This is a genomic window from Streptomyces morookaense, from assembly GCF_013030945.1.
In the GTDB taxonomy this organism is placed as follows: domain Bacteria; phylum Actinomycetota; class Actinomycetes; order Streptomycetales; family Streptomycetaceae; genus Streptomyces; species Streptomyces morookaensis.
In genome coordinates, this window is record NZ_JABBXF010000027.1 from 1 (window position 1) to 57,671 (window position 57,671).

Annotated in this window: 44 protein-coding genes; 26 read left to right on the forward strand and 18 right to left on the reverse strand. The window is 72.4% G+C overall.

Annotated features, from left to right (window positions below):
• Positions 1-249, reverse strand: a 249-nt coding sequence (locus tag HG542_RS13095) for a WXG100 family type VII secretion target (RefSeq protein ID WP_171080878.1), incomplete at its 3' end; no start/stop codon positions are given.
• A gap of 336 nt (positions 250-585) precedes the next feature.
• Here HG542_RS13095 and HG542_RS13100 point away from each other — a divergent pair.
• Entirely contained in the window at positions 586-1,557 is a 972-nt protein-coding gene (locus tag HG542_RS13100) for an NAD(P)-dependent oxidoreductase (protein ID WP_171080879.1), read from the forward strand.
• Here HG542_RS13100 and HG542_RS13105 read toward each other — a convergent pair.
• From HG542_RS13105 to HG542_RS13120, 4 genes are all read right to left on the reverse strand, one after another.
• Complete coding sequence (locus HG542_RS13105) at positions 1,547-2,803, reverse strand: nucleotidyl transferase AbiEii/AbiGii toxin family protein (protein ID WP_171080881.1); 1,257 nt, start codon at positions 2,801-2,803, stop codon at positions 1,547-1,549. The two genes, HG542_RS13100 and HG542_RS13105, sit on opposite strands and share 11 nt — an antisense overlap.
• Before the next feature lie 498 nt (positions 2,804-3,301).
• On the reverse strand, positions 3,302-4,438 hold the full coding sequence (locus HG542_RS13110) for a PP2C family protein-serine/threonine phosphatase (RefSeq protein WP_171080883.1): 1,137 nt from the start codon (positions 4,436-4,438) through the stop codon (positions 3,302-3,304).
• 247 nt (positions 4,439-4,685) lie between these two features.
• Complete coding sequence (locus HG542_RS13115) at positions 4,686-5,495, reverse strand: Fpg/Nei family DNA glycosylase (RefSeq protein ID WP_171080885.1); 810 nt, start codon at positions 5,493-5,495, stop codon at positions 4,686-4,688.
• Positions 5,496-5,575: 80 nt separating this feature from the next.
• Entirely contained in the window at positions 5,576-6,064 is a 489-nt protein-coding gene (locus tag HG542_RS13120; protein WP_171080886.1) for a ribose-5-phosphate isomerase, read from the reverse strand.
• Between the two features lie 184 nt (positions 6,065-6,248).
• On the opposite strand from HG542_RS13120, the gene HG542_RS13125 reads away from it, so the two are divergent.
• Positions 6,249-7,700, forward strand: a complete 1,452-nt coding sequence (locus HG542_RS13125) for an amino acid permease (protein ID WP_171080888.1) — start codon at positions 6,249-6,251, stop codon at positions 7,698-7,700.
• A gap of 75 nt (positions 7,701-7,775) precedes the next feature.
• Here the strand turns inward: HG542_RS13125 and HG542_RS13130 are convergent, their stop codons facing one another.
• Positions 7,776-9,242: a serine/threonine-protein kinase gene (locus tag HG542_RS13130; protein ID WP_229922831.1), complete on the reverse strand. Its 1,467-nt coding sequence runs from the start codon at positions 9,240-9,242 to the stop codon at positions 7,776-7,778.
• A 144-nt stretch (positions 9,243-9,386) separates the two neighbouring features.
• On the opposite strand from HG542_RS13130, the gene HG542_RS13135 reads away from it, so the two are divergent.
• The gene (locus HG542_RS13135) at positions 9,387-10,256 is read left to right on the forward strand and encodes a hypothetical protein (protein WP_171080893.1); all 870 of its coding nucleotides are present in this window, start codon (positions 9,387-9,389) and stop codon (positions 10,254-10,256) included.
• 54 nt (positions 10,257-10,310) lie between these two features.
• Here the strand turns inward: HG542_RS13135 and HG542_RS13140 are convergent, their stop codons facing one another.
• The gene (locus HG542_RS13140; protein ID WP_171080895.1) at positions 10,311-10,910 is read right to left on the reverse strand and encodes a biotin transporter BioY; all 600 of its coding nucleotides are present in this window, start codon (positions 10,908-10,910) and stop codon (positions 10,311-10,313) included.
• Positions 10,911-11,176: 266 nt separating this feature from the next.
• On the opposite strand from HG542_RS13140, the gene HG542_RS13145 reads away from it, so the two are divergent.
• From HG542_RS13145 to HG542_RS13155, 3 genes are all read left to right on the forward strand, one after another.
• A complete protein-coding gene (locus HG542_RS13145) occupies positions 11,177-12,571 on the forward strand; it encodes an amino acid permease (protein WP_171080897.1) in 1,395 nt (464 codons plus the stop codon).
• A gap of 198 nt (positions 12,572-12,769) precedes the next feature.
• On the forward strand, positions 12,770-14,191 hold the full coding sequence (locus tag HG542_RS13150) for an amino acid permease (RefSeq protein WP_171080899.1): 1,422 nt from the start codon (positions 12,770-12,772) through the stop codon (positions 14,189-14,191).
• Positions 14,192-14,356: 165 nt separating this feature from the next.
• Positions 14,357-14,998: a superoxide dismutase gene (locus tag HG542_RS13155; protein WP_171080901.1), complete on the forward strand. Its 642-nt coding sequence runs from the start codon at positions 14,357-14,359 to the stop codon at positions 14,996-14,998.
• A gap of 146 nt (positions 14,999-15,144) precedes the next feature.
• Here the strand turns inward: HG542_RS13155 and HG542_RS13160 are convergent, their stop codons facing one another.
• On the reverse strand, positions 15,145-15,771 hold the full coding sequence (locus HG542_RS13160; protein ID WP_171080904.1) for a hypothetical protein: 627 nt from the start codon (positions 15,769-15,771) through the stop codon (positions 15,145-15,147).
• Between the two features lie 58 nt (positions 15,772-15,829).
• On the reverse strand, positions 15,830-16,474 hold the full coding sequence (locus HG542_RS13165; protein ID WP_171081099.1) for a mycothiol-dependent nitroreductase Rv2466c family protein: 645 nt from the start codon (positions 16,472-16,474) through the stop codon (positions 15,830-15,832).
• A 131-nt stretch (positions 16,475-16,605) separates the two neighbouring features.
• On the opposite strand from HG542_RS13165, the gene pepN (HG542_RS13170) reads away from it, so the two are divergent.
• On the forward strand, positions 16,606-19,203 hold the full coding sequence (gene pepN / locus HG542_RS13170) for an aminopeptidase N (RefSeq protein ID WP_171080906.1): 2,598 nt from the start codon (positions 16,606-16,608) through the stop codon (positions 19,201-19,203).
• A gap of 226 nt (positions 19,204-19,429) precedes the next feature.
• Positions 19,430-20,452 carry a hypothetical protein gene (locus tag HG542_RS13175; RefSeq protein ID WP_171080908.1) on the forward strand — a complete coding sequence of 341 codons (1,023 nt, stop codon included), beginning with the start codon at positions 19,430-19,432 and terminating at the stop codon, positions 20,450-20,452.
• A gap of 1 nt (position 20,453) precedes the next feature.
• Here the strand turns inward: HG542_RS13175 and HG542_RS13180 are convergent, their stop codons facing one another.
• Positions 20,454-22,241 carry a TIGR03767 family metallophosphoesterase gene (locus HG542_RS13180; RefSeq protein WP_171080910.1) on the reverse strand — a complete coding sequence of 596 codons (1,788 nt, stop codon included), beginning with the start codon at positions 22,239-22,241 and terminating at the stop codon, positions 20,454-20,456.
• Between the two features lie 429 nt (positions 22,242-22,670).
• Between HG542_RS13180 and HG542_RS13185 the strand changes: the two genes are divergently transcribed.
• Positions 22,671-23,699 carry an aspartate-semialdehyde dehydrogenase gene (locus HG542_RS13185; RefSeq protein ID WP_171080912.1) on the forward strand — a complete coding sequence of 343 codons (1,029 nt, stop codon included), beginning with the start codon at positions 22,671-22,673 and terminating at the stop codon, positions 23,697-23,699.
• A gap of 144 nt (positions 23,700-23,843) precedes the next feature.
• Positions 23,844-26,417 carry an aminopeptidase N gene (pepN, locus tag HG542_RS13190; protein ID WP_171080914.1) on the forward strand — a complete coding sequence of 858 codons (2,574 nt, stop codon included), beginning with the start codon at positions 23,844-23,846 and terminating at the stop codon, positions 26,415-26,417.
• A gap of 124 nt (positions 26,418-26,541) precedes the next feature.
• Here the strand turns inward: pepN (HG542_RS13190) and HG542_RS13195 are convergent, their stop codons facing one another.
• From HG542_RS13195 to malQ, 3 genes are all read right to left on the reverse strand, one after another.
• Entirely contained in the window at positions 26,542-27,495 is a 954-nt protein-coding gene (locus HG542_RS13195; protein WP_227723590.1) for an acyl-ACP desaturase, read from the reverse strand.
• A 156-nt stretch (positions 27,496-27,651) separates the two neighbouring features.
• Positions 27,652-27,924, reverse strand: coding sequence for a hypothetical protein (locus HG542_RS13200; protein WP_171080918.1), 273 nt, complete (start codon positions 27,922-27,924; stop codon positions 27,652-27,654).
• Between the two features lie 47 nt (positions 27,925-27,971).
• Positions 27,972-30,074, reverse strand: coding sequence for a 4-alpha-glucanotransferase (gene malQ / locus HG542_RS13205; RefSeq protein ID WP_171080920.1), 2,103 nt, complete (start codon positions 30,072-30,074; stop codon positions 27,972-27,974).
• Between the two features lie 275 nt (positions 30,075-30,349).
• Between malQ and HG542_RS13210 the strand changes: the two genes are divergently transcribed.
• The gene (locus HG542_RS13210; protein WP_373313198.1) at positions 30,350-33,232 is read left to right on the forward strand and encodes a beta-N-acetylglucosaminidase domain-containing protein; all 2,883 of its coding nucleotides are present in this window, start codon (positions 30,350-30,352) and stop codon (positions 33,230-33,232) included.
• Positions 33,233-33,297: 65 nt separating this feature from the next.
• On the opposite strand, the gene HG542_RS13215 is transcribed toward HG542_RS13210, so the two are convergent.
• A complete protein-coding gene (locus tag HG542_RS13215) occupies positions 33,298-33,834 on the reverse strand; it encodes an HNH endonuclease (protein WP_171080924.1) in 537 nt (178 codons plus the stop codon).
• A 269-nt stretch (positions 33,835-34,103) separates the two neighbouring features.
• Between HG542_RS13215 and HG542_RS13220 the strand changes: the two genes are divergently transcribed.
• The 15 genes from HG542_RS13220 to HG542_RS13290 all read left to right on the forward strand — a co-directional run bounded on the left by HG542_RS13220 (position 34,104) and on the right by HG542_RS13290 (position 52,586).
• Positions 34,104-35,165 carry a mechanosensitive ion channel family protein gene (locus HG542_RS13220; protein ID WP_171080925.1) on the forward strand — a complete coding sequence of 354 codons (1,062 nt, stop codon included), beginning with the start codon at positions 34,104-34,106 and terminating at the stop codon, positions 35,163-35,165.
• Positions 35,166-35,343: 178 nt separating this feature from the next.
• Positions 35,344-36,543: an ROK family transcriptional regulator gene (locus tag HG542_RS13225; RefSeq protein ID WP_229922833.1), complete on the forward strand. Its 1,200-nt coding sequence runs from the start codon at positions 35,344-35,346 to the stop codon at positions 36,541-36,543.
• A 52-nt stretch (positions 36,544-36,595) separates the two neighbouring features.
• Positions 36,596-37,921, forward strand: coding sequence for an ABC transporter substrate-binding protein (locus HG542_RS13230; RefSeq protein WP_171080926.1), 1,326 nt, complete (start codon positions 36,596-36,598; stop codon positions 37,919-37,921).
• A gap of 11 nt (positions 37,922-37,932) precedes the next feature.
• The gene (locus HG542_RS13235) at positions 37,933-38,886 is read left to right on the forward strand and encodes a carbohydrate ABC transporter permease (RefSeq protein ID WP_171080927.1); all 954 of its coding nucleotides are present in this window, start codon (positions 37,933-37,935) and stop codon (positions 38,884-38,886) included.
• 6 nt (positions 38,887-38,892) lie between these two features.
• Positions 38,893-39,723, forward strand: a complete 831-nt coding sequence (locus HG542_RS13240) for a carbohydrate ABC transporter permease (protein WP_171080928.1) — start codon at positions 38,893-38,895, stop codon at positions 39,721-39,723.
• A gap of 6 nt (positions 39,724-39,729) precedes the next feature.
• Positions 39,730-40,986 (forward strand): 6-phospho-beta-glucosidase, encoded by a 1,257-nt coding sequence (locus HG542_RS13245; RefSeq protein ID WP_171080930.1) that lies wholly within the window; start codon positions 39,730-39,732, stop codon positions 40,984-40,986.
• On the forward strand, positions 40,977-41,963 hold the full coding sequence (locus tag HG542_RS13250) for an N-acetylglucosamine kinase (RefSeq protein WP_171080931.1): 987 nt from the start codon (positions 40,977-40,979) through the stop codon (positions 41,961-41,963). Before HG542_RS13245 ends, HG542_RS13250 begins: the two co-directional genes overlap by 10 nt.
• A gap of 229 nt (positions 41,964-42,192) precedes the next feature.
• A complete protein-coding gene (locus HG542_RS13255) occupies positions 42,193-43,563 on the forward strand; it encodes a GlnX family signal transduction membrane protein (protein WP_171080933.1) in 1,371 nt (456 codons plus the stop codon).
• Between the two features lie 24 nt (positions 43,564-43,587).
• Positions 43,588-44,559, forward strand: coding sequence for a glutamate ABC transporter substrate-binding protein (locus HG542_RS13260; RefSeq protein WP_171080936.1), 972 nt, complete (start codon positions 43,588-43,590; stop codon positions 44,557-44,559).
• Positions 44,560-44,608: 49 nt separating this feature from the next.
• On the forward strand, positions 44,609-45,886 hold the full coding sequence (locus HG542_RS13265) for a coiled-coil domain-containing protein (protein ID WP_171080938.1): 1,278 nt from the start codon (positions 44,609-44,611) through the stop codon (positions 45,884-45,886).
• Complete coding sequence (locus tag HG542_RS13270; RefSeq protein ID WP_171080940.1) at positions 45,883-48,510, forward strand: serine/threonine-protein kinase; 2,628 nt, start codon at positions 45,883-45,885, stop codon at positions 48,508-48,510. The genes HG542_RS13265 and HG542_RS13270 overlap by 4 nt, the downstream gene beginning before the upstream one ends.
• Positions 48,511-48,513: 3 nt before the next feature.
• Positions 48,514-49,677 carry a PP2C family protein-serine/threonine phosphatase gene (locus HG542_RS13275; protein WP_171080942.1) on the forward strand — a complete coding sequence of 388 codons (1,164 nt, stop codon included), beginning with the start codon at positions 48,514-48,516 and terminating at the stop codon, positions 49,675-49,677.
• A 110-nt stretch (positions 49,678-49,787) separates the two neighbouring features.
• Positions 49,788-51,149 carry a vWA domain-containing protein gene (locus tag HG542_RS13280; RefSeq protein ID WP_171080944.1) on the forward strand — a complete coding sequence of 454 codons (1,362 nt, stop codon included), beginning with the start codon at positions 49,788-49,790 and terminating at the stop codon, positions 51,147-51,149.
• A 62-nt stretch (positions 51,150-51,211) separates the two neighbouring features.
• Positions 51,212-52,126 carry an FHA domain-containing protein gene (locus HG542_RS13285; protein ID WP_171080946.1) on the forward strand — a complete coding sequence of 305 codons (915 nt, stop codon included), beginning with the start codon at positions 51,212-51,214 and terminating at the stop codon, positions 52,124-52,126.
• Between the two features lie 55 nt (positions 52,127-52,181).
• Complete coding sequence (locus HG542_RS13290; protein ID WP_171080948.1) at positions 52,182-52,586, forward strand: globin; 405 nt, start codon at positions 52,182-52,184, stop codon at positions 52,584-52,586.
• Between the two features lie 42 nt (positions 52,587-52,628).
• Here HG542_RS13290 and HG542_RS13295 read toward each other — a convergent pair whose 3' ends face one another.
• From HG542_RS13295 to HG542_RS13310, 4 genes are all read right to left on the reverse strand, one after another.
• Complete coding sequence (locus tag HG542_RS13295; protein WP_171080949.1) at positions 52,629-53,381, reverse strand: DUF8010 domain-containing protein; 753 nt, start codon at positions 53,379-53,381, stop codon at positions 52,629-52,631.
• The gene (gene ettA, locus HG542_RS13300) at positions 53,381-55,045 is read right to left on the reverse strand and encodes an energy-dependent translational throttle protein EttA (RefSeq protein ID WP_171080950.1); all 1,665 of its coding nucleotides are present in this window, start codon (positions 55,043-55,045) and stop codon (positions 53,381-53,383) included. Before ettA ends, HG542_RS13295 begins: the two co-directional genes overlap by 1 nt.
• A gap of 186 nt (positions 55,046-55,231) precedes the next feature.
• A complete protein-coding gene (locus HG542_RS13305) occupies positions 55,232-56,623 on the reverse strand; it encodes a Cys-Gln thioester bond-forming surface protein (RefSeq protein ID WP_171080951.1) in 1,392 nt (463 codons plus the stop codon).
• Positions 56,624-57,026: 403 nt separating this feature from the next.
• Positions 57,027-57,503 carry a single-stranded DNA-binding protein gene (locus HG542_RS13310; RefSeq protein ID WP_171080952.1) on the reverse strand — a complete coding sequence of 159 codons (477 nt, stop codon included), beginning with the start codon at positions 57,501-57,503 and terminating at the stop codon, positions 57,027-57,029.
• Positions 57,504-57,671: the final 168 nt, after the last annotated feature.

Consider the following 57,671-nt stretch of genomic DNA (forward strand, 5'->3'; position numbering starts at 1 on the left):
ACCGAACGAACTGTCCATACCGGACTGACCGCCCAGGATCGCGCTCAGGGCGCTGTTCAGGTCGGCGGTCACCTGATCCGAATGCGACTTGAACGAGTCGAACGCCTGCTTGCCCGCACCGTTGAACTTCCCCTCCAACGGCTGCGCCGCAGCAATCAACTGCCGGATCAGACCACCCAGGTCCTCACTCGAACCCCGCGTCTTGCCCACCAGGCCCGACAGCGTCGTATTACCCATGTCGAACTTCACGAGCTCACCCCCGTCTTCCCCGTCATCTCACTTGCTCGTCGTCTGCTCGTCGTCTCACGCAGGCCTCTCGGCTCCGCGTGCACCTCTCGGCGACTCGCACACATTTAGCAACATCATCCGCGCGAACGCCAAGCGGAGACCGGTCCGGCGGGCGGTCTGTTACGAGAACGTGCAAGTCGTGACGCGGACGGGACGCCGGTTGTCCCTGTGCCGAATTCGGTCCACATATGTGCCGAGAAGTCTCCCGTAAGGGGGGAATTGGCTGGAGAATGGCAATTACGGGGAGTCTGCCGGTTCCCCGTACGAAGCCGTGAAACCGGTGAAACGGGGGGAATCATGTGTGCAGAGGCATCACCGGAGTCACCGGAGTCACCGGCAGGGGTGAGCGTTCTCGGTCTCGGGCCCATGGGCACGGCATCGGCCGCTGCGTTTCTCCGTGCCGGGCACCGGACGGCCGTCTGGCACCGAACCCCCGGTGCGGCCGGGGTGCTTGTGGCGAAGGGGGCCGTGGAAGCGGGCTCGGTCGGGGCGGCCGTGGCCGCCGGTCCGCTGGTCGTCGTCTGTGCGGCACCGTACGAGGCCGCCCGCGCGGTCCTGGACACCGCGGGCGACGGGCTCGCTGGACGGACGCTCGTCGTCCTCGCCCCGGGGTCGCCCGTCCATGCCCGCGAGACGGCCGACTGGGCCGAGCGGCACGGTGTCGGCGGATACCTCGACGGCGTGGTCATGTCGAGCCCGCCGGGCGTCGGCGGTCCCGGCTGTCTGCTGCTCTGCAGCGGCGACCAGGCCGCTTTCGACGAGCACCGCAAGACGCTCGCCGCCTTGGGCGAACCGTTTTATCTGGGGCCCGACGCCGCGCTGGCGTCCGTGTACGAGACCGCGCTGCTCGGCCTGATGTCGGCCACGCTGACCGGCTGGCTGCACAGCGTGGCACTCGTCGGCGCCGCCGGGCCCGGCGGCAATGTGCCGGCGACGGAGTTCACCGAGGTGGCCCGGCGGTGGCTGCACAGCGTCGGCGAACTCATGGGCACGTACGCCCCGCAGATCGGCTCCGAGCACTGCCCTGCGGACGGTCTTCCCCTGGAGCGGCACCTTGCGATGGCCGACATCCTCGTCCACGCGAGCGAGCTCCGGGGCGTGCCGTCCGGCCTGCCGGAGCTGCTCAGGGAGCCGCTCGCGCGGGCGGTCGCGGCCGGGCACGGCGGCGAGGGCTACGCGCGACTGGCCGGGTTCGTGGCCTCCGCAGGCGAGTCGGCGTCCGCAGGCGAGTCGGCGCCCGCCGCGGAGGACGGCTCCGTCACCGGCTGACAGTTGCTGCCGCTGCTGCTGTCGCCGCCTCCAGCCTGGCCGCCATGTCGTGCGGGCTGCCGGCCCAACCGCCGTTCCTGTACAGGGGTTCGTCACGGCCGAAGCGCTTGTCGCGGAAGGCCGCCAGCAGGTCGGCGGCCCCGTGCAGGGTGCACTCCGTGCGGCCGAGCAGTTCGCGGACGACCACGACCGCGCCCAGGCTGTGCACGCAGCGGGCGGCGAACCACGCCTCGACGGCCTCCATGCCACCCGCCGCGTGCTCCTCGCGCACGAGCTCCGTCGTGCCGTGGAAGGCGGCGGCCAGCCGGGCGTACGGCGCGTCCTCGGCCGGGGCGAAGACGGGGGCGAGGGCGATGACGAGGCGCGTCAGGTAGCCGCTGTCGCTCTCCGGGAGTCCGGGGTGGTCCTTGTGGAAGTCGGACCAGTCGGCCTCGGCGGCCGAGTAGAGGATGTAGCCGAGGTCGGCGGGTTCGCCGGACTCCCTCAGGACCCGGTCCAGCAGTTCGTACGTCAGGTGCGTGTGCTCGTCCTCCGCGAGGAGCACCGCGTCGTAGAGGTCCTTGGCCTCGGGGTGGACGTCCGAGAGCAGCCAGAGGATCTTCCAGGCGAGGGAGAGCTCGGGGCTCGCCGCCATGAGGACCGCCGGGACACCGCCCGGCACCGCTCCGGGTATCTCCGTCCGTACGGGCGGTTCGGGCAACGGCTCGTTGAAGACGAAGTCGAGCTGGACCGTGCCCTGCGGGATGCCGTCCGCCACGGCCGTCCAGGGCAGGACGAGGCGGCGGCCCGGCACCCGGTCGTACGTCCAGATCCCGTCGCTCACGGCGCCGGAGGCGTCGATGCGGACCGGGCTGTCCGGGTCCTGCGAGAGCGCCTCGGCGGCGCGGGCGATGCCGGCGAACAGGGCGTCGGTGCGGGCGTCTTCGAGCTGCCACGTGTGCGGTACGACCACGAAGTCCAGGTCACCGGGTTCGCGGGCCGCGGCGCCGTACCACGCCTTCAGCAGCACACTGCCGCGCAGCACCAGGTGCTCGGCCCACTCGGAGCCGGCGACGGCCGCGAGGACGTGGTCCAGCGCGTGCCGGCGGGCGGCGTACCAGGCCGCGCCCTGCGGCTCGCCGGGCCGCAGGGCGTGCGGCAAGTCCTGTGCGGCGCGGGCCGCTTCGTCCGGTGGGGTCTGCGGGACGACCGTGCCGGCGTCCCCGGGGCCGTGGCCGAAATGCTCCCACGGTGTTGCTGCCGACATGCGTCCGTACCTTCTTCCTCTGCGATCCAGCCCGCGTCGAGCGACTCGTTGCTGTCGTGGTCGACGAACTCGCGCTCGACGGCGACGATTTCATGGTCGTCGGCGCGGGGCGCCACCGCCAGTGCGCCCGGCCGGTCTGCTGCCGAGGAGCGCGGAGGTGCTCGGTGTCACCGGGAAATGATCACATGTCGGGGTTTCGGGCCCGGAGGGCGGCAATCCTGTGGATGTCGGCGAGGATGTCCGGTGCCTGGTCGCTCACGGCGATGCCGCCATGGTGCGCGCGATGTCGGGCAGTTCCACGGGGCGCGGGCCTTCCTCGTGGCGACGGGTGGCTTCTTGGGTGGTGACGATTCCCACGCAGCGGGGCCCGCACCGGGGAACGCGCCTGGGGCCTGTCCGATGGGTCGGTGCGGGCCCCGCGGCGTCTGGTGCCGGGGGCACCTCCCAGCGGTGGCTGAGGGAGCGCCGCAGGGCCCGCGCCGACCCATCGGACAGGCCCTAGTCCCGGCAGATCAGCAACAGCGCCCTGTCGTCGTTGACATCCTTCGCCACCGCCTCGATCAGATGCCACGCCGCGCCGTGGAAGCCCGAGGTGACATAGCGGTCGGCCTCGCCGGTCAGGCGGTCCATGCCTTCCGTCAGTTCGCGTTCCGACGTTTCGACCAGGCCGTCCGTGAAGAGCATCAGGACGTCGCCGCGGCGCAGCGTGCCGCGTGCGGGGTCGAATTCGGCGCCGTCGTAGACGCCGAGGAGCGGGCCCTCGGCGGATTTCTCCTCCCAGCGGCCCGAGCCGGCGCTGAGGTGGAGGCCGGGGACGTGACCCGCGGAGAAGAGTTCGTAGTCGCCGCTGTCCAGGTCGAGGACCAGGTGGACGGAGGTGGCGAAGCCCTCGTCCCAGTCCTGGCGGAGGAGGTAGCCGTTCGCGGCGTGCAGGAAGTCGTGCGGCGGGAGGGAGCCGAGCAGGCCGCCGAAGGCGCCGGAGAGGAGGAGGGCGCGGGAGGCGGCATCCATGCCCTTGCCCGAGACGTCCGTGAGGACGACCTCCAGCGTGCGGCCGCCGTTGGTGCGGGCCGCGACGACGAAGTCGCCGGAGAAGGACTGGCCGCCCGCCGGGCGCAGCGCCATCTCGCGGTGCCAGCCGTGCGGGAGCTTCGGCAGCTTGCTCTGGACTCGGATGCGTTCGCGGAGGTCGAAGAGCATCGTGCCGCCGCGCCGCCACGGCACGCCGACGCGGCTGCGGAACTGCGCGATGAGCAGCCCGAAGAACGCGACCGCCGCCACGACGAGGATGGTGCCGGGGGTGACCCGCTCCGCGCCCTCCTCGTACGGGTCCAGGATCTGGGCCTCCGCGATCAGTGCGGCGGCCGCGGCCGAGTACAGGCCCAGCAGGCTCGCGGGGCGCAGCAGCAGGCCGCCGGCCACGATGGGCAGGACCAGGGCCGCGGGGGAACACCAGTCGGGCTGGGCGATGGTGCCCAGGGCGAGGGCGGGCACGGACATCAGCAGCGCGGTGAGGGCGACCCAGTCGGAGCCGTCGCCCCGGAAATAGTCGACACCGGCCTTGCGCACGCTCGTGCGCGCCCGGTGCAGTGCTTTGCGCATCCGGGCCGTCGGGGTCTCCGCAGCGCCAGTCATTGCATCGGGACCCTATCCACCCATTCGGCGGTGCGTCGATTCACGCCGCGCCGGGACGGGCGCCGTGCGGGCGCCCGGGTGGGGCCCGGAGAGCAACCTTATGCGTATCGATCCTTATCGATGCGCCGCAAGGTCGGGTTTCCGTCTCGTCCGAAACGGCTGATGCATGGTGGTGCCGGACGGAGCCAGGGGATGCGGGGGCCGCGTGCGCGGCGTGAGGCGTGCGCCGGTCGGCGCCCCCGTCCGGTCAGGCCTTCTGGCACTCCGGGCACCAGAAGAGGTTGCGGGCCGCGAGGTCCGCGGTGCGGACGGCGGTGCCGCAGATGTGACAGGCCTGGCCGGCCCGGCGGTAGACGTAGACCTCGCCGCCGTGGTCGTCCACGCGCGGCGGGCGGCCCATGGCCTCCGGCTCGTGCTCGGGGCGGACGGTGTCGATCCGGTTGTTGCGCACGCCCTCGCGCATCAGGTCCGTCAAGTCCCGCCAGATCGCGTCCCATTCGCGGCGGGTGAGGTCGCGGCCCGCCCGGTAGGGGTCGATGCCGTGCCGGAAGAGGACCTCGGCGCGGTAGACGTTGCCGACGCCGGCGACGATCTTCTGGTCCATCAGGAGCGCGGCGACGGTGGTGCGGCTGCGGGCGATCCTGCGGAAGGCCCGGTCGCCGTCGTCGTCCTCGCGGAGCGGGTCCGGGCCCAGGCGGTCGTGTATCGCCTGCTTCTCGCCCTCGGTGACGAGCGTGCAGGTGGTGGGGCCGCGGAGGTCCGCGTAGCCGGAGGTGTTCGCGAGACGGAGGCGGACGGTCTCCGTGGGCGGGGGCGCCGGGGCGTCCCCGAACGTGTACTTGCCGAACAGGCCGAGGTGGATGTGGACCCATCCGACGGCCTCGAAGCCGAGGAAGAGGTGCTTGCCGTGGGCTTCGGCGCCGGCCAGCACCTGGCCGTCTATGAGGGCCGCGCTGTCCGCGAACTTGCCCTGGGGGCTGGTGGCGTGGACGGCTTCGCCCGCGAAGAGCGCGCGGTGGTCCGCGGCCAGGCGGTGGATCGTATGCCCTTCGGGCATGACTGGGCGTCCCTTCGGGCGGAGGGGTGCGGAGAGGTGCGGGAGGGGCCTGCCCCCCCCCCCGCACCTGAAAAGAACCCTCAGCCCTGCTGCGGGTGGTGGGCCGGGATCGCGGGGAGGTCGCCCGTCTCCTCGTACGCGCGCAGCATCTCGATGCGGCGCGTGTGACGCTCGTCACCGGAGTACGGCGTCGCCAGGAAGATCTCGACGAACTTCGTCGCCTCCTCCTGCGTGTGCATGCGCGCACCCACGCTGATCACGTTCGCGTTGTTGTGCTCGCGGCCCAGCGCGGCCGTCTGCTCGCTCCAGGCCAGTGCGGCGCGGACGCCCTTCACCTTGTTCGCGGCGATCTGCTCGCCGTTGCCGGAGCCGCCGATCACGATGCCGAGGCTGTCCGGGTCGGCGGCCGCCTTCTCCGCGGCGCGCAGGCAGAACGGCGGGTAGTCGTCCTGGGCGTCGTAGATGTGGGGACCGCAGTCGACGGGCTCGTGGCCGTGGGCCGTGAGCCACTCGACGAGGTGGTTCTTGAGTTCGTAACCGGCATGGTCGGAGCCGAGGTAGACGCGCATGGGTCCGAGTGTGGCACGAGGCGGACCGGGCGCCCGCCACCGGGCGACTCTTCGGGTACCGACGTGTACCGGGAGTGAAGACAACGATACGGATTCGGGTCTTCCTAAACACACCTTTGAAAAGTTCTAATGCGGGAACTCGCAACCCGAGTACCGAAGGAAAACAACCCGAAGGAACATCCACATGAGCGCGACACCGCCGACAATGACAAAGGGGTCGACGACCGGCGATCCCGGCCGTGAACCGGCGTCCGGCGAGGCCGGACTCAAGGCCGGCCTCAAGAACCGGCACCTGTCCATGATCGCTATCGGTGGTGTCATCGGTGCCGGTCTCTTCGTGGGTTCCGCGTCCGGCATCGCCGCCGCCGGCCCCGGCATCCTGATCTCCTACGCACTCGTCGGCGCGATGGTCGTCTTCGTGATGCGCATGCTGGGCGAGATGGCCGCGGCCAACCCGACCTCCGGCTCCTTCTCCGCCTACGCGGACCGGGCGCTGGGCCGCTGGGCCGGCTTCACCATCGGCTGGCTCTACTGGTTCTTCTGGGTCGTGGTCCTCGCCGTCGAGGCGACCGCGGGCGCGAAGATCCTCGCGGGCTGGGTCCCGGCCGTCCCGCAGTGGGCCTGGGCTCTGATCGTGATGGTCGTCCTGACCGCCACCAACCTCGCCTCGGTGAGCTCCTACGGCGAGTTCGAGTTCTGGTTCGCCGGCATCAAGGTCGTCGCGATCGGCGCCTTCGTGGTCATCGGCCTGCTGGCCGTCTTCGGCGTGCTGCCCGGTGCGCACAACGACACCGCAGGGTTCTCCAACCTCACCTCGCACGGGGGCTTCCTGCCGAACGGCCCCGGCGCGATCCTCACCGGTGTCCTGATGGTCGTCTTCTCCTTCATGGGCAGCGAGATCGTCACCCTCGCCGCCGGTGAGTCCGAGGACCCGCAGCGTGCTGTGACCAAGGCCACCAACAGCGTCATCTGGCGGATCGGCGTCTTCTACCTGGGCTCGATCCTGGTGGTCGTCTCCCTGCTGCCGTGGAACTCCGCGGAGATCGCCAAGAAGGGCAGCTACGTCGCCGCCCTCGACTCCATCGGCATCCCGCACGCCGGCCAGATCATGAACGTGATCGTGCTGACCGCCGTGCTCTCCTGCCTCAACTCCGGCCTGTACACGGCCTCCCGCATGGCCTTCTCCCTCGGCCAGCGCGGCGACGCGCCCAAGGTCTTCGCCCGGGTCAACAGCAAGAACGGTGTTCCGCAGGCCGCGATCCTGGGGTCGGTCGTCTTCGGCTTCCTCTCGGTCGTCTTCAACTACGTGTGGCCGGACACCGTCTTCAAGTTCCTGCTCAACTCGTCCGGTGCCATCGCCCTGTTCGTCTGGCTGGTCATCTGCGTCACGCAGCTGAAGATGCGCGGCATCATCCTGCGCGAGATGCCGGAAAAGCTGGTCGTGCGGATGTGGGCCTTCCCGTACCTGACGTACGCGACCATCGGCATGATCCTCTTCGTGCTCGGCTACATGGTCGTGGACGGCGGGGACAACCGCGACCAGGTGCTGCTGTCCACCCTGGTGGGCGCGATCGTGCTCGTCCTCGGCATCGTCCTCGGGCGGCGGCACGAGGGACGGGCAGCCGTCGAGAAGTAGGCAGCCTGCACGCCGGGCCGGGCCCGCATCCCTCGACGGGGGTGCGGGCCCGGCCCGTTCGTGTCGTCCGTGTCGTCACCCCGTGCGGAACGACGCCTTCACGCGCGCGTAGACGTCCAGCGCGGCCTTCTCCGCGGAGTCCTGGTACCAGACGTTCACCTGGTACGTCCGTCCTCCCTTCTCGAAGCCGAGCTGCCGGCCGTACCACGGTGTGCCGGCCTGCGGGATGGTGTACTCCCAGATCACCGCGGAGTTGCCGCGGAACGTCGTGGGATCCAGCCGGATCTTGCGGTAGCCGGTGATGCCGTGGAAGTTCTCCTCGTCGCGCTGCCAGTGGGTCACCACGTCCTCCGTCGTACGGGCCTGGCTCGCGGAGATCTCGATGGTGCCGTCCTTCGCGGCGTAGCTGATGTCGCTCGGGCTCTTCTCGGTGCGGTTCCAGTCGGCGGGCGGGGCCCAGCTGAAGCCGTCCTCGGTGCGGCGGGCGTCCGACGGCGACGCTGATGGCGAGCCCGCGCCCGTGCTCCCGCCGCCCCCGCCCGGCGCCCCCTGGAGCGCCAGGAACACCGCGCCGGCCACGACCGCGGCGGCCACCGCTGCGGTCGCCGCGAGGAGGGCGGACCTGCGGTACGGGCGCGGGCGCGGCGGGCGTTCGTCCTGCGCGGGCTCCGGCGGCGCTTCCGGCGCGGGCGGCAGCGGCGGTGGAGCGGTGACCTCGGTCGGCGGGTGCGGTACGGGCTCCGGGGGCGGCGGCGCGCAGACGGCCGCGAGGATCTCCTCCACGCCGTCGAGCGCGGGCCGGCCGCCCGGGTCCTTGAGCAGCAGCCCGGACAGCAACTCCCGCAGCGGGCCCGCCTCCTGCGGGATCTCCGGCTCCTCGTAGAGCACGGCGTGCAGCGTGGCCAGCGTCGTCCCCCGGGTGAAGGGCGACTGGCCGGCGACCGCCGCGCAGAGGGTGGCACCGAGCGACCACAGGTCCGACGGCGGGCCCTGCTCGCGACCCTCGATGCGCTCGGGCGCCATGTAGTCGGGTGAGCCGACGAGGGTGCCGGCCATGGTCAGCGCCGCCGCGTCCTGCACGGCCGCGATGCCGAAGTCGGTGAGGACGACCCGGCCGCGCGCGGTGAGCAGGACGTTGCCGGGCTTGATGTCCCGGTGCAGCACCCCGACCGCGTGGACCTCGCGCAGGGCGCGGACCAGGGCGAGGCCGATCCTGGCCGCCTCGCGGGGCTCCACCGGGCCGTCGCGGCGCAGCACTTGCTCCAGGGAACGGCCGTCGACCAGTTCCATCACGATCCACAGCCGGTCGTTCTCCTCGGCCACGTCGTAGACGCGGACGACGTTGGGGTGGTCGATGCGGGCCGTGGCGCGGGCCTCGCGCCGGCTGCGCTCGCGCTGGACGGCGCTCCCCTCCCCCATGAGGCCGTCGATGCGTATTTCCTTGGCCGCCACGCGCCGGTCGAGCATCTCGTCCGTGGCACACCACACCCGCCCCATTCCGCCGCGCCCGATCAATTCCAGCAGCCGGTAACGCCCCACCACGAGACGCCCCTGCCTCTCCCCACTCGAAATTCCCACCAGGCCCGCCCCCATTACGGAATTGTTTTTCCGCACCCCTCGGACGTCGGAATCTTGTGGTACCTATTCAAATGCCTCCGCAGGAGGCGAAGACAGGGGGGAGCCAAAATGTTCCTAAGCAATCGGTGGCGGTGGTCCGCGGCGGCGGCCCTGCCGGTGGTGCTGCTGTGGCCGGCGGGCGCGTTCGCCGCCGAGCCGACACCGGGCAGCAGCCAGGGCGGGAGCCCGGGACCCAGTGCGCCTGCCGGGTACAAGGTCGGTACGGAGCTGCCGCAGCGGATAACCGTGAACAGGAAGTCGGGGAACACCAGTCTGACTGCGACCGTGCGCAATGACGGGGCCTCGGGGACCGACGGCGTCACCATGGACGTCGTCGGGTTCAAGGGGCTCCGCGTGAAGTCCGTGGAGGGCTGTTCCGCGATTCCGTCCGGAGAACTCCCGCCGGGTGCGAACAGCGGATTCGCCTGTCCTGTCGGAAAACTCGCGGCGGGCGCGCACCGCACGTATCGCGTGACCGCGGACTTCGACCTGGCGGAGACGGGCCAGATCTGCCTGCCCGTGACGCTGAGCGGCACCAAGACCCTGGTGTGGCAGCAGGGGCCCGTGCATTTCGGGACCACGGACTCGAGCGCCGACGCGCCGGACACGCCCTTGTTGCTGGGCACCAAGAATGTGCCGTCCGGGGCGGCCTCATCACCGGCCGCCTCGCCGTCCGCATCGCCGTCCGCATCGCCGAGCGCGGCCCCGTCGAGCGCGGCCCCGTCGGCCTCGGGCACGTACGGCAGTCCGTCGGGCAGTCCGCCCGGCAAGGACGTCGTCCCGTCGCACCCCGCCCCTGCCACGAGCGACGATCCCGGTGAACTCGCCCGCACGGGCGGCCCGTCGGACCTCCCGGCGGCCGGTGCCGTCGGAGCCGCCCTGCTGGCGGCCGGCGGCACCGGGCTCTGGCTCGCCGCGCGTCGGCAGGGGCGCCGCTAGGGTGCGCCCCTTACGGGGCGCTGCAACGGGCCGGCCTGCAGGAAGGAGGAGCCGTCAGCCGCGGCGGTGCAGCAGCTTCCACGCCGTCGGCAGCGCGCCCATCGCCAGGGCGGCCTTCAGCGCGTCACCGATGAGGAAGGGGGTCAGGCCCGCCGCCACGGCCGCGGACAGCGACATGTGGGTGGACAGGGCCAGGTACGGGACGCCGACCGCATAGATGATCGCGGTGCCGAGGGCCATCGCGCCCGCGGTGCGCAGCGCGGAGCGGTCGGCACCGCGGCGGGCCAGGGCGCCGACGACGGTGGCGGCCAGCAGCATGCCGAGCACGTAGCCGAAGGAGGGGAAGGCCGCACCGGAGCGGGCCTCGGCGAACCACGGCATCCCGGCGATGCCGGCCACCGCGTACAGCGCCATGGACAGGAACCCGCGGCGGGCGCCCAGGGCGGTGCCGACGAGCAGCGCCGCGAAGGTCTGGCCGGTGACGGGGACCGGGGAGCCGGGGACGGGGACCGCGATCTGTGCGGCCACGCCGGTGAGCGCGGCACCGCCGAGGACGAGCGCGGCGTCGCGGACGCGGGCCCGGCCCGCGGTGGAGGCGGGGAGCAGATCGGCGAGGACCGTACCGGTCCGGGGCAGGGTGGCGGCGGTGGCCATCGGTACTCCGCTCGGAGAAGGCGACAAAGAGTGAGGACACCGTGACGTTAGCCGAGCATCCGTTCGGATGGCACCGTGTGCCGGTGACAAACCGTGCGCATGCCGCTTGGCGGTTCCGTACTGCCATACGCCCCTTGAACGCCGCTCGCGCCGGCCGGAGTGATGCTCGTCACCTGGGGCCCTGTGGAGCTTGGCGCGAACAGTGCGCTCAGGAGACTGTGTAAGTCCTGGTTAAAACAGACACCTGACGAGAGCACGAGCCCCCCATGCACGACGCACCGCCGGCCGGCGAGACCCTCGCCGGCGAGAGAGAACCGCTGTCCGCGGGGCTGAAGCAGCGACATCTGACGATGCTCGGCCTGGGCGGGGTGATCGGCGCCGGACTCTTCGTCGGCTCGGGCGCCGGGATCGCCGTGGCGGGCCCCGGGATCATCGTCTCGTACCTGATAGCCGGCGCCCTCGCGATGCTGGTGATGCGGATGCTCGGCGAGCTGTCCGCCGCCATGCCCTCCTCCGGCGCCTTCTCGGTGCACGCGGAGCGGGCGCTGGGCCGCTGGGCAGGGTTCACGGTGGGCTGGCTCTACTGGTTCCTGCTGGTGATCGTGCTCGCCGTGGAGGCCACGGCCGCCGCGCAGATCGCGCACGGCTGGCTGCCGGCGGTGCCGCAGTGGGGCTGGGTGCTGCTCTTCATGACGGTCTTCACCAGCGCCAACCTGGCCGCGGTGAAGAACTTCGGCGAGTTCGAGTTCTGGTTCGCCGCGCTGAAGGTCGGCGCGATCGTGCTCTTCCTCGCGCTCAGCCTGCTGGCGATCTTCGGCGTGCTGCCGAACACCCATGCCGTGGGGATGTCGAACCTGACCGGCCAGGGCGGCTTCCTGCCCAACGGCTGGAGCGGAGTGATCTCCGGCGTGCTGACCGTGGTCTTCGCCTTCGGCGGGCTGGAGGTCCTCACGATCGCCGCCGCCGAGTCCGACGACCCGGCGCGCGCGGTGGGCCGGGCGGTGCGCAGCGCGGTCTGGCGCATCCTCTTCTTCTATGTCGGCTCGATGCTCGTCATCGTGACCCTGCTGCCCTGGAACGCGCAGAAGCCGGGGCAGAGCCCGTACGTGGCCGTGCTGGACCACATCGGGGTGCCGGGGGCCGGGCAGATCATGAACATCGTGGTGTTCGTGGCGCTGCTCTCCGCTCTCAACGCCAACCTCTACGGCTCGTCCCGGATGGTCTTCTCGCTGGCCGAGCGCGGCGAGGCGCCGCGGTCGCTGCTGAAGGTCTCGGAGGGCGGGGTGCCGCGGCGCGCGGTGTTCGCCTCGGTCGCGTTCGGCTTCGTCTCGGTCGTCCTCAACCTCGAGTGGCCGGATTCGATCTTCCGCTATCTGCTCAACGCGGTGGGTTCCGTCCTGCTCTTCGTCTGGGGTCTGATCGCGGTCTCCCAGCTGCGGCTGCGGCCGCGCATCGAGCGCGAGATGCCCGAGCGGCTGTCGCTGCGCATGTGGTGCTTCCCCTATCTGACCTGGGCCGCGCTGGCCGGCATGGCCGCGGTGCTGGTGCTGATGCTCACCGACCACGACGCACGGCCGCAGCTGCTGTGGTCGGCGGCGGCGACGGGCGCGGTGCTGGTGGTCTCCTGGCTGCGGGAACTCCGGCTGCGCCGGGCCGGATGACGGGCACCGGAATTAGGGCCACAAAGTATCGCTTCTGGCGATACGTCAGCTACACGCGGTAACACCTGCGTCTGAATATCGGACAGCCGTGTGACAAGTGTTGTCCTGAGCGAACATGGCCACCACACTGAGGCCACTTTTCAGCTGCTGACCGATCCTGGACCGTTCAGCTCTCATCTCACGGGGACAGACACGAACATGACCGGTATACCCGCGGCCTCCACCTCGGCAGGGGCCACCGACCAGCCCCCGGCCACGGACAGCGGCCTGTCGAACGGGCTGAAGCAGCGCCACCTGTCGATGATCGCCCTCGGCGGCGTCATCGGCGCCGGACTCTTCGTCGGCTCCGGTGCCGGCATCGCCGCCGCGGGCCCGGGCATCGTGCTCGCCTATGCCGTCTCCGGACTGCTGGTGATGCTCGTGATGCGGATGCTCGGCGAGATGGCGGCGGCCAACCCGGCCTCGGGCACCTTCTCCGTGCACGCCGAGCGCGCCATCGGCCCCTGGGCCGGCTTCACCGCGGGCTGGATGTTCTGGGTGGAGCTCTGCGTGGGCATCGCCGTCGAGGCGATCGGCGCGGCGGCCATCATGGTGCGGTGGTTCCCGGCCACCCACTCCTGGATGTGGGTGCTGCTCTTCATGGCCCTCTTCTGCGGGACGAACCTCGCGGCCGTGAGCAACTTCGGCGAGTTCGAGTTCTGGTTCGCCACGCTGAAGGTCGCCGCCATCGGCATCTTCCTGGTGCTGGGCGTCCTGGCCATCATGGGCCTGCTGCCCGGCACATCGGCCCCGGGAGCCTCCAACCTCACCGGTCACGGCGGCTTCCTGCCCAACGGGACCAACGGCCTGGAGGCGGGCCTGCTGGCCTCGGTCTTCGCCTACGGCGGCCTGGAGACGGTGACCATCGCCGCGGCCGAGTCCGAGCACCCGGTCAAGGGCGTCTCCAAGGCGGTCCGCACGGCGATGTGGCGCATCGCGCTGTTCTACGTCGGCTCGATGCTCGTCGTCGTCACCCTGATCCCCTGGACCGAGAAGTCCCTGGGCACCGACGGCCCGTACGTCGCGGTCCTGAAGCACCTGGACATCCCGGCCGCCGGGGAGATCATGAACGTGGTCGTCCTGATCGCGCTGCTCTCCGCGATGAACGCCAACATCTACGGCGCATCCCGGATGTCCCACTCGCTGGTGATGCGCGGCGAGGGCCCGCGCTTCCTGGCCAAGGTGAGCGGCGGGGTGCCGCGGCGGACCGTGCTGGCCTCCTCCGCCTTCGGCTTCTTCGCCGTGCTGCTGAGCTACTGGTGGCCGGACACCGTCTTCAAGTGGCTGCTCTACATGACCGGTGCGGCCGTGCTGGCGGTGTGGGCCTTCATCGCCGCGACCCAGCTGCGGATGCGCCGGAAGCTGGAGCGCGAGACGCCCGAGAAGCTCGTGGTGCGCATGTGGGCGTTCCCCGCGCTGTCCTGGGTGACGCTGGCCGGCATCCTCTGCGTGCTCGGCCTGATGCTGCGCGAGAACGACACCCGCGTCCAGCTGTACGCCACGGCCGGCCTGGTCGCGGTGCTCGCGGTCGTCGGCTACCTGCGCCAGCGCGTACTGGCCGGCCGCGCGCAGCACGGCTGACGCCCCGGCACCTCCCTTTCCCCGAGGCGGGGTGGGTCCTGATCTTCAGGACCCACCCCGCCTCCGTCTTTGGACCGAAGCCGCCCCCCGTTTCCGCCCTGACGGGGCATCTGCTGATAGCTTCTACCTGCAAGCCAATTGCAATAAGCCGTCGGAGGGCTCGGCATGGCCATCTACACACTTCCGGAACTTCCCTACGATTACGCGGCTCTGCAGCCGGTCATCGACGCGAAGATCATCGAGCTGCACCACGACAAGCACCACGCGGCGTACGTCAAGGGCGCGAACGACACCCTCGAACAGCTCGCCGAGGCCCGCGACAAGGACCAGTGGGGCGCGGTCAACGGCCTGGAGAAGAACCTGGCCTTCCACCTCTCCGGCCACATCCTGCACAGCATCTACTGGCAGAACATGACCGGCGACGGCGGCGGCGAGCCGCTGGACAAGGACGGCGTGGGCGAACTCGCCGACGCCATCGCGGAGTCCTTCGGCTCCTTCGCCAAGTTCAAGGCCCAGATGACGAAGGCCTCCGCCACCACGCAGGGCTCGGGCTGGGGCGTCCTCGCCTACGAGCCGGTCAGCGGCCGCCTGATCGTCGAGCAGGTCTACGACCACCAGGGCAACGTGGGCCAGGGCTCGGTGCCGATCCTGGTCTTCGACGCGTGGGAGCACGCCTTCTACCTGCAGTACAAGAACCAGAAGGTGGACTTCATCGAGGCGATGTGGCAGGTGGTCAACTGGCAGGACGTGGCGGCGCGTTACGCGGCCGCGAAGGAGCGGGGGAACCTGCTGCTGCTGGCCCCGTAACACCCCTCGGACGGCCTGCTCGTGATCGTCTTCTCACCCTTCACGCGGCAGGCGACCGGAGAGGCCCCGTGCGCTCGCATCGCACGGGGCCTCTCCTCTGCCCCGTCAGGGGCGCTGGGGGCACCTCCCAGCGCCCCTGACGGGGCTCAGGCGTGGCCGAAGGCCTCCCCCGTGACCGTGAACTCCCGTGCCAGCCCCGTCTCGTGCAGCCGGGCGAACGGGGTGAACGGGACGCCGCACTCCGAGCCGCCGCGGTCGAAGTTCCACGCCTTCTCGACCGCGACGCGGTAGTCGATCGCCACCCTGCCGTCCTCGGCCACCCGCACCGTGCCCGTCAGCCGGAACTCCACGCAGCGCAGCGCGAGCCACCAGTCGGGGTGCACGCGCCGCGTGATCAGCGCGTCGCGCCAGCCGCTGTCCGCGGGGTACGCGGCCGCCCCGCCCGGCCCGGCGCGCCAGCGCTCCAGCGCCTCGGCGCGCCAGCCCGCCAGCTGGGCGTCCACGGCCGCCCGCACGGCCGGCAGCGCCAGCAGCGCCTCGGCGTCCACCCGGCAGGGGGACCCCGTACCGCGCAGGTAGTGCCGCATCATGCCCGCGGCGCGCCGCAGTCCGAGCAGCGACCACAGCGGGGGCAGGGCCCGGCACACGGCCAGCGTCAGGAAGTCGTACGGGCGTGCGGGCAGCTCCGCGTAGGCGGCGTTGTCGCACGGCGGCTCCGCCTCGGCCCAGCCGCCGTGACGGCCGAGCGGCGGGGAGAGGTCCGTCTGGCCCATACCGGGACACTAAAGGACCTCGTGCCCGGCCGCGACCCGTCGGCGGAGCCGGGCGGGCTCAGTCGAAGCGCGGCCCCTCCGTCCGCGTCCGCTTGAGCTCGTAGAAGCCCGGCGTCCCGGCCACCAGCAGCGTGCCGTCCCACAGTCTGGCCGCCGCCTCGCCCTTGGGGGCGGGGGTGACGACCGGGCCGAAGAAGGCCACCTCGGTCCCGTCCGGCCCCGGCACCGCGATGATCGGGGTGCCGACCTCCTGGCCGACCTTCTCGATGCCCTCCTTGTGCGAGATCCGCAGGGCGTCGTCGTAGGCCTCGGAGGTCCCGGCCTCCGCCAGGCGCGCCGGGAGGCCGGCGTCCGCGAGGGCGCCGAGGATCGCCTCGGGGGTGCGGCCCTCGCCGCGGTTGTGGAAGCGGGTGCCGAGCGCGGTGTAGAGGCGGCCGAGCGCCTCGTTGCCGAACTCCTGCTCGACGGCGACGCACACCCGGACCGGGGCCCAGGCCCGGCCGCCGGGGCGCATGGCGTCGCGGTACTCCTCCGGCATCTCGTCCAGCCGGTTCTCGTTGAGCACGGCCAGGCTCATCACATGCCAGCGCACGTCCACCGGCCGCACCTTCTCGACCTCGAGCATCCAGCGCGAGGTCATCCAGGCCCAGGGGCAGGCCGGGTCGAACCAGAAGCCGACGGTGGTCTTCCCGGTGTTCGTCACGTCTGTGGTCACGCGGATCTCCTCGAAAGAGCAGGACAGTCGGCGTTTCAACAAACACACCCCATGCCATGATTCCTGGTGTTCGACATACGAGACGAAGCGTTTGAGACCGAAGACGAGGGAGCCGCGTCGTGCCCGGCGAGAACCTGACCCGCGAGGAGGCCCGCGAGCGGGCCCGGCTGCTGACCGTGGACGGCTACGACGTGGCGCTCGACCTGCGGTCCGCGGTGGGTCCGGACGACGGGCCGCGGACCTTCCGCTCGGTCACCACGATCCGCTTCCGCTGCGCCGAGCCCGGCGCCGCCACCTTCGCCGACCTGGTGGCGCCGTCCGTGACCGCGGTCACCCTCAACGGCCGCGCGCTGGACGCCGGGTCCGTCTTCGACGGCTCGCGCATCGCCCTGGAGGGCCTGGCCGCCGAGAACGAGCTGGTCGTGGACGCGCAGTGCGCCTACAGCCGCACCGGCGAGGGCCTGCACCGCTTCGCCGACCCCGAGGACGGCGAGGTCTACCTCTACACCCAGTACGAACCGGCCGACGCCCGGCGGGTCTTCGCCAACTTCGAACAGCCCGATCTGAAGGCCCCGTTCACCTTCACGGTGACCGCCCCGGCCGGCTGGACGGTGCTGAGCAACGGCGACCGGGACGGCGAGCCGCAGGCCGCCGACGGCGATCCCGCCTCCGCCACCTGGCGGTTCGTGCCCACCCGGCCGATCTCCACGTACATCACGGCCGTCGTCGCCGGCCCGTACCACATGGTCCACGACCACTACCGCCGCACGCTGCCCGACGGCACCGTGCTGGAGATCCCGCTCGGCGCGCTCTGCCGCAAGGGCCTCGCCAAGCACTTCGACGCCGACGACATCTTCACCGTCACCAAGCAGGGCCTGGACTTCTTCCACGAGCACTTCGACTACCCGTACCCCTTCGGCAAGTACGACCAGGCGTTCGTGCCCGAGTACAACATCGGCGCCATGGAGAACCCGGGCTGCGTGACGTTCCGCGAGGAGTTCGTCTTCCGCGGCAAGGTGACGCGCTCCGCGTACGAGCGCCGGGCCAACGTGATCCTGCACGAGATGGCCCACATGTGGTTCGGCGACCTGGTCACCATGGAGTGGTGGGACGACCTGTGGCTCAAGGAGTCCTTCGCCGACTTCATGGGCTCCTTCTCGCAGGTCGAGGCGACCCGCTTCGACAGCGCCTGGATCACCTTCGCCAACCAGCGCAAGGCGTGGGCCTACCGCGCCGACCAGCTGCCCTCCACGCACCCCGTCACGGCGGACATCCACGACCTGGAGGACGCCAAGCTCAACTTCGACGGCATCACGTACGCCAAGGGCGCGTCGGTGCTGAAGCAGCTGGTGGCCTACGTGGGGCGCGACGCCTTCCTGGAGGGCGCGCGCCGCTACTTCAAGCGCCACGCCTACGGCAACACGCGCCTGACCGACCTGCTGGACGTGCTGGAGGAGACGTCCGGCCGCGACATGGCCGCATGGTCGCGCTCCTGGCTGCAGACGGCCGGGGTCAACTCGCTCACGCCGCTCGCCACTTACGACGCCGAGGGGCGCATCACGGAGCTGGCCGTCCTGCAGGAGGCCGCCGCCTCGCACCCCGAACTGCGGCCGCACCGCGTGGCGGTGGGCCTGTACCGGCGCCGCGCCGAGGACGGGGCGCTCGTGCGGTACGCGCGCGCCGAGGTCGACGTCACCGGGCCGCGGACGGTGGTGGACGAACTCGCCGGCGCCGAACGGCCGGAGCTGATCCTCGTCAACGACGAGGACCTCACCTACTGCAAGATCCGCTTCGACGAGGGCTCGCTCGCCACCCTGCGCGGCCGGCTCGGCGACATCGCCGACCCGCTGGCCCGGGCGCTGTGCTGGTCCGCGCTGTGGAACCTCACGCGCGACGGGCTGATGCCCGCGCGCGACTTCCTGGACCTGGTGCAGCGGTTCGCCGGGGCCGAGAGCGACATCGGCGTGCTGCAGATGCTGCACGCCTGGGCGAACTCCGCCCTCGTCCACTACGCGGCGCCCGCGTGGCGCGCCGAGGGCGGCCGGCAGCTCGCCGGGAGCGCCCTGCGCGAACTCCGGCTCGCCGAGCCCGGCAGCGGGCACCAGCTGGCGTGGGCACGGTTCTTCGCGCAGGTCGCCGAGACCAAGGACGACCTGCAGCTGCTGCACGGCCTGCTGGACGGCGGCGCCCGGATCGACGGCCTGGACGTGGACCAGGAGCTGCGCTGGACGTTCCTCGCCGCGCTGGCCGCGTGCGGCGAGGCGGACGAGGCGGCGCTCGCCGCCGAACTGGAGCGGGACAACACGGCATCCGGCAAGCGGCACCAGGTCCGCTGCCTGGCGTCGCGGCCGTCGGCCGCGGTCAAGGCGGAGGCGTGGGCGGCGGTCGTCGACTCGGACGCCCTGTCGAACGCCCTGGCCGAGGCCACGATCACGGGCTTCGGCCAGCCCGGCCAGCGGGAGCTGCTGGCGCCGTTCGCGCCACGCTACTTCGAGGTGATCGAGCGGGTGTGGCGGGAGCGGTCGATCGAGATCGCGATGGCGGTGGTGAGGGGGCTCTTCCCGAGCCTGCAGGACAACGAGGCGACGTTGTCGGCCACCGACGCGTGGCTGGCGCAGCACGGGGATGCTGCGCCGGCGCTTCGGCGGCTCGTCCTGGAGGCCCGGGACGACCTGGCTCGGGCGCTGCGCGCCCAGGCGTGCGACAGCGCCCGTTAAGCCCCGATAGGGGCGCGGGGAACTGCGCGACAAGCCCCCACCGGCCCGCGGCCGACACACTGCCCCGGGACGGCACGCCATCTGCGGGCGCGTCGTGGCTGATCGCGCAGTTCCCCGCGCCCCTTACGGGGCCGAACTGCAGTGCAATGGTGCGGCGTTGTCCCGAATTGTCGACGGCCCCGTAACAGCGGTTAGCAACCGCCGCCCCCGCGGGAATGGGCGGATCATGAACCCGAACACCCCCCTTTCCCCCCGCCCCCTCCACCACCTCTCCGACGTCCACCACCGCGTCCTGACCACCCGTCAACTCCGCGACCACGGCATGCCGGCCTCCGAACTCGCCGGACGCTGCCGCCCCGGCGGCCCCTGGCAGCAGCTGCTGCCAGGGGTCTACCTGCTCCACCCCGGCCCCGCCACCAGCGAGGAGCGGCTGCACGCCGCGCTGATGTACACGCTCCCGCGCACATCCGTCCCCGCCCAGCCGGGCCGCTCGGGCCCGTACGGCGAAGCGATGATCACCGGGCTGGCCGCGCTCGCACTGCACCGGTTCACCTCCGCTCCCCCGCTGCTCGCCCTCGACCGGATCGATGTGCTGGTGCCGCGCACGCGCCGGCTGCGCTCCGCCGGGTTCGTCCGGCTCCTCCGGGCGCACGACCTGCCGCGCGCCCGGACGGTGACGGGCCTGCCCGTCGCCCCGGTCGCCCACGCCGTGGCCGACGCGGTGGCGCAGCTGACGGACGTCGCGGCCGTGCGCCGGCTGCTGACGGAGGCCGTGCGCGGCGGTCACTGCGAGGCGACGGCGGTCGTCCGCGAGCTCGCCCGCGCCCAGTTGCTGGGGCGGCCGTACATCACGGAGGCCGTCGACGCGCTGCTCGCGGAGGGCCGGGCGCTCGCGGAGGGCCTGATGTACGACATGGTGCGCGACCACGCGCTGCCCGCACCGCTGTGGAACGTCGAACTCCGTATGCCCGGCGGCCCGTTGCTCGGTGCCGTGGACGCGTACTGGCCGGACCACGCCGTGGCGGCCGACATCGACATGCGGGGCGCCCACCGCGAGGAGGGCGGCGCGCCCTGGTCCGAACAGTCCCGCAAGCGCGAGCACTTGGAGCGCCTCGGCATCACCGTCGTGCGGCTCACCCCGAAGCGGCTGCGCGAGGCGGCGGAGGAGCAGGCCGCGGTCGTCCGCACCGCCCTGGTGGCGTCGGCCGACCGCGAGCCCGCGCCCTACGTCGTCGTGCTGCCGCGGTGATTCAGCGCCGGGGCAGGAGCAGCTCGGTGTTGCGGTCGGCGGGCGCCCCGTCGAGCGTGGTGTCCCGGCCCGGGGCGTTGAAGGCCAGCTCCCGGTAGAGGGAGGCCAGTCCGGTCTGCGAGAGGTCGTGGAAGTCGGTGCGGTAGGGCGCGTCCGACTCGATGAGGGTGGTGAAGAGGGAGACCGTGCCGTCGCGGTTGTCGGCGATCTCGATGATGCGGGCGAGCTGGGGGTAGTCGACGTGCGAGGCGGTCGCGATCTCCCAGAACGTGCCGCGGGGCCGGATGCGGTTGCGGTGGCTGTGGCCGTTGATCCAGGCCAGCACGTTGGAGTGGCGCTGCAGGAGCGCGATGATCTCTTCGCCGCCGTGCCGCTTGTCGTCGGGGCGGCGGGGGTCGGGCACCGGGTTGTCCATGCTCCAGCTGGGGTGGTGGCTGAAGACCAGCGCGTATTCGTCGCGGTGCCGCCGCAGGGTGCGGTCGAGCCAGTCGAGCTGCTCGGAGTCCAGGGAGCCCTGGTAGTGGCCGCCGGGGTCGGTGGAGTCGAGGCTGATGCCGAGGACGCGGTCGGAGACGCGGAAGGTGTAGTAGAGGTTCCCGGAGTCGAGGTTGTCGCGGCCGTAGCCGTGGCCGACGGGCCCGCGGCCGGTGTGCTGCGGGTCGAGGTGGGCCTGGATGTACTGGCGCGGGGTGAGCGGCACCCGGCGCGGGTCCGCGGTGACCGTGCGCATCTCCCTGGCGTGCGACTTCAGCAGCGCCTCGATGCGCTGCCCCCGGGGGTCGGCGCCCTTGCCCTCGCCCTCCATGAGCCACTTCGCCTCGGCGGCGGGGATGGTCTGGAGCTTGCGGCTGCCGACGGCCACGTCGGCGATGAAGGAGCCGGCCGCGGGATAGCAGCCGCCGGAGAGCAGGTCGTGGTTGCCGAAGGTGGAGTACCAGGGGATGTTGAGGCCGGGGCTCACGACGCGCCGCACGGCCGCGTCGAGGTACCCGGGGATCCTGGGGTAGCCGAGCGCCTTGTCCTGGTCACGCAGGGCGCTGTCGGGGTGCCAGTACATCGTGAGGTTGCTGTTCTGGACGCCTTCGTAGTGCTGCGGGTCGCCGGTGTTGGGGTTGATGCGGCCGCCGCTGAGGGCGGTGAGGAACCACTCGACCTCGATCGCGGCGTTCTCGTCGCCGTTGTCGCCGGTGGTGACGACGAAGCCGAACGGGGCGCCGGTCGCCGGACCCCGGCGCAGCTTGTTGACGCGCTCGACGAGGGCGACGACGCCGGGCAGGGTCAGCGCCTCGTGCGGACGCCAGCCGCCGGGCCCGCCGGCACGGAAGAACTCGTAGCGCAACGGATGCTGAACATCCGTCAGATGCAGGTCGGTGAACTGCACGAAGGAGGCGAGCGTGCGGCGCCGGTCCTCGCGGCCGCGCTGCGCGTCGGCCAGGTCGGCGCGCACCACCCGGGGCCAGCCGGGTCCCTCGCCGAGCCGCCGGTAGCCGCCGGTGCCCCGGGGCGCGGCGACGGAGACGAGGGTGGTGCCCGCACCCGAGGGGGCCGCGGCGAGGGCGGATTCGCCGTCCTCCGGTCCGTCGGGGCCGCCGGCCCGGGCGGTGGCGGACGCGGCGGCCTCGGCGGAGGCGCCGGGGGTGGGGTCCGTGGCGGGGGCCGCCGCGGCCTGCCGGTGGTCGGCGCCGAGGGCCAGGCCGAAGCCCGTGACCGTGGTGACGGCGCCCGCGGCGGCCAGAAACGTACGGCGGTCGACATGCGTGGCTGCGGTCCTGCGTGATCTTGCGGGCATGGCGTCTCCCCGGGTGCGAACGCGAAGGCTTGCGGTCACGTACGGTCGGTCGGGCGGGCTGCAGGTCCGGTCAGTCGGGAGCGTTGACAGCGCGGATGACCTGGGCGTGAACAGGACCGCAACGCCCGCCGCCGGTCACCGCACATGGATCTTGGCTGGTGCGAACTGACATACAGCACTCGTCCCCTGGGGGACTGACGCTCATTCAGCGTTCACCCGCCGGGGAAGCCCGGGTCCGGTCACGAGGGTGGCGGATTAGTCCGCTTGTCCCACAAGTAGCAGAGTGTGCGAATCCGGACACCGTCCGCACGGCCCGGAGAACCGCCCGGAGAGGCGTCCCGCTCCTCGGACAACGGATTGGACTTTTGGCCAGGGGTGTCCCGCATGATGGGTACCGTCCACGTACAGACGTGAGGTAGGGAGTCCCTTGTGAGGATCGGAATCGTCGGAGCCACCGGTCAGGTCGGCACGGTCATGCGCAAGATCCTCGCCGAGCGGAAATTCCCGGTCGACGAGCTGCGGCTGTTCGCCTCCGCCCGGTCCGCCGGTTCCACCCTGCCCTGGCAGGGCACGGAGATCACCGTCGAGGACGCGGCCGCGGCCGACTACTCCGGTCTGGACATCGTGCTGTTCTCGGCCGGCGGCGCCACCTCCCGGGCCCTGGCCGAGAAGGTCGCCTCCCAGGGCGCCGTCGTGATCGACAACTCCTCCGCCTGGCGCCGCGACCCGGACGTGCCGCTGGTCGTCTCCGAGGTCAACCCGCACGCGATCGCGGACCGGCCCAAGGGCATCATCGCCAACCCGAACTGCACCACCATGGCCGCCATGCCGGTGCTCAAGCCGCTGCACGAGGAGGCGGGGCTCACCGCCCTGATCGCCACCACCTACCAGGCGGTCTCCGGCTCCGGCCTGGCCGGCGTCGCCGAGCTGGACGGGCAGGTCCGCAAGGTCGCCGACCGGGCGGCCGGGCTGACGCACGACGGCGAGGCCGTCGAGTTCCCCGAGCCGGCCGTCTACAAGCGCACCATCGCCTTCAACGTGCTGCCCATGGCCGGCGCGATCGTCGACGACGGCAGCTTCGAGACCGACGAGGAGCAGAAGCTCCGCAACGAGTCCCGCAAGATCCTGGAGATCCCCGACCTCAAGGTCTCCGGCACCTGCGTCCGTGTCCCGGTCTTCTCCGGGCACTCGCTCCAGGTCAACGCCCGCTTCGCGCGTCCGATCGGCGTCGAGCGCGCCTACGAGCTGCTGAAGGACGCCCCGGGCGTCGAGCTGTCCGAGATCCCGACCCCGCTCCAGGCGGCCGGCAAGGACGCCTCGTACGTCGGCCGCATCCGCGTGGACGAGACCGTCGAGCACGGCCTGGCGCTCTTCCTGTCCAACGACAACCTGCGCAAGGGCGCGGCGCTCAACGCCGTCCAGATCGCCGAGCTCGTCGCCGCGGAGCTGCGCGGCTGACGACGGCGTCCACAGACCGACGGCGGAGGGCCGGGCACCCGTGAGGGGCCCGGCCCTCCGCTGTCGGCGTACGCATCACCACGGACAGCGACGGCGTGGAAGGATGGCCGGAAGTCGCCATACGGATGTTAAGGAGATGCACTGGTGCCCGGAACGAATCTCACCCGTGAAGAGGCTCAGCAGCGGGCCCGGCTGCTCACCGTGGACGCGTACGAGATCGAGCTCGACCTCTCCGGCGCGCAGGAGGGCGGCACATACCGGTCCGAGACGACCGTGCGCTTCGACGCCGCGGAGGCCGGCGATTCGTTCATCGACCTGGTCGCCCCGGCCGTGCACGAGGTCGTGCTGAACGGGACCGCGCTGGACCCGTCCGAGGTGTTCCAGGACAGCCGGATCGCGCTGCCGGGCCTGGCCGCCGGGCGCAACGAGCTGAAGGTCGTGGCCGACTGCGCGTACACCAACACCGGTGAGGGCCTGCACCGGTTCGTCGACCCGGTCGACAACCAGGCCTATCTGTACACCCAGTTCGAGGTGCCGGACGCGCGCCGCGTGTTCGCCTCCTTCGAGCAGCCGGACCTGAAGGCCACGTTCCGGTTCACCGTGAAGGCCCCCGAGGGCTGGACCGTCATCTCCAACTCGCCCACTCCGGAGCGTCCTTCCGACAACATCTGGCGCTTCGAGCCGACGCCGCGGATCTCCACCTACATCACCGCGCTCATCGCCGGCCCGTACCACGCGGTGCACAGCACGTACGAGAACGCGGCGACCGGGCAGAGCGTCCCGCTGGGCATCTACTGCCGCCCGTCGCTCGCCGAGTTCCTCGACGCGGACGAGATCTTCGCCGTCACCCGGCAGGGCTTCGACTGGTTCCAGGAGAAGTTCGACTACGCGTACCCCTTCGCCAAGTACGACCAGCTCTTCGTGCCGGAGTTCAACGCGGGCGCGATGGAGAACGCGGGCGCGGTCACCATCCGCGACCAGTACGTCTTCCGCTCGAAGGTGACGGACGCGGCGTACGAGGTGCGCGCGGAGACGATCCTGCACGAACTGGCGCACATGTGGTTCGGCGACCTGGTCACCATGGAGTGGTGGAACGACCTGTGGCTGAACGAGTCGTTCGCCACCTACACCTCCATCGCCTGCCAGGCCTACGCGCCGGGCAGCAAGTGGCCGCACTCCTGGACCACGTTCGCCAACTCCATGAAGACCTGGGCGTACCGGCAGGACCAACTGCCGTCCACGCACCCGATCATGGCCGAGATCCGCGACCTGGACGACGTGCTGGTCAACTTCGACGGCATCACCTACGCCAAGGGCGCCTCCGTCCTGAAGCAGCTGGTCGCCTACGTCGGCATGGACGAGTTCTTCCGCGGCGTGCAGGCGTACTTCAAGGAGCACGCCTACGGCAACACCCGCCTGAGCGACCTGCTGGGCGCCCTGGAGGAGACCTCCGGCCGCGACCTGAAGACCTGGTCGAAGAAGTGGCTGGAGACGGCCGGGATCAACATCCTGCGTCCGGAGATCACCACCGGTGCCGACGGCACCATCACCTCCTTCGCCGTCCGCCAGGAGGCCCCCGCGCTGCCCGCCGGGGCCACGGGCGAGCCCACGCTGCGGCCGCACCGCATCGCGATCGGCCTGTACGAGCACGAGAACGGCAAGCTCGTCCGCAAGGAGCGCATCGAGCTCGACGTCGACGGCGAGCTGACCGAGGTCCCGCAGCTGGCCGGACGGCAGCGCCCCGCCGTCGTCCTGCTCAACGACGACGACCTGTCGTACGCCAAGGTCCGGCTCGACGAGGAGTCCCTGCGCGTCGTCACGGCGCACCTCGGCGACTTCACCGAGTCCCTGCCGCGCGCCCTGTGCTGGGCGTCCGCCTGGGACATGACCCGCGACGGCGAGCTCGCCACCCGCGACTACCTGGCCCTCGTCCTCTCCGGCATCGCCAAGGAGTCGGACATCGGCGTCGTGCAGTCGCTGCACCGCCAGGTCAGGCTCGCCCTCGACCTGTACGCCGCCCCCGACTGGCGCGAGACGGGCCTGGCCCGCTGGAGCGAGGCCGCCCTGGAGCACCTGCGCGCCGCCGCCCCCGGCAGCGACCACCAGCTCGCCTGGGCCCGGGCGTTCGCCGCAACCGCCCGCACGGACGAGCAGCTCGCCCTGCTGGCCGGCCTGCTCGACGGCGGCGAGACGATCGAGGGCCTGGCCGTCGACACCGAGCTGCGCTGGGACCTGCTCGGCCGCCTCGTCGCCACGGGCCGCGCCGACGAGAAGGCGATCGACGCGGAGCTGGAGCGGGACAGGACGAGCGCGGGCGAGCAGCACGCCGCGTGGGCGCGTGCCGCGCGGCCCACGGCGGAGGCGAAGGCCGAGGCGTGGGCCGCGGTCGTGGAGTCCGGCAAGCTGCCGAACGCGGTGCAGGAGTCGGTGATCGGCGGCTTCCAGCAGGCGGAGCACCGTGAACTGATCGCGCCGTACGCGGAGCGGTACTTCACTGTCGTGAAGAAGCTGTGGGACGAGCGCAGCCACGAGATCGCGCAGCAGATCGCGATCGGGCTGTACCCGGCGCTGCAGGTGTCGCAGGCGACGCTGGATGCGACGGACGCATGGCTGGCTTCGGCGGAGCCGAACGCCGCGTTGCGGCGGCTGGTGACGGAGTCGCGTGCCGGCATTGAGCGTGCGCTCAAGGCCCAGGCGGCGGACGCGGCCGCCGCCTGAGGAGTTGCCGCGGGTGGGTGCGGCCCGGTGGTCCGGTTCGTGCCCACCCTCCCCCAGCTGCCGCTGGGACGTGCCCCCAGCCCTGCGGAACGCCTGCCCACAAACCGGGGGCGCGCCCCCGGAATCAGTCCCGCTTGGCCGCCTTCCGGGCGAGCAGCGCGGCGCGCCGCTCGTCGAAGCGCGTGGCCTGACCGTCCAAGTCGGCCATGAACGCGCCCAGTTCCTCCTGGGCGCGCAGCCCTTCGGCCCCCAGACCTCCGAGGTCCAGCACCTTGAGGAACCGCAGCACCGGCTGCAGCACGTCGTCGTGGTGGATCCGCAGGTTGTAGATCCCGCCGATCGCCATCTGGGCGGCGGCCCGTTCGAAGCCCGGAATGCCATGGCCCGGCATCCGGAAGCCCGTCACCACGTCCCGCACCGCGCTCATCGTCAGATCGGGTGCCAGCTCGAACGCCCTGGCCAGCAGGTTGCGGTAGAAGACCATGTGCAGGTTCTCGTCCGTCGCGATACGGGCGAGCATCCGGTCGCACACGGCGTCGCCGGAGTGGTGGCCGGTGTTGCGGTGCGAGATGCGCGTGGCCAGCTCCTGGAAGGCCACGTAGGCCACCGAGTGCAGCATGCTGTGCCGGTTGTCGGACTCGAAGCCCTCGCTCATGTGCGCCATGCGGAACCGCTCCAGCGCGACCGGGTCGACGGCGCGCGAAGTGAGCAGGTAGTCGCGCATGACGATGCCGTGCCGGCCCTCCTCGGCCGTCCAGCGGTGCACCCAGGTGCCCCAGGCGCCGTCCCGGCCGAAGAGCGTGGCGATCTCGTGGTGGTAGCTCGGGAGGTTGTCCTCGGTGAGCAGGTTGACCACGAGCGCGGTCCGCGCGATGCCGGAGACCTTGGACTGTTCGGGGGCCCAGGCCTCCCCGCCCATGACGCCGTCGAAGTCACGGCCCTCGCTCCAGGGCACGTACTCGTGCGGCATCCACTCCCTGGCCGCCTTCAGGTGGCGGTTCAGCTCGGTTTCGACGGCCTCTTCGAGTGCGTACAGCAGCCGGCTGTCGGTCCACACGCGGGAAGGGGTGATGGTCACGGACGGCTCCTGGGGGACGCACTTACTTACGGCCCCGTAGGTTACGTCACCGTAGGTTAAGCGCGGCATAAAGGCCCGGGAGGCCCTGCACAACGCACGACGGCCCCGGTTCCGCGTCGTTCGCGGAACCGGGGCCGTCGGAGGAGACCGTGTGCGCTAGCGCGAGGCCTTCGCGTAGTGCGTGTCCTGCATATGGGCGTTGTCGCCCTTGCGGGACAGGACCATGACCAGGCCGGTGATCACGAGGAAGAGGACGATCGGCGCGGCGACGTAGAGGCCGAGCGTCTGGATCACGCTCAGGCCCGGACCCGGGTCGTCGCCGTCGTCGCGGGTGAGCGCGAACGCGGGGGACGACATCAGCAGCATCAGCATCGTGCCGGCGGTGATGGCTCCGGCGCGCATGGCGTTCTTGTTGACCTTATTGCTCACGGGCTCAAAATATCGGACACCGGCGAGCCTCGCGCGCCCGGGGTGGCCTATGGGCTCCGTACCCGCCCCGACCTGCGGATCTCGGTCATCAGCGCATGCAGCCGGGGTGAAGTCGCCAGCTCCTCCAGGGACACCGGGCGCCCGGCGGCATCGGCGACGGGCAGCCGCCAGTTCGGGTACTGGTCCCAGGTGCCCGGCAGGTTCTGCGGACGGCGGTCGCCGACCGTGTCCGGCAGCCAGACGCCCACCAGTTGCGCGGGGGTGCGCAGCAGGAAGCGGTGGACGGCCTTGACGGCCGCCTCCTCGTCGTCCGGGCCCTCGGGCAGCAGGCCCAGCCGGGCGAACAGGGCCAGCCACTCCGCCGTTTCCGCCGCCGCCTCCCGCTGTTCGACCGCGAGCGGCCGGGTGAGCAGCCCGAGCCGGTGCCGCAGGGTCACATGGCCGCCGGTGAGCCGGGCGGCGGTGCTCGGCAGGTCGTGCGTGGTGGCGGTGGCGAGGCAGCCGGAGCGCCAGCGCCCGGGCTCGAGCGGCTCGGCGCGCGGGGAGCCGTCGCCGTCCGGCCGCGCCCAGTCCCGCTCGAACCACAGCACCGAGGTGCCCAGCACGCCCCGGTCCGCCAGCGCCTCGCGCACCCCGGGCTCGACCGTGCCCAGGTCCTCGCCGATGACGACCGCGCCCGCGCGGTGCGCCTCCAGCGCCAGGACGCCGAGCATCGCCTCGGCGTCGTAGCGCACGTACGTCCCCTGCGCGGGCTCGCAGCCCTGCGGCACCCACCACAGCCGGAACAGGCCCATCACATGGTCGATGCGCAGTGCCCCCGCGTGCCGCAGCAGGGCGCGCAGCAGCTCGCGGTAGGGAGCGTGGCCGGTGGCGCGCAGGGCGTCGGGGCGCCAGGGCGGCAGGCCCCAGTCCTGGCCGCGGGGGCTGAACGCGTCGGGGGGCGCACCGACGGACATGCCGGGCGCGAAGGCGTCCTGCTGCGCCCAGGCGTCGGCACCCGAGGGGTGCACGCCGACGGCCAGATCGTGGACGAGGCCGATGCGCATCCCCGACGCGCGTGCGGAGCACTGGGCGGCGGCGAGCTGGCAGTCGGTGAGCCAGGCGAGCCGGGAATGGAAGTCGATGCGGTCGAGGAGTCCGCCGCGGGCGCGGGCGGTGGCGGCCGAGCGCGGGTCCTGCAGGGCCGCGGGCCAGGAGCGCCAGTCGGGGCCGTGCACCTCGGCGAGCGCGCACCAGGTGGCGTGGTCCTCCAGGGCGCGGCCGCGGTCGGCGAGGAAGTCGCAGTAGGCGGCCCGGCGTCCGGGGCCCAGGGGGACGGTGTGCAGCAGTTCCAGCGCGCGGCGTTTGACGTCCCAGACGGCGTCGCGGTCGATGAGCTCGCCCCGTTGCAGGACGGCGTCGCGCAACGCGGCGGCTTCGGCGGCCAGTTGTCCGGCACGGTCGCGGTCGGGGCCGGTGAGGCAGGCGAATTCGGGGATCTCCTCGATGCGCAGATGCACCGGGTCGGGGAAGCGGCGCGAGGAGGGGCGGTAGGGGGAGGGGTCCGTGGGGGCGCCCGCGTGGCCGGGGACGGCCGCGTGGAGCGGGTTGACCTGGACGAAGTCCGCGCCGAACGTGCGCCCCGACCAGGCGGCGAGCTCGGCCAGGTCGCCGAGGTCGCCCATGCCCCAGGAGCGGGCGGAGAGCAGGGAGTAGAGCTGGACCAGGAAGCCGTGCCCGCGCTCCGGGGGCGCGGGCAGCCGGTGCGGGGCGACGATCAGGTGGGCGCTCGCGGAGCGGCCGTCGGCGGTGCGGGCATGCAGCGCATGGACGCCGGGCGGAAGGGCCCGGGGGTGGCCGCCCGGGGAACCGTCGCACTCCAGCGTGCGGCCGTCCTCGGTCACGACGCGCAGCGCGGTGCCCGCGGGGAGCCGGGCCGGGGACAGCCGGGCCCCCTCGCGCAGCACGACCGTGGGCGGCAGCAGCCGCTGCTGCGCGTCCTGTTCGTGCTCCGCGAGGGCGGCGCGGACCGCGCGCGGGGTGGAGGCGTCGACGCCGAGCGCGGCGAGGACGGCGACGACGGTGTCCTCGGGCACGTCGACGGTGCGGCCGGGCGAGGGGCTGTAGGAGGTGGCGACACCGTGCAGCTGGGCGAGGCGCGCTCGGCTCATGCGGAACCTCCGGGGTCCGGCGGCACTGGTACCAGACGAGGTCACATTACGGTCCCTGGTGTCGATTTGACGGCCCTTTGGTGGACATCCCCGCCTTCTTCACCTCTGATGCACCGGTCATTACCGGCAGTTCGGGCACCTGCGTTGACACCGTGATTCCCCTGGTGATGGGCTCGTCGACCACGGAGGCGACACCAGGACGAGGAGCAATGCCCGTGCCGTTCCCCAGCAACGACTCCTCGTACGAGGCCCGTCCGGCAGGGCAGCCGGGGCCCGTGGTCGGCACCGGCCGGCTCGGCCGGCCGCGGCGGGCCGGGGTCACCGTGCTGGCCGCGGCGCTGCTGAGCGGACTGCTGGGCAGCACGCACGACGCCCTCGCCGATCCCCGTCCCGGCGACACCGCGGCCCCGGCCACCCCCGACACCGACCCGCAGAGCACGGGCACCCTGCCGCCGGTCTGGCCGCGCCCGCAGACGGCGCGCGCGCAGGGCGCGGGCGCCCGCGTCGGCGACCAGGTCACGCTCATGGCCGAGCAGAACACCGACCCGTACACGCTCGACGCGCTGCGCACCATCCTGCGCGGCCTCGGCGCCCGGACCGTCGTCGACGCCCAGCCGGGCGGCACCCCGCCGCCCGACGGGCTGATCGTCTACGCGGGCGGCAAGGCCGCCGAGGACGCCCTGCGCACGCTCGGCGCCCCGCCCGTGGCCGACCTGCCCTCCGGCGGGTACCGGCTGGCGACGGGCCAGATCGACGGCCGCCCGGTGGCGGCGCTTTCGGGCGTGGGGCCGGACGGGCTGTTCCACGCGGCGCAGACGCTGCGGCAGTTGGCGGTGCAGCGGGACGGCGGCCGCGTGCTCGCCGGGGCGGTCGTGCGCGACTGGCCGGTCACGGCCGTGCGCGGCCTGACCGAGGGCTTCTACGGCGACCCCTGGACGCACCGACAGCGGCTGGCGCAGCTGGACTTCCTGGGCCGCACGAAGCAGAACCGCTATCTCTACGCCCCCGGCGACGACCCGTACCGCCAGGCCCGCTGGCGCGCCCCCTACCCGGCCGCGCAGCGCGCCGAGTTCCGCGACCTGGCCGACCGGGCCCGCCGCAACCATGTGACGCTGGGCTGGGCCGTGGCGCCGGGCCAGGCCATGTGCTTCTCCTCGGGCGACGACCTGCGCGCGCTCAAGCGCAAGGTCGACGCGATGTGGGCGCTGGGCGTGCGCGCCTTCCAGCTGCAGTTCCAGGACGTCAGCTACTCCGAGTGGCACTGCGACGCGGACCGGGACGCGTTCGGCTCCGGCCCCAAGGCCGCCGCGAAGGCGCAGGCGAAGGTCGCGGGCGCGCTCGCGGCGCACCTGGCCGCCAAGGGGTCCGAGGCGGCGCCGCTGTCGCTGCTGCCCACCGAGTACTACCAGGACGGGCGCACGGACTTCCGGCGCGCCCTGGCCTCTGCGCTCGACCCGCGCGTGGAGGTGGCCTGGACCGGGGTGGGCGTGGTGCCGAGGACCATCACCGGCGCCGAACTGGCGGATGCGCGCGCGGCGTTGGGCCACCCGCTGATGACCATGGACAACTACCCGGTCAACGACTTCTCGCAGGACCGTATCTTCCTCGGCCCGTACACCGGCCGGGAGCCCGCCGTGGCCACCGGCTCGGCCGCGCTGCTCGCCAACGCCCCGGCGCAGCCCGCCGTTTCGCGCATCCCGCTGTTCACGGCGGCCGACTTCGCCTGGAATCCGCGCGCCTACCGGCCCGACGAGTCCTGGAAGGCCGCCGTCGACGACCTCGCCGCCGGTGACGGGCCGACCCGCGACGCCCTGCGCGCGCTCGCCGGCAACGACGCCTCGTCCATGCTGGGCGGCGAGGAGTCGGCGTATCTGCGGCCGCTGCTGGACGACTTCTGGGCCGCGCTGGGCGGCACGGACACCGGGAAGCTCGGCGACGCGGCCGACCGGCTGCGGGCCGCCTTCCGCACCATGGCCGACGCGCCGCAGCGGCTGTCGCCGAGCCTGGGGAGCGAGATCCGGCCGTGGCTGGACCAGTTGGGGCGGCACGGCCGGGCCGGGGTGCGCGCGGTGGACATGCTCACCGCGCAGGCCCGCGGCGACGGTGCCGCGGCCTGGCAGGCCCAGCTGGACGTGCAGCGGCTGCGGGCCCAGATCGGCGCGGAGAACGCGACCGTCGGGGCCGGGGTGCTCACCCCGTTCCTCGACAAGGCCCTCTCCCGGGCCAACGGCTGGACGGGCGTGGACCGGCCGCTGCGCACGGCCGGCAAGGCCACCGACGGCGACCCGGCCACCGGCGTCACCCCGCCCCGCGGCGCCCCGCTGGCGGTGGCGGTGCGCGCGCCGCACCCGCTGGCCGCGGTCACCGTGCTCACCGACCCGGCGCCCGGCACCCGCGGCACGGTCGAGGCGCACGACCCGGCCGCGGGCTGGCAGCAGCTCGGCCCGCTGTCGGACAGCGGCTGGACCCAGGTGCCCGGCAAGGGCGTCAGGGCCGACGGGCTGCGGCTGGTGTGGGAGGCGGCGGCCGCCCCGCCCGCCGTGCACGAGATCGCGCCCTGGTTCGCCGACGCCCCCACCGCGGACGTCGACCTCGCGCAGAGCGAGGTGGACACGGACATCGGCGGCCGGCCCGCCGTCGTCGAACTGCGGATGATCAACCGGCGCCCGGACACCGTCCGCGAGCGCCTCGCGGTGACCGCCCCCTCGGGCGTCACCGTGAACGCCCCCGCCGAACTGGCCGTGGCGCGGGGCGGGGTGACCACGGCCCGGATCGAGATCTCGGTGCCCGCCGGGGCGGCGGGGCACGATGTCGCGGTGCGGCTGAAGCTGGCCGGGCAGGAGCGGACGGTCACCGTCCACGCCTATCCGCCCACCGGCGGCCCCGACCTGGCCCCCGGCGGGACGACCACGTCGGGCGACGGGGTGTGGCAGCTGGCGCTGGCGCGTCCGGTGCGGCTGGGGAGGCTGGTGCTGCACTGGAAGGACGGTGCCCGGCCGGGCCGCTACCGGGTGCAGGTGTCCTCCGACGGGCGCAGCTGGCGCGATTCGCCTGCGGGGAGCCAGGACGGGACGGTGCGCATGGACGTGCCGGACGTGCGGTTCGTCCGGGTGCAGGGGGGTTCCCCTGCGGGGGCGGAGGCGTACGCGGTGCGCTGAGTTCCGGGTGCGGGCCGTTCCCCGCGCCCCCTGACGGGGCGCGGGAAACAGTGATGGCCCGGATCTCAGGCGGAAATGCCGTCGATCCGGGCCATCGCGTCCTCCGCGCCATAGGCCTCCAAGTAGGGAAGCCAGCGCGGATCCCTATGCCCCGTGCCGATGATGCGCCACGCCAGACCGGACGGCGGAGCGGGCTGGTGGCGCAGCCGCCACCCCAGCTCGGAGACGTGCCGGTCGGCCTTGACGTGGTTGCACCGGCGGCATGCAGCCACCACGTTGTCCCAGGCGTGCTGCCCGCCACGGCTGCGCGGCACGACGTGGTCGACGCTGGTTGCGACGCCACCGCAGTACGCGCAGCGCCCGCCGTCGCGGGCGAAGAGGGCACGGCGGGTGAGCGGGACGGGGCCCCGAAAGGGGACCCGCACGAAGCGCTTCAGGCGCACGACGCTGGGTGCGGGGATCGTGCAGGTCGCACTGTGCAGATAGGCGCCGGTGTCCTCCAGGCTGACAGCCTTTTCGTTGAGGACGAGTATGAGCGCGCGGCGGAGCGGTACGACGCCGAGCGGCTCGTACGACGCGTTGAGGACCAGAACATGCGGCACGGGTGCCTCCTTGTACGCCGGCGGCGCGTGGCTCGCGCCGGGACGATCTCCTGCAAGTGTCCCCTGTGCCCTGGTCGGCGCGCCACCATGACCGGGTAACGGGTCTCAGGTGTTTTGCGGCACACCGCGGCCAACCCCTGGCAGGACCTGCTCGATACCCGCCTCATCTCGAACACAACAACGGGGGACCCGCCCTGCCCCGATAGTGTGGTGGGTCTGCCCGGGCCGTCCCCGCCACGGGCATGTGTCCCACACGGAGGATTTCTGCTGTGTTCCGGTCCGCCGCCCTGGCTGCTGACTCGACGCCCCGACCCCCCACGTCCCTGGACGAGGCCCAGCGGACGGCCAACGACGCCGCCGGCTGGGTCGAGCAGAACTGGTCCGTCTGGCTCGGCAACGGCCTGCGCATCATCCTGATCGTCGTGATCGCGGTGGCCATGCGCTCCCTGATCCGGCGCGGCATCACCCAGCTGATAGCGCGGATGAACCGCACCACCCACCACTTCGACGGCACCGCCCTGGGCAGCCTGCTGGTCAACGCCGAGCGGCGGCGGCAGCGCTCGGAGGCCATCGGCTCGGTGCTGCGCAGCGTCGCCTCGTTCCTGATCATGGGCACGGCGGCGCTGACCGTGCTGTCCGTGCTGAAGATCAACCTGGCCCCGCTGCTCGCCTCGGCGGGTGTCGCGGGTGTGGCCATCGGTTTCGGTGCCCGCAACCTCGTCACCGACTTCCTGTCCGGCGTCTTCATGATCCTCGAGGACCAGTACGGCGTCGGAGACGAGATCGACGCCGGCGTCGCGACGGGCACGGTGATCGAGGTGGGCCTGCGCGTCACCAAGCTGCGCGGCCCCAACGGCGCCATCTGGTACGTGCGCAACGGTGAGGTCAAGCGCATCGGCAACCTCAGCCAGGGCTGGTCCATGGCCGAGGTGGACGTCTCCCTGCGCTACGACGAGGACCTGGACCGGGCCCGCGAGATCATCGCGTCGGCTGGCCAGGACATGGCCAAGGCCGCGCCGTGGGACGAGAAGATCTGGGAGCCGGTCGAGGTCATGGGCCTGGACTCGGTGAGCCTGGACTCGGTCGTGGTCCGCGTCCAGGCGAAGACGGCGCCCGGGGAGGCCTCCGGGGTCGAGCGGGAGCTGCGCTGGCGGATCAAGCAGGCGCTGGACACGGCGGGCATCCGGATGGGCGTGGTGCAGGCCGCGGACGCCGCTCCGGCCGCCGACCCGACGGCCACGGTGGCCGCCCCCTCGGCACTGGGCAACCCGGCCTCGCCGCAGTCGATGGCCACGGCCCCGATACCGCCGGGACCGGTGCTGGGCAAGTAAGACCGGGGCCCCGAAGGGGCGCTGGGGATACCCCCAGCGGTAGCTGGGGGAGGAACTCCCGCGCCCCTGACGGGGCGCCCCCGGGCGTGACGGAACCATTGACCCGACGTTTCCCCTCGCATACCGTCCCCATGAACGGTTAGGAAGGTTTCCCAACAGACCGCGTGCGGGAGCGACCATGGCCACCACCCCCGGCACCCCCCGAGTCCTCCGGGCCATGAACGACCGGGCCGCCCTGGATCTGCTGATCGCCCACGGCCGCCTCACCCGCACCCGGCTCGGCGAGCTGACCGGGCTGTCCAAACCCACCGCCTCCCAGCTCCTCGCCCGCCTGGAGGCCGCCGGCCTCGTCCGCACCACCGGCAGCGTCACCGGGCGCCCCGGCCCCAGCGCCCTGCTGTACGAGGTCAACCCCGGTGTCGCGCACGTCGCGGCCCTCGCCGTCGACAAGACCGGGATCAGCGCGGCCGTCGCCGACATCACCGGCACCACGGTCGGCGGACACCGCGTCGAGGCCGACGCCACCGCGGAGGACGCCCGCACGCGCACCCCCGCGCTCGTCGCCGAGGCCGTCGACGGCGCGCTGCGCGCGGCCGGCCTCGGCCGGGACGCGCTGTGCCGCACCGTCATCGGCACCCCCGGCGCCCTCGACCCGCGCACCCGGCGGCTGCGGTACGCGCCCCACCTGCCGGGCTGGCAGGCACGCGCCCTCGTCGACGAGCTCTCCGCCGCACTCGGCACGCCCGTGGTCGTCGAGAACGACGTCAACCTCGCCGCCGTCGCCGAGCAGCACGGCGGCTCCGCCCGGGACTGCGCCGACTTCGTCCATTTCTGGGCCGACGAGGGCGTCGGCGCCGCCATCGTGCTCGGCGGCCGCCTGCTGCGCGGCGCGCGGGGCGGGGCGGGCGAGATCGGCTACATGCCGATGCCGGGCGCCCCGGTCGTCCGCGGCGGGCCCGCGGGCGCGCCCGGCCCCCTCGCCGAGGGCGGCCTGGACAGGCTCGTCGTCTCCGCCGCCGTGATCGCACTGGCCCGCCGCCACGGCATCCGGGCCGCCACCGCCCCGGAGGCGCTGGCCGCCGCAGCGGCCGCGCCGGGTGCGGGCGACGCCGTCCTCGCCGAGCTGGCGCACCACATCGCCACCGCGCTCCTGGCCGTCGTCGCCGTGGTCGACCCGGAACTGATCGTGCTCTCCGGCGAGGTCTGCCTGGCCGGCGGCGACCGGCTGCGCGCACTGGTCGAGGACGAGATGTCCGGACTCGACCTGCCCCGGCCGGAGTTGCGGCTGAGCACGGTCGAGGGCTCCCCCATCCTCCTCGGCGGCCTGCACACGGCACTCGCCGAAGCCCGCAACACGGTGTTCGACACCACGTCCTGACAGCCACGCCCTCCCGCGCTCCTTCCCCCACCGCCCGAAGGGACGTTCCGCCATGTCACGTGCCCGCGTCCCCCTGCTGCTGGCCGCAGGGCTCCTCCTCACCGGATGCGCCCATCCGAGCACCGGCAGCGCCGACGACGACCTCGGCCGGCCCGTCACCCTGAAGTTCTGGCACGGCTGGTCGGAGAAGAAGGAAGTCGCGGCGATCGACGCCTCCATCGCCCGGTTCGAGAAACTGCACCCACTGATCAAGGTCGAGGCGACCGGCAACGTCCCCGACAGCACCGTGAACCAGGCCCTGCGGGCGGGCGGCGGAAACGCGCCCGACGTCGTGTCCTCGTTCACCACCAACAACGTCGGCCAGTACTGCTCCACGGGCATGTGGGTCGACCTCGACCCCTTCCTCGCGAAATCCGGCCTCGACAAGTCCCGGATCTTCCCCGCGCCCCTCGTCCGCTACTCCGCCCACCAGGGCCGGCAGTGCGCCCTCCCGCTGCTCGCCGACGCGTACGGGCTCTACTACAACAAGGACGCCTTCGAGAAAGCCGGCATCGCCCGGCCCCCGCGCACCATGTCGGAGTTCGAGGACGCCGCCGTCCGGCTCACGCAGCGCACGAAGGACGGTTCGTACCGGCAGCTGGGATTCATGCCGGACTTCCGGCTGTACCAGAACAGCCCGGACCGGTTCTTCGCCCAGTGGGGGCCGCGGTATTTCGACGGCGAGGGCAAGGCGATGCTCGCCCGGGAACCCGCCGCGAAACAGTTCTTCTCGTTCCATCGCGAACTCGTCTCCGCCCTCGGCGGCTACACGCAGCTGGAGACCTTCCGCACCACCTTCGGCGACGAGATGTCCTCGCAGAACGCCTTCCTCACCGGAAAGCTCGCCATGCATCTGGACGGCGAATGGCGGGGGTTGATGCTCGACGAGGCGAAACCCGGATTCCGCTGGGGCACGGCACCGTTACCCGTCCCCGACGACCGGGCCGGGACGTACGGGCGCGGATACCTGACCGGAACGGTCGTCGGCATCGCCCACAGCAGCAGGCACCAGAACGCGGCCTGGGAACTGGTGAAGTTCCTGACCACCGACACCGACCAGGTCGTCGCCTTCGCCAACGCCATCCACAACGTGCCCTCCACCAACGCCGCACTGGCCTCGCCGAAACTCGACCGCGACCCCGCCTTCCGCACCTTCCTCGACATCGCATCGCACCCGGACAGCACCGGCATGCCGCCGTCGGTGAACGGCGGGCAGTACATCACCGCGCTCCAGGACTTCGGCTACGCCGTCGAGGCAGGAAAGGTCCGCGACCTGGACAAGGGGCTGCGGGCACTCGACCGGCAGATCGACGACGACAACCTCCAGTCCGCGAACTGACGGAGCACGCCATGGCCCCCGGTACCGCACCCGCCGCCCTCCGCCGCAGACGCACCCGCGAACGGCTGCGCACCCTCGGATTCCTCTCCCCCTGGCTGGCCGGATTCACCGTCTTCTTCGGTTACCCGCTCGTCGCCACCGTCTATTTCTCCTTCATGCACTACAACCAGATCCAGGCCCCGGCGTTCGTGGGCCTGCGCAACTGGAAATACGTGCTGCAGCAGATGCCGCTCTTCGGGCCCGCGCTGTGGAACACGCTCTGGCTGGTGGTGGTCATGGTCGCGCTGCGCGTCGCCTTCGGCATCGGCATCGGGCTGCTGGTCACCAGGGTGAAGACCGGTGCCGGTTTCTTCCGCACCGCCTTCTACCTGCCGTACCTGGCCCCGCCGGTGGCCGCCACCGTCGTGTTCGTGTTCCTGCTCAACCCGGGGACCGGGCCGGTGAACGAGGCCCTTTCGGCGGTCGGGATCGACGCCCCGAACTGGTTCAACGACCCGGACTGGGCCAAACCTTCGCTGGTGCTGCTGTCCCTGTGGGGCATCGGCGACCTGATGGTCGTCTTCATGGCAGCGCTGCTGGACGTGCCCAAGGAGCAGTACGAGGCGGCGGAGCTGGACGGGGCGGGCGCATTCGCGCGATTCCGGTACGTCACATGGCCGTCGATCACCCCGATCGTGATGTTCGCGGTGGTCACCGGAGTCGTCCAGACCATGCAGTACTACACACAGGCCCTCGTCGCCGGAAAACTCGCCTCCGGCGTCACCGTCGGGCCCGGCTCGGTGATCCAGCCGGGATATCCGGACCACTCGACGCTCACCGTGCCGCAGCTCGTCTATTCGCTCGGGTTCCAGAACTTCAACACCGGTGCGGCGTGCGTGCTTTCGCTCGTGCTCTTCGCCGTGGCGATGGCCGTGACCTCGCTGCTGATGCGCAGAAGCGCCGGCCTGCTGACTGCGGAGGACTGATCCGGCATGACCCGCAACCGCACGCTCCACTGGATCGCCGTCCACGCCACGGCCGTCGCCGCCGCACTCTTCTTCGTCCTGCCGTTCGTCTTCGTCTTCCTGACCTCCGTGATGAGCGACGACCAGGCGATGAGCGGCCGACTGTGGCCGCACACATGGAAATGGTCCAACTACGCGACCGTCTTCCGCACTCCCGGATTCCTGGACTGGTGGAAGAACTCCCTGCTGTACGCCGGGCTGGGCACGCTGTTCACCGTGTGCTCGTCCCTGCCCGTCGCCTACGCGCTCGCCAAGTTCCGCTTCCGAGGCAGGCGTCCGGCGATGATGCTCGTCATCGCCACGATGATGCTGCCGCCCCAGGTCGTCGTCGTGCCGATGTACCTGGTGTGGGCGCAGCAGCTGCATCTGGCGGGGTCGCTGTGGCCGCTGATCGTCCCGATGGCCTTCGGCGACGCGTATTCCATCTTCCTGCTGCGGCAGTTCCTGCTGACGATCCCCAAGGAGTACCTGGAGTCGGCCCGGATGGACGGCTGCGGCGAAGTGCGCACGCTGCTGCGCATCGTCGTGCCCATGGCCAGGCCGGGCCTCGCGGCCGTCGCGCTGTTCCAGTTCTTCTTCTGCTGGAACGACTATTTCGGCCCGCAGATCTACGCCGCGCAGAATCCCGGCGCCTGGACGCTGTCGTACGGGCTGGAATCGTTCAAGAGCGCCCACAACGTCGACTGGAATCTCACGATGGCCGCCACGCTGCTCGTCATGGCCCCGGTCGTCGTCGTCTTCTTCTTCGCACAGAAGGCCTTCGTCGAAGGCGTCACCCTCACCGGAGTAAAGGGCTGATCGCTCGTGCTCAAACTCACCGTGGTCGGCGGAGGTTCGACCTACACCCCCGAACTCGTCGACGGATTCGCGCGCCTGCGGGACGTGCTGCCGTTGGAGGAACTCGTCCTCGTCGACCCGGCCGCGGACCGCCTGGAACTCGTGGGCGGGCTGGCCCGGCGCATCTTCCGCAGGCAGGGCCACCCCGGCCGGATCACCTGGACCGCGGACCTCGACGCCGGCGTGGACGGCGCCGACGCCGTCCTGCTCCAGCTGCGCGTGGGCGGCCAGGCCGCCCGCAACCAGGACGAGACCTGGCCGCTGGAGTGCGGCTGCGTCGGCCAGGAGACCACCGGTGCGGGCGGCCTCGCCAAGGCGCTGCGCACCGTGCCGGTGGTGCTGGACATCGCCGAGCGCGTACGGCGGCGCAACCCCGGTGCCTGGATCGTGGACTTCACCAACCCGGTCGGGATCGTCACCCGCGCCCTGCTGACCGCCGGGCACCGGGCCGTCGGGCTGTGCAACGTCGCCATCGGCTTCCAGCGGAAGTTCGCCCGCCTGCTGGGCGTGCCCCCGGAGGAGGTGAGCCTGGAGCACGTGGGCCTCAACCACCTCACGTGGGAGCGCGCGGTGCACGTCGGCGGCCGCGACGTGCTGCCCGGGCTGCTGGCCGGGCACGGCGACGCCATCGCCGCGGACCTGCGCATGCCGCGCGAACTCCTGGACCGGCTGGGCGTGGTGCCCTCGTACTACCTGCGCTACTTCTACCAGCACGACGCGGTCGTCCGGGAGCTGGGCGGCAAGCCGTCCCGGGCCGCCGAGGTGGCGGAGATGGAACGCAGACTGCTGGATCTGTACGCCGATCCGGCCCTGGACGAGAAGCCGGAGCTGCTGGGGAAGCGGGGCGGGGCGTTCTACTCGGAGGCCGCCGTCGCCCTCACGTCGTCGCTGCTGCGCGACACGGGAGACGTGCAGGTGGTGAACACGTTCAACAACGGCACCCTGCCGTTCCTGCCCGACGACGCGGTGATCGAGGTTCCGGCGTCCGTGGACGCACAGGGCGCACACCCGTTGCCCGTACGGCAGTTGGAGCCGCTGTACGCGGGGCTGATCGCCAACGTCACGGCCTACGAGCACCTGGCGCTGGAGGCGGCCCTCGAAGGCGGCCGCGACCGGGCCTTCCGGGCGCTGCTGGCACATCCGCTGATCGGCCAGGCCGAGTACGCGGACCGGCTGACCGACTCGCTCCTCGCGCACAACCGGGAGCACCTGGCGTGGGCCTGACCGGAACGGTGTTCGCGATCGACGCGGGCAACAGCAAGACGGACGTCGCCCTCGTGGGCCCGGACGGCACGGTCCTGGGCGCCGCGCGCGGCGACGGCTTCCGGCCCCCGGAGGCCGGGGTCGCGGCGGCGGTGGCGGGACTCGTGCCGATCGTCGCCGAGGCCGCGGGCCGGGCGGGCCTGGACGGGGCCGTGCGGGCCGGGCATGTCCAGGCGTGCCTGGCCAACGCCGATCTCCCCGTGGAGGAGGCCGAGTTGACGGCGCAGATCGAGCGCCTGGGCTGGGCGCCGTCGGTGACCGTGGCCAACGACACCTTCGCGCTGCTGCGGGCCGGGCTGCCCGACGGCCCGGAACCGGCCGGGGTCGCCGTGGTGTGCGGCGCGGGCATCAACTGCTCGGGGGTGGCACCGGGCGGCAAGGTGGCGCGCTTCCCCGCCATCGGCCGGATCTCCGGCGACTGGGGCGGCGGCGGCTGCCTGGCCGAGGAGGCCCTGTGGTGGGCGGCCCGGGCGGACGACGGCCGCGGCGAACCGAGCGAACTCGCCCGGGCGCTCCCCGCCCACTTCGGGCTGCCCGGCATGCCCGCGCTGATCGAGGCCCTGCACCTGGGCCGGCTCCCGGCGGCGCGACGGCACGAGCTGGCACCGGTGCTGTTCGCGGTGGCGGAGGCGGGCGACCCGGTGGCCCGGGCGCTCGTGGCGCGGCAGGCGGAGGAGATCGTGGCGATGGCCAGGGTCGCCCTGGCCCGGCTGGGGCTGCTGGAGACGGAGGTGCCGGTGGTGCTGGGGGGCGGTGTGCTGGCGGCACGTCACCCGCTGCTGCACGAACGGGTACTGACCCGCCTCGCGGAGTGCGCCCCGAAGGCGGTACCGGTGGTGGTGACGGCCCGCCCCGTCCTGGGCGCGGCCCTGCTGGGCCTGGACCGACTGGGGGCGCCGGCGGGGGCCTACGGGGCGTTGCGGGGGGCGTACGCGTAGCGCCCCGTCAGGGGCGCGGGGAACTGCGCGAGCAACCACGACGCGCCCGCAGCCGAAGTCCCCGGGGCTGCGCCCCGGACCCCCTGGGGCGGTGCGTCGGCTGCAGGCCGGTGGGGGCTGGTCTCGTAGTTCCCCGCGCCCCTTACGGGGCGCACCTCACGGGGCGCGTGGGTGGGCGCGAAAGCCGTCTCCCGTCATACTTGGCGCCAGCGACCAAGGGGGAGGTCTCGTGTCACAACCACAGCAGCCGGCCTGGCGCGAAGGCGCCACCCGCCTGCGCGCCGCCGCAACGACCGAGCCGGGCCGCCTCCGCATCATCGGTGCCGCACTCGCGGCCGTCCTCGCCGTCTTCGGCGGCGTCACCGCCTGGCAGGTCAGCGACCGGTCGGCCGCGGCCGACGCGGTCGTCGCGCACAGCCAGCCCCTCAGCGCCGACGCCGCGAGCATCTACCGCTCGCTCGCCGACGCCGACACCACGGCCGCCTCCGGTTTCCTGACCGGCGGCCAGGAGCCGAAGACCACGCGCGACCGCTACGACCAGGACATAGCGCTGGCGTCCGAGCTGCTGGTCAAGGCCGCGGCGAACACGAGCGGTTCGGATACGGAGCGCCGGCAGATCGCCACGCTCAACAAGCAACTGCCGGTCTACACCGGCCTGGTGGACACCGCCCGCGCGAACAACCGCCAGGGCCTGCCGCTCGGCGGCGCGTACCTGCGCTACGCGAGCGAGCGGATGCGCGGCGAACTGCTGCCCGCCGCCAGCGCCCTCTACGAGGCGGAGACCGGACGGCTCGGCTCCGACTACCGGGACGCCAAGGCGTGGCCCTGGGCCGCGCTGGCCGCCGGGATCGTCGCACTGGGCGCGCTCGGCTGGGCGCAGCGGCGCAACTACCTGCGCACGAACCGCGTCTTCAACCACGGGCTGCTGGCCGCGACGGCGGCCACCGCGGTGGTGCTGCTGTGGCTCGTCGCCGGGCACACGGTGGCCCGGGCGGAGCTGGACAACTCCGACCGGCACGGCGCGCAGTCCCTGCAGGTCCTCAACGAGGCCCGGATCAGCTCGCTCCAGGCCCGCGGCGACGAGAACCTCACCCTGGTGTCCCGGGGTTCGGTGCTCGATCCGGCAACGGGGGACGACCTCTACGAGGCGAGCTTCCAGAAGGACATGAAGAGGCTCTTCGGCAACGGTGACAACAGCGGCGGCACCGGCGGGACCGCCCCGGCCCCCGGCAGCCTGCTGGACCGGGCCGGAGCGCTCGCGGACGGCGCGGCAGGGCGTGACCCGGTGGCCAAGGCCGTGACGGACGTGGGGCAGTGGCTCCGGCAGCACAGTGCCGCCCGCACCGCCGACGTCAGCGGCGACTACAAGGGAGCACTGCAGATGGTGAACGGCGGGAAGGACAGTACAGGCGAGTCCTTCGACCGGGTGGACAGCGAGTTGCAGCAGGCCCTGTCGCACGAGCAGGCGCAGTTCCGGCACGCGGCCGACAACGGGCGCGGGGCGCTGACCGGGCTGACGGCCGGGGCGGCGGTGCTGGCCCTGCTGGCCGCGACGGGCGCGGTGCTCGGCATCGGCCGCAGGCTGTCGGAATACCGGTGACGGGGTGACAGGGGGAGGCGGGACGTGAGGACCCACGCACGGAGGAGGGCGGCGCTGGCCGCCGTCACGGCGGCCGCGTGCGCGGTGGCGGCTGCGGTCGCCGTCCAGCTGCCGGACCGTTCCGGCAGGGTGCCGCAGCACCCGGACCGTACGCAGCCGGTGGCCGCGGCCGCGCCGTCGGCCGCGGCCGCGCAGTGCACCGACCCGGAGGCGAGCCTGCGGCCGTCCACCGTGGACGGCCCGGCCGTGCAGCGCATCAAGGCCCGCGGCCGGCTGGTCGCGGGAGTCGACCAGAACAGCTACCACTGGGGCTACCGCGACCCCGCGACCGGCGAGCTCAGCGGTTTCGACATCGATCTGGTGCACGCCATCGCCAAGGACCTGCTGGGCGACCCGGACAAGGTCGTCTTCATCGCGGTCACCACCAGTCAGCGCATCCCCGCGCTGGAACAGGGCAAGGTGGACATCATTGCGCGTACCATGACCATCAATTGCGAACGCGCCGCGCAAGTCGCCTTCTCCACCGCCTACTTCGGGACGGGGCAGCAGTTGCTGATTCCCAGGAAGTCGCCGATCACCGGGTTCGACGACTCCCTGGCCGGCAGGCGGGTGTGCGCGGCGAAGGGATCGACCGCGGAGACGCAACTGAAGAAGAACCCGCACTCCGCCTCCGTGCTGACCGTGCCCAACCAGCTCGACTGCCTGGTGCGGCTCCAGCTCGGACAGGCGGACGCGGTGCTCACCGACGGCGCCCTGGCCGCCGGGCAGGCAGCCCAGGACCCGTCCGTGGGACTCGTCGGCAAACCGTTCACCACCGAGTCGTACGGCGTGGCGATGAACCTCAAGGACGAAGACCTGGTACGCCGGGTCAACGCAGTACTGGAGGAGTTCCGGCGCGGCGGCGGCGACAGTCCCTGGATGCAGGCGTACCGCAAGTGGCTGGCCGCCGACCTGAAGGGGATCACCGCTCCCCCGGAGCCGAAGTACAGGGACTGACCGGACGGCAGCACCGGCGCTGCCGGGCCGACGACAGGAGAGGGGATCGATGGCGGTCGCGGGGCCCACCGGGCCGGCCTTGAGCCGCGAGGAGGCCGACCGGGCGCTGGCGCGGCTCGGCGCGGAGCACGAGGCGGTCGAGTCCTCGCTGCTCGCCCTCCAGGACCACGCGGGCCGCCGCCTGCTGGAGGGGGCGGAACTGAGCGGCACCACGCGGAGCAGATGGGAGCTCGCCGAGCAGCTCATCGCCCGGCTGTGGACGTACTTCGACGCCTACACCGACGCCCTGGAGACGGCCCGCGAGCTGCGCGGCCGCCGCCGCTGGCCCACCCAGGGCGAACTGTCCGAGCTCACCGACCTGCTGCGCGGCACGGCCGTCACCCTGCCCGCCGCCCCGGACGCGGGCACCACCAGGCTCAGCGAACAGCTGACCCTGCAGGAGCTGGTGGACCGGATGAACGGCTGGTACGCGCAGGCGCTGGACGTGGTCGTCACCGCCGACGCGGTCTGGTCCGCGCTGCCCGCCCGTATCGACCTGCTGGCCGCCGAGCTGCAGCGCACCCGCTCGCTGGCCCACTCGGTCGGGGTGCGGCCGGGCGAACACCCGTCGGGCGACGACCTGGAGGACATCACCCGGGAGCTGGCCGCGCTCCGGTCCGAGGTGATATCGGATCCGCTGGCCTTCTGGACCGGCTCCTCGCCCAGCTCCGCCCCGGGCGGCGGCCGCCCGGACACCCGGCGCTACGACCGCGCCGCCCGCGCCCTGGAGGACGTGCGGCGGGAGGTCGAGGCGGTGCTGGACGTGCGGCAGGACGCCGAACAGCGGCTGATGCGCGTGCGGGACGTGCTCTCGCGCGCCGACCGGACGCTCGTGGAGGCCCGGCAGGCGCGGGCCGAGGTCCTGTCGAAGATCGCCGCGTCCGTGGTGCCGGCCGTCTCCGGTCCGCCGACCGTGCTCTACGAGCAGCTGAGCGCCGCCGCCGAACACCGGAGATGCGCCCGCTGGCACCGGCTCTCGCCGCTGCTCGACAACCTGGAGCAGCGTGCCGAGGAGGAGCTGCTGCGCGCCCGCGAGTCGCTCACGGCGGTGACGGCGCCGCTGGCCGTACGAGCCGAACTGCGCGGCCGGCTGGACGCGTACCGGGCGAAGGCCGCCCGGCACGGCTTCGCGGAGGACCCTTTCCTCGGCGAGCGGTACGACGCGGCGCGGCGCATGCTGTGGAGCGCGCCGTGTGATCTGGTGGCCGCGGAGGGGGCCGTGCTGCGCTATCAGCAGGCGGTGGCGGAGGCCCTGGCCCCGCCCGCCGACGTCAGGGGGGATTCATGAGCGGCACGTGCGAACAGGCGGACTGCGACGGCACGTACGAGGAGATCGACGGCACGGCGTACTGCACGGTGTGCGGGGTGGCGCAGGGGACGGCCCGGGCGCGGGACTGCCAACGGCCGGGCTGTGACGGGCGATACGAGGATGTGGGCGACGGCGAGCTGTACTGCGACCAGTGCGGGCTCGCGCCGGTCGTCTCGCCGACCGGGACGATCGCCTCGCCGCCGACGGGCCTCACGAGCGCGGGGCGCGCGGCCCGGACGGGGTCCGGCTCGTCCGGCTCGTCCTCGGGAGGTTCGGGAAGTTCGGGAGGTTCAGGATCCGGAGGCTCTGGTTCTGGTTCCCCCTCCTCGGGATCGTCGTCCTCGCGCCGGTCCGTCCCGGGCCGGCTCGCCCGGACCGTCACGGGCAACATGCCCGGCGCCGCGTCCCGTTCGGTCACGGTGAGCAGCGGACCGTCCACCATGGCCGCCCCCACCCGCAACAAACTGGGCGCCGGCCTGGTCACCATGCCGGGCGTGCCGCGCCCGGACCCGCGGGCCGCAGTGCTCGCCGACCCGGAGGTGCCCGAGCGCAAGCGGTTCTGCAGCAGAAGCGACTGCGGTGCGCCCGTGGGGCGTTCGCGCGGCGACCGGCAGGGCCGTACCGAGGGCTTCTGCACCAACTGCGGCCACCCGTACTCGTTCGTCCCGAAGCTGCGCCCGGGCGACGTGGTGGGCGGCCAGTACGAGGTGGCGGGGTGCCTGGCGCACGGCGGGCTGGGCTGGATCTACCTCGCCATCGACCACGCCGTCGACGACCGCTGGGTGGTCCTCAAGGGCCTGCTCGACACCGGCGACGAGGACGCGCTGCAGGCCGCCCTCTCCGAACGGGGCTTCCTCGCGCAGATCGAGCACTCCAACATCGTGCGCATCTACAACTTCGTCGAGCACCTGGACCAGCGCACCGGCAGCCTCGACGGCTACATCGTCATGGAGTACGTCGGCGGCAAGTCCCTCAAGGAGATCGCCAACGAGCGGCGGACCGCGGACGGCCGGCGCGACCCGCTGCCGGTCGAGCAGGCGTGCGCGTACGGCATCGAGGCGCTGGAGGCGCTCGGTCACCTGCACAGCCGCAACCTGCTGTACTGCGACTTCAAGGTCGACAACGCCATTCAGCAGCAGGACCAGTTGAAGCTGATCGACATGGGCGCGGTCCGGCGGACGGACGACGACGACAGCCCGATCTACGGCACGATCGGCTACCAGGCCCCGGAGATCGCCGAACTGGGCCCGTCCGTCGCCTCCGACCTCTACACCGTCGCCCGCACCCTGGCCGTCCTCACCTTCGACTTCCAGGGCTACACGACGGTCTTCGCGCACAGCCTGCCCGACCCCTCGCACATCGACGTCTTCACCCGCTACGAGTCCTTCTACCGGCTGCTGGTGCGCGCCACGGACCCCGACCGCAAGCGCCGGTTCTCGTCCGCGGCGGAGATGGCGGAGCAGCTGACAGGCGTGCTGCGGGAGGTCGTCGCCCTGGAGACCGGCACACCGCGCCCCGCGCTGTCCCGGCTGTTCGGGCCGGAGCCGCGGGTCGCGGACACCCGGCTGTTCGAGGCGCGGACCGACGACGTCTCCGTGCTGGGCGCCCGTCCCGTGATCGGCCGCAGGGCCGCGGCGCCCGCCCTGCCGCAGCCGTCGGGAGCGGTGACCGCCCCGCTCGACGCGCGGGCCACCGCCCTCGCCCTGCCGCTCCCCCTGGTCGACCCCGACGACCCCAACGCCGGCTTCCTCGCAGGCCTGCTCACCTCGCAGCCGGCCGAGCTGTACGCGGCGCTCCAGGCGGCCCCCGCCGACTCGCCCGAGCTGCAACTGCGCCGGGCCCGCGCCCAGCTGGAGCTCGGCGAGGACGCCGATGCCTCGCAGGCGCTCGCGGCCCTGGAGGCCGACCACCCCAGGGACCCGCGGGTCGTCTGGTACCGCGGGGTGCACGGCCTGGCCACCGGGGACCACGAGACGGCCGCGCTCTCCTTCGACGCGGTCTACGATGCCTTCCCCGGCGAGCCGGCGCCGAAGCTGGCCCTGGGCGTGTGCGCCGAGGTGCTCGGCCAGCTGGACAACGCCGCCGAGTACTACCGTCTGGTGTGGGCCACCGACCCCGGCTTCGTCAGCGCCGCCTTCGGGCTGGCGCGGGTGCGGCTGGCCTGCGGGGACCGCGCGGGCGCGGTGGCGGCGCTGGAGTCCGTCCCGGAGGCCTCCGTCCACTGCACGGCGGCGCGGGTCGCGGCCGTCCGGGCCCGGCTGCGGCAGCGGTCCGCCGCCGACCCGCTGCTGACGGAACTTCAGGCCGCCGCCCGGCAGGTGGAGCGGCTCGACGGCTTCGGACTGGACGCGGTCCGGCGCGAACAGCTCTGCACCGAGGTGCTGGGCACCGCGCTGGACTGGGTGCTCTCCGGCAGCCCGGGCGCGCCGCCGGGCGGCGCGCCGGACACGCCGGGCCTGCTCGGCAGCGGCCTGGACGAGCGCGAGCTGCGGTTCGGGCTGGAACGCTCGTACCGTGTGCTGGCGCGCCTCGCCCAGCGCGGCGAGGAACGGATCGAACTGGTGGAGCGGGCCAACCGTTACCGCCCCAGGACATGGGTGTGATCGATGTCGCAACTGCCCCCACAGCTGACGGTGTGCGCCGCCTGCCGCGAACCGCTGGAGCCGGCCGACAACTTCTGCGGCCGCTGCGGCGCGGATCTCTCGGCGGTGCCGCCCGCGCCGGACCGGACCGGGCCCGTCCTCCTGAGCGGGGCCGGGGACGCCGGGGACTGCTCCCTCGCCCCGCCGGCCGGGGCCGTGCCCGCCCAGACGGCGCAAGGACCGGACGGCACGGGGGGCGCGGGCACGTCCGGGCGGCCCTGCGGGGGCTGCCGTTCCGGCATGATCGACAAAGACGGGTACTGCGAGCACTGCGGACATGCACAGCCGCGCGAACGGGATCATATGGAGCACGAGTCGGCAGGCGTGGCGGCGGTCAGCGACCGCGGCCTGCGCCACCACCGCAACGAGGACGCATACGCCGTGGCCGGCGCGGAACTGCCCGGCGGCGGCCCGGCCGTGATCGCCGTCGTCAGTGACGGCGTGTCGTCCGCGGCCCGCCCGGACGAGGCGTCTGCCGCGGCGACGGCCGCCGCGTGCGAGGCCCTAACAGCGGCCCTGACCCGCGGCGAGCCGCCGCGCGAGGCCACCCACCGGGCGATCCTCCGGGCCGCCGAGGCCGTCAGCGCGCTGGCCACGCCCGGCCACCCGGGGCGCGGCGAGCGCCTGCGCCACGAGAACGCCCCCGCCTGCACGATCGTCAGCGCGGTCATCACCGGTGACCTGCTGACCATCGGCTGGGTCGGCGACAGCCGCGCCTACTGGGTGCCCGACGACCGCAGCACCCAGCCCGCCCGGCTCACCGAGGACGACTCGTGGGCCGCGCAGATGGTGGCGGCGGGGCTGATGTCGGAGGCCGAGGCGTACGCGGACGAGCGGGCCCACGCCATCACGGGCTGGCTCGGGGCGGACGCGTACGAGGTCGAGCCGCACACCGCGTCGTACCACCCGGACCGGCCGGGCGTGGTGCTGGTGTGCAGCGACGGGCTGTGGAACTACGCCGAATCCGCCGAGCAGATGGCGGACATCGTCCCGGCCGACGCCCGGACCCGGCCGCTGGAGTGCGCACGCCGTCTGCTGGCACACGCTCTGGACGGCGGGGGCCACGACAACGTAACAGTGGCCGTACTGCCTTTCCCGGAACGGCCGCACGGGGCAGGATCTGCCTGACGGGCCGAGCGTCCACGGGGGGAACGCGAGCCGGTGCACGACCCGGCACCGGCATCCGCCGTCTCCCGCCGCACACGTGACACGTGGAGTTTCGAAGAGGAGCGGATCGGATGGCCAACTTCTCCAAGCCGGGCGTGCCGCGTTTCTCGGTGGAGGTGTACCAGAACGTCCATCTGCCCGAGGGCGGCCGCGACGTCAGCGCGATCGTCACGGTCACCTCCACCGGCGGCGGCACGGCCGGCGAGACGCCCCGGATCCCCCATCTGTCCCCCTCGTCCACGGCGGCACCGGACTGGGAGCCGGATGCGGCCGTGGTCGTCATGGTCGACTGCTCCGGCTCGATGGACTACCCGCCAACCAAGATGCACCACGCGCGCGAGGCCACGACGGCCGCGATCGACGCGCTGCGCGACGGCGTGGCCTTCGCCGTCGTCGCCGGGACCCACCAGGCGAAGGAGGCCTATCCCGGCAACGGCCGGCTCGCGGTGGCCGACGCGACGACCCGGGCCCGGGCCAAGGAGGCGCTGCGCGGGCTCTCCCCCGGCGGCGGCACGGCCATAGGGACCTGGCTGCGGCTGGCCGACCGGCTGCTGTCCACCTCGGACGCCTCGATACGCCACGCGATCCTGCTGACCGACGGACGGAACGAGCACGAGGAACCGGACGTGCTGCAGGCGACGCTCGACACCTGCGCGGGCCGGTTCACCTGCGATGCCCGGGGGGTGGGCACGGACTGGGAGCCCAAGGAGGTCCGGCGCATCGCCGAGGGGCTGCTGGGGACGGCCGACAGCATCGCCGATCCGGCGGCGCTGGCCGCGGACTTCACGCAGATGATGGAAGCCGTGATGGGCAAGGACGTCGGCGACGTCCAGCTGCGGCTGTGGACCCCGCAGCGGGCCGAGGTGCAGTTCGTGAAGCTGGCGGCGCCGCGCACCGAGGACCTCACCGGGCAGCGCGTGGCGGCCGGTCCGCGCGCGGGCGACTACCCGACGGGGGCCTGGGGCGACGAGTCGCGCGACTACCACGTGGGCATCCGGGTGCCGAGCGCGGAGGTCGGCCAGGAGATGCTCGCCGCCCGGGTCTCGCTGGTCCTGCCCACACCCGACGGCTCGTCACCGCATGTGCTGGCGCAGGGGCTGATACGCGCGGTGTGGACGGACGACGTGGCGGCGTCGACCGCCATCAACCCGCAAGTCGCGCACTACACGGGCCAGGCGGAACTGGCGCTGGCCATCCAGGAGGGGCTGGATCTGCGCAAGGCGGGCGACATCGACGGCGCGACGGCCAGGCTCGGCCGGGCCGTCCAACTGGCCGCCCGTTCGGGCCACGAGGACACCGCGAAGCTGCTCGCCAAGGTGGTGGACGTCGTCGATGCCGCGACGGGTACTGTGCGGCTGAAGTCGAACGTCTCCAAGGAGGCGGAGATGACGCTGGAGACGCGCTCGACGAGGACCGTCCGCGTCAAGAAGTGACACACGGCACGGCAAGTACGGCAAGTACAGCGACAGAAGGTGCTGGAGGGGGAGCGACCGAGATGCCGACCTGCGAGAAAGGCCACCAGTCCCAGGCCGAGGACTGGTGCGACGTGTGCGGACACCGGATGCAGGCGGCAGCCACCGGCGCGGCCGTTCCGCCGCCCCTGCACGGCACCGGGGGCCCGCAGACCTGGAACGTCCCGGACCACGACGCCACGGTGCAGGCGGAGCTCTGCCCGCAGTGCCGCACGCCCCGCGAGACGCCGCAGACGCCGTACTGCGAGGAGTGCGGCCACAACTACCTCGGACACCCGACGGGTCCGACCCCGCCGGGCCCGCTGCAGCCGCACGTCTTCCAGTCGGACCCGTTCCAGTCGGATCCGTTCCAGTCCGACCCGCCGCCCTCGCCGCACCCCCAGGTGCCGCAGGACTGGGTCTACCAGCCGTCCCGCCCGTCGCAGAAGAACCGCCCCTCCGAGCCGCTGGCCCCGCAGCACCCCTACAGCGACGAGGACGACTGGGTCATCACCCCGCCGAGCACCCCGCAGCCCGTACAGCCCGTGCAGCCCGCCGGCTGGGTGGCCGTCATCGCGCCGGACCGCGAGTACTTCCTGCGGATGATGAACAAGGGCGGCCCGGAGGCGGCGAGCCTGAACCTGCCCGCATACTCGCCCGAACAGCGCCTCGCCCTCACCGGCCACCAGATCACCGTGGGCCGCCGCCGGCACAGCACGGGCGAGTCCCCCGACATCGACCTGTCGGTCCCCCCGGAGGACCCGGGCGTCTCGCACCAGCACGCCATGTTCGTCCAGCAGCCGGACGGCACCTGGGCGGTGGTCGACCAGGACTCCACCAACGGCACCACGATCAACGGCTCCGAGGACCCGATCCAGCCGTACGTCCCGGTGCCGCTGCAGGACGGGGACCGGGTGCACGTCGGGGCGTGGACGACGATCACGGTGCGCCGGGGGTAGCCGCGGGTCCCTCGTTCCCCTCCGCCCACCGTGTGGCGTCTGAGACCATGGAAGGGTGAATGAGATTCCGCGCGGCACGCTTCAGGAGCAGACGTTTTACGAGCAGGTCGGCGGCGAGGAGACCTTCCGGCGCCTGGTCCGCCGGTTCTACGAGGGGGTCGCGGAGGACCCGCTGCTCCGGCCGATGTACCCCGAGGAGGATCTGGGCCCGGCCGAGGAGCGCCTGGTGCTCTTCCTCATCCAGTACTGGGGCGGCCCCCGCACCTACAGCGAGAACCGGGGCCACCCGCGGCTGCGCATGCGCCACGTGCCCTTCACCGTGAACCGCGCCGCCCACGACGCCTGGCTGCGGCACATGCGCGACGCGGTCGACGAGCTGGGGCTGGCGCCCGAGCACGAGCAGCAGCTGTGGAACTACCTGACCTACGCCGCCGCCACGATGATCAACTCGGCGGACTGAGCACGCCGTTCCGATCGTTCAGCGGCGCGTGTCGGACACCGTTCAGTGGCGCGTGGGGGTGACCGTCAGGCCCGCGAGCCCGCCCGTGCGCACGGCGACCGAGCCGTACGGGGTGCGCAGCCGCAGCCAGCCGCGCGCGGCGAGCAGCGCGAACGGCTCCCCGGCCGACGACGGCACCGGCGGCAGCACGGCGGCCGCCGCTCCGGCGGGCCCGGAGGCGGCGAGGACCGGCTGCTGACGTGCGGCGGGCCGCAGGAAGCCCAGCGCCTGCGCCGCGTGCACGGCACGCAGCGGCAGGCCGGTCTCGCCGAGCGTGCGGGACCAGATCTGGCGGCCGATGCGATCGCGCTCGCCGCGCGTCCGCCGCTCCTCGGGCAGCGCCCGGTCGCGCTCGCGGAACTCGGCGACGGCGGCGCTCAGCGCGCCGTGCATCGCCTGTGCGTCCGGCAGACCCGGCACCCGCTGCCAGCCGCCGCGCGGGGGCAGCACCCCCGCCCACGGCGGACCGGTGACGGCTTCCGGCACGGCGACGGGCGCGTCCTGCGCCACGGCCGCGTCGAGCGCGTCGGCGAGCTGCCCCGCCGAGACCGTCACGTCCAGCGCGGCCTCCTCCGCCAGCCGGGCCGTGCGGATCGCGAGCACCTCGAAGGACGGCGGCCGCCCGAAGACACCCAGCACCCCGCCGCCGGCCTGCAGCCGGACGGCGGCGGCCCGGTCGTAGTGGATCAGCCGGGCCAGGAAGGCGGCCAGATCGGCCGCCTCCCCGGCATCGGCGAAGCGCAGCGACTGCGTCATCAGCCCCGGGTCAGCTTCTTGTACGTGGCGCGGTGCGGACGGGCGGCGTCCGGACCGAGCCGCTCGATCTTGTTCTTCTCGTAGGACTCGAAGTTGCCCTCGAACCAGAACCACTTCGAGTTGCCCTCGTACGCCAGGATGTGCGTGGCCACCCGGTCCAGGAACCAGCGGTCGTGGGAGACGACCACGGCGCAGCCCGGGAAGTCCAGCAGGGCGTTCTCCAGCGAGGACAGGGTCTCGACGTCGAGGTCGTTGGTCGGCTCGTCGAGGAGGAGCAGGTTGCCGCCCTGCTTGAGGGTGAGCGCCAGGTTCAGACGGTTGCGCTCGCCGCCGGAGAGGATGCCGGCCGGCTTCTGCTGGTCCGGGCCCTTGAAGCCGAACGCGGAGACGTAGGCGCGGGACGGCATCTCGACCTGGCCGACGTTGATGTAGTCCAGCTCGTCGGAGACGACGGCCCACAGCGTCTTCTTCGGGTCGATGTTGGCGCGGCCCTGGTCGACGTACGAGATCTTGACGGTCTCGCCGACCTTGATGTCACCGGCGTCCGGGGTCTCCAGACCCTGGATCATCTTGAACAGGGTCGTCTTGCCGGCACCGTTCGGGCCGATGACGCCGACGATGCCGTTGCGCGGCAGCGTGAACGACAGGTCGTCGATGAGGACCTTCTCGCCGAAGGCCTTGGAGAGGTTGTTGACCTCGACGACGACGCTGCCCAGACGCGGGCCCGGCGGGATCTGGATCTCCTCGAAGTCCAGCTTCCGCATCTTGTCGGCCTCGGCGGCCATCTCCTCGTAACGGGCGAGGCGCGCCTTGGACTTGGCCTGGCGGCCCTTGGCGTTGGAGCGGACCCACTCCAGCTCTTCCTTGAGGCGCTTCTGACGCTTCGCGTCCTTCTGGCCCTCGACCTTCAGACGCGCGGCCTTGTTCTCCAGGTAGGTGGAGTAGTTGCCCTCGTAGGGGATCGCGCGGCCGCGGTCGAGCTCCAGGATCCACTCGGCCACGTTGTCCAGGAAGTACCGGTCGTGGGTGATCGCCACGACGGTGCCGGCGTACTTGGCCAGGTGCTGCTCCAGCCAGTTCACCGACTCGGCGTCGAGGTGGTTGGTGGGCTCGTCGAGCAGCAGCAGGTCGGGGGCCTCCAGCAGCAGGCGGCAGAGCGCGACGCGGCGCTTCTCACCACCGGAGAGGTTGGTGACCGGCCAGTCGGCGGGCGGGCAGTCCAGGGCGTCCATGGCCTGCTCGAGCTGGGCGTCCAGGTCCCAGGCGTTGGCGTGGTCCAGGTCCTCCTGGAGCTTGCCCATCTCCTCGAGCAGCGCGTCCGAGTAGTCGGTCGCCATCAGCTCGGCGATCTCGTTGAACCGGTCGAGCTTGCCCTTGATCCCGGCGACGCCGTCCTGCACGTTCTCCAGGACGGTCTTGCTCTCGTCGAGCTCGGGCTCCTGCATCAGGATGCCGACGCTGTAGCCCGGGGAGAGGAACGCGTCGCCGTTGGAGGGCTGCTCCAGTCCGGCCATGATCTTGAGGACGGTGGACTTACCGGCACCGTTGGGGCCGACCACACCGATCTTCGCACCGGGCAGGAAGCTCAGCGTCACGTCATCGAGGATGACCTTGTCGCCGTGCGCCTTGCGCGTCTTGCGCATGGTGTAGATGTACTCAGCCAAGAGAAACCGTCCGGCATTCGAGAAGGGCCAATGTGCGGCGCCGCCGCATGAGGGCAGACACATCCATCTTGCCGTACCGGCACCCTCGGGCGGAAACGCGTTACGGCCCGGCCGGGCCGGTGACCGGACGGACCCGGCTACCGCCTGCACGAACACCGTCCCACGGCGTCCGCGGACCGCGACATCTCACCGGCCGCCGGCCGCCTCCCTCCTGCGGAGGGCGTAGACCGCACCGCCGCCGGCCACGATCAGCACCACGGCCAGACCGGCCACGACAGGCGTCGAACCGCTGCCGCCGGTGGTCGCGAGGTCACCGTCCGCGAGCGGCGACGGGCTCGGGCTCGGCCTGGCCGGAGGAGCGCCGCCCACGGAACCCGTGGAGCCGCTCTCCGCGGTCTGGCAGTCCAATATCCCGGAGAACGTCCGCGAGTACCCGTTCGCGCCCGTGACCGCGACCCGGTACGCCTTGTCCTCCCCGGCCTTCACCACGACCGTCTCGGACCCGCCGGGCCGGACCGTGTGCCGGCTGCCCGCCAGTTCGAAGGGGAAGGCCTCGTCGCCCTTGTTGTCGACGGTGATCTCCACCCCGTTCTTGGTGCAGTCCTTCCTGGCCGCCACGGCCGGGGCGGCGCCCTTCTTCGCCCACGTCGCGGTGGCGGTGGCGGAGACGGTGCTCTCGCTGGAGCCGGCCAGGACCAGGGCCTGGGTCTTGATGTGGTCGCCGATGAAGGCCCGGCCGACCGGGACCTTGGTCGCGGCGGTGACCTTGAGCGAGGTGAAGCCGTCCGGGGCGCCGGCCGGGACGGAGAAGTAGAGCTCGCCGCCGTCGGCCGTCGTAGTGACCGGCTTGCCGTCCTTGCCCACGATCTTCACGCCCTTGGCCGCGGCGTCCCCCGAGGGCGCCACGGTGACACTGGCCGCATCGGTGTGCACCGTGACGGGGCCGAGGCGCTGCCCGGACTTGCCGGAAACCGCCGAGGGGCCGAGGGTCAGCGAGGCCTTGGGCTCCTCGACGTCCTGCGCGCTCTTGTAGAGCCAGTCCGCGAGCTTCTGCGCCTCGGGGTTCTGCGCGTCCACGCTGACGTGGTCCGAGTACCGCCAGATGGCGACCTGTGTGCCCGCCGCGGCGGTGTTCGCGTCGAGCGTGCCCGCGCCGGAGTCCTTGGCGAGCGCGGCCAGGTCGTTGATCTGGGGGTAGGAGTGCTGGAGTATCCAGCGGATCTTCCCCGCGTCCTTGTTGTCGTGCAGGGACGACTCGTTCCAGCCCGCTTCCCGGTACTTCGCGCCGTCCACGGTGTTGGTCAGGATGTCGATGCAGTACGTCTGCAGCGCGCCGCCGCCGTCGACCTTCATCTCGAACAGCCCCGCGGCCACCTCGCCGGTCTTGCGCCGGTCGTGGACGACGGCCCGGCCGCCGGCCGTGATGGCGCCGAGCGCCGCGCTGACGCCCCCCTGGTTCTGCGGCATCCTGACCGCCGCAGCCGGGCCCGCGGCGGCCACGGCCCCCACGACGGCCAGTCCGGATGCCAGGACTGCCGCGGCAAGGCGTGCTGCGCCCCGCCTCGTGACAGAGTTCATGGTTTCCTTTCGGGCAGGCGCAGCTCGCCGCACTCCTCCGGGCGTGCGCCCCACCGGGCAACTGAATACGCAGCGGCCCCCGTTGCTACGGACGAAGATCCTAAAGAGCGGGGAGAACGCCTGGTTCCACAGAGCCGCCCGGATCCGGGATCCGAATCGGAATCGTTACCGGCGGCGCCGCCCCTGACCTGGCCTTATCGACAAATCCCCGGAACAAATCCCCCATTTCCGGGGGTTGTTGCCCAGGGCCTGCGAACCCGGGCCGAGGACGCCGGCCCAGCGGAGCCGGTCGGAGGGCGCCCCGCGAACCCGCCCCTGGGCGCCCCGAGCGCGACCCGCGACCGCGTCGACCCGCGCGGGCGGGCCTGGGCGAGCGGACCCGTACAGGCGGACCTGCGCGGACCTACGGGGACACGCCCGCCACCCGGGCCTCGTCGACGACCCCGCCGGCGGCGATGACCTCCCCCGCCGTCACCGGCATCCCCGCCATCCGCACCGGCTCGAGCGGCAGCGGTCTCGCCTGCGACACCCGGCGGAACGCCGATGTGCCCCGCGCGAGATCGTGCCCGACCGACACCGCGTCGATGTCCGCCGACAGCCACCGTTTTCCGTCGCGTTCCTGCTCCTGGATCTTCAACTTCCCGTGGACGACGACCGGTTCGCCCACCGACAGCGACCCCACCACGTTTCCCGCCAGCGCCCGCCACGCCCAGACGGTGTAGAAGCTGGTGTAGGCGTCCGTCCATTCCTCGCGCGCCCGGTCCCAGCGCCGCACCGTCGCCGCGAGCCTGAAGCGGGAGACGGACGCCCCGCCGGCCGTCTCCCGGAAGTCCGGCGGCGTGGCCACGTTGCCCACGACCGTCACCAACGTCTCGTTCATGCGAACCGCCCCCCGTCCCTGCCTTTGCGCAGGCTCTGCGCGCCCGGCCGGTGCCCGATTGCCCGACCGCGTGACCTCATCGTGCCCGTGATCGCGAGAGTCTGCTGGAGGCTGTGGACTACCCCCGGGTTGTGGAAAACCCCGTCACTCGGACGGTGCCGGTGACCG

Excerpts from the sequence above, each read along its gene's own strand:
- HG542_RS13100 (WP_171080879.1), top strand. The coding sequence starts at position 586 with ATGTGTGCAGAGGCATCACCGGAGTCACCGGAGTCACCGGCAGGGGTG.
- HG542_RS13105 (WP_171080881.1), bottom strand. The coding sequence starts at position 2,803 with ATGTCGGCAGCAACACCGTGGGAGCATTTCGGCCACGGCCCCGGGGAC.
- HG542_RS13110 (WP_171080883.1), bottom strand. The coding sequence starts at position 4,438 with ATGACTGGCGCTGCGGAGACCCCGACGGCCCGGATGCGCAAAGCACTG.
- HG542_RS13115 (WP_171080885.1), bottom strand. The coding sequence starts at position 5,495 with ATGCCCGAAGGGCATACGATCCACCGCCTGGCCGCGGACCACCGCGCG.
- HG542_RS13120 (WP_171080886.1), bottom strand. The coding sequence starts at position 6,064 with ATGCGCGTCTACCTCGGCTCCGACCATGCCGGTTACGAACTCAAGAAC.
- HG542_RS13125 (WP_171080888.1), top strand. The coding sequence starts at position 6,249 with ATGAGCGCGACACCGCCGACAATGACAAAGGGGTCGACGACCGGCGAT.
- HG542_RS13135 (WP_171080893.1), top strand. The coding sequence starts at position 9,387 with ATGTTCCTAAGCAATCGGTGGCGGTGGTCCGCGGCGGCGGCCCTGCCG.
- HG542_RS13140 (WP_171080895.1), bottom strand. The coding sequence starts at position 10,910 with ATGGCCACCGCCGCCACCCTGCCCCGGACCGGTACGGTCCTCGCCGAT.
- HG542_RS13145 (WP_171080897.1), top strand. The coding sequence starts at position 11,177 with ATGCACGACGCACCGCCGGCCGGCGAGACCCTCGCCGGCGAGAGAGAA.
- HG542_RS13150 (WP_171080899.1), top strand. The coding sequence starts at position 12,770 with ATGACCGGTATACCCGCGGCCTCCACCTCGGCAGGGGCCACCGACCAG.
- HG542_RS13155 (WP_171080901.1), top strand. The coding sequence starts at position 14,357 with ATGGCCATCTACACACTTCCGGAACTTCCCTACGATTACGCGGCTCTG.
- HG542_RS13160 (WP_171080904.1), bottom strand. The coding sequence starts at position 15,771 with ATGGGCCAGACGGACCTCTCCCCGCCGCTCGGCCGTCACGGCGGCTGG.
- HG542_RS13175 (WP_171080908.1), top strand. The coding sequence starts at position 19,430 with ATGAACCCGAACACCCCCCTTTCCCCCCGCCCCCTCCACCACCTCTCC.
- HG542_RS13180 (WP_171080910.1), bottom strand. The coding sequence starts at position 22,241 with ATGCCCGCAAGATCACGCAGGACCGCAGCCACGCATGTCGACCGCCGT.
- malQ (WP_171080920.1), bottom strand. The coding sequence starts at position 30,074 with ATGAGCCGAGCGCGCCTCGCCCAGCTGCACGGTGTCGCCACCTCCTAC.
- HG542_RS13225 (WP_229922833.1), top strand. The coding sequence starts at position 35,344 with ATGGCCACCACCCCCGGCACCCCCCGAGTCCTCCGGGCCATGAACGAC.
- HG542_RS13230 (WP_171080926.1), top strand. The coding sequence starts at position 36,596 with ATGTCACGTGCCCGCGTCCCCCTGCTGCTGGCCGCAGGGCTCCTCCTC.
- HG542_RS13235 (WP_171080927.1), top strand. The coding sequence starts at position 37,933 with ATGGCCCCCGGTACCGCACCCGCCGCCCTCCGCCGCAGACGCACCCGC.
- HG542_RS13240 (WP_171080928.1), top strand. The coding sequence starts at position 38,893 with ATGACCCGCAACCGCACGCTCCACTGGATCGCCGTCCACGCCACGGCC.
- HG542_RS13265 (WP_171080938.1), top strand. The coding sequence starts at position 44,609 with ATGGCGGTCGCGGGGCCCACCGGGCCGGCCTTGAGCCGCGAGGAGGCC.
- HG542_RS13270 (WP_171080940.1), top strand. The coding sequence starts at position 45,883 with ATGAGCGGCACGTGCGAACAGGCGGACTGCGACGGCACGTACGAGGAG.
- HG542_RS13275 (WP_171080942.1), top strand. The coding sequence starts at position 48,514 with ATGTCGCAACTGCCCCCACAGCTGACGGTGTGCGCCGCCTGCCGCGAA.
- HG542_RS13280 (WP_171080944.1), top strand. The coding sequence starts at position 49,788 with ATGGCCAACTTCTCCAAGCCGGGCGTGCCGCGTTTCTCGGTGGAGGTG.
- HG542_RS13285 (WP_171080946.1), top strand. The coding sequence starts at position 51,212 with ATGCCGACCTGCGAGAAAGGCCACCAGTCCCAGGCCGAGGACTGGTGC.
- HG542_RS13295 (WP_171080949.1), bottom strand. The coding sequence starts at position 53,381 with ATGACGCAGTCGCTGCGCTTCGCCGATGCCGGGGAGGCGGCCGATCTG.
- HG542_RS13305 (WP_171080951.1), bottom strand. The coding sequence starts at position 56,623 with ATGAACTCTGTCACGAGGCGGGGCGCAGCACGCCTTGCCGCGGCAGTC.
- HG542_RS13310 (WP_171080952.1), bottom strand. The coding sequence starts at position 57,503 with ATGAACGAGACGTTGGTGACGGTCGTGGGCAACGTGGCCACGCCGCCG.